Annotated in this window: 54 protein-coding genes (2 of these 54 running past the window's edge); 36 read left to right on the top strand and 18 right to left on the bottom strand. The window is 71.0% G+C overall.

Annotated features, from left to right (window positions below; translation table 11 throughout):
* From ABZ857_RS01240 to ABZ857_RS01205, 8 genes are all read left to right on the top strand, one after another.
* Positions 1-300 carry the final stretch of a biotin--[acetyl-CoA-carboxylase] ligase gene (locus ABZ857_RS01240; RefSeq protein ID WP_357035542.1) on the top strand. Its footprint begins 552 nt before the window's first position, so the window shows 300 of its 852 coding nt (coding positions 553-852); the start codon falls outside the window, past its left edge; the stop codon is at positions 298-300.
* A 60-nt stretch (positions 301-360) separates the two neighbouring features.
* Positions 361-873, top strand: a complete 513-nt coding sequence (locus ABZ857_RS01235) for a PH domain-containing protein (protein WP_357035539.1) — start codon at positions 361-363, stop codon at positions 871-873.
* 2 nt (positions 874-875) lie between these two features.
* Complete coding sequence (locus ABZ857_RS01230; protein WP_357035537.1) at positions 876-1913, top strand: adenylate cyclase regulatory domain-containing protein; 1038 nt, start codon at positions 876-878, stop codon at positions 1911-1913.
* A gap of 10 nt (positions 1914-1923) precedes the next feature.
* On the top strand, positions 1924-3009 hold the full coding sequence (locus ABZ857_RS01225; protein ID WP_357035534.1) for an S-(hydroxymethyl)mycothiol dehydrogenase: 1086 nt from the start codon (positions 1924-1926) through the stop codon (positions 3007-3009).
* Positions 3010-3146: 137 nt separating this feature from the next.
* Positions 3147-3326: a (2Fe-2S)-binding protein gene (locus ABZ857_RS01220; protein WP_079316362.1), complete on the top strand. Its 180-nt coding sequence runs from the start codon at positions 3147-3149 to the stop codon at positions 3324-3326.
* A gap of 13 nt (positions 3327-3339) precedes the next feature.
* The gene (gene bfr / locus ABZ857_RS01215; protein ID WP_357035530.1) at positions 3340-3822 is read left to right on the top strand and encodes a bacterioferritin; all 483 of its coding nucleotides are present in this window, start codon (positions 3340-3342) and stop codon (positions 3820-3822) included.
* A gap of 330 nt (positions 3823-4152) precedes the next feature.
* Positions 4153-4821: a response regulator transcription factor gene (locus ABZ857_RS01210; RefSeq protein WP_030451323.1), complete on the top strand. Its 669-nt coding sequence runs from the start codon at positions 4153-4155 to the stop codon at positions 4819-4821.
* Between the two features lie 35 nt (positions 4822-4856).
* The gene (locus ABZ857_RS01205; protein ID WP_357035527.1) at positions 4857-6125 is read left to right on the top strand and encodes an ATP-binding protein; all 1269 of its coding nucleotides are present in this window, start codon (positions 4857-4859) and stop codon (positions 6123-6125) included.
* Positions 6126-6145: 20 nt separating this feature from the next.
* On the opposite strand, the gene ABZ857_RS01200 is transcribed toward ABZ857_RS01205, so the two are convergent.
* Positions 6146-6697, bottom strand: coding sequence for a GtrA family protein (locus ABZ857_RS01200; protein WP_357035524.1), 552 nt, complete (start codon positions 6695-6697; stop codon positions 6146-6148).
* 234 nt (positions 6698-6931) lie between these two features.
* On the opposite strand from ABZ857_RS01200, the gene ABZ857_RS01195 reads away from it, so the two are divergent.
* From ABZ857_RS01195 to purE, 3 genes are all read left to right on the top strand, one after another.
* Positions 6932-7249 carry a hypothetical protein gene (locus ABZ857_RS01195; protein ID WP_357035521.1) on the top strand — a complete coding sequence of 106 codons (318 nt, stop codon included), beginning with the start codon at positions 6932-6934 and terminating at the stop codon, positions 7247-7249.
* A 212-nt stretch (positions 7250-7461) separates the two neighbouring features.
* Complete coding sequence (locus tag ABZ857_RS01190) at positions 7462-8628, top strand: 5-(carboxyamino)imidazole ribonucleotide synthase (protein ID WP_357035518.1); 1167 nt, start codon at positions 7462-7464, stop codon at positions 8626-8628.
* Positions 8621-9124 (top strand): 5-(carboxyamino)imidazole ribonucleotide mutase, encoded by a 504-nt coding sequence (gene purE, locus ABZ857_RS01185; protein ID WP_357035515.1) that lies wholly within the window; start codon positions 8621-8623, stop codon positions 9122-9124. Before ABZ857_RS01190 ends, purE begins: the two co-directional genes overlap by 8 nt.
* 112 nt (positions 9125-9236) lie before the next feature.
* Here purE and ABZ857_RS01180 read toward each other — a convergent pair whose 3' ends face one another.
* From ABZ857_RS01180 to ABZ857_RS01170, 3 genes are all read right to left on the bottom strand, one after another.
* A complete protein-coding gene (locus tag ABZ857_RS01180) occupies positions 9237-9734 on the bottom strand; it encodes a hypothetical protein (protein ID WP_357035512.1) in 498 nt (165 codons plus the stop codon).
* The gene (locus ABZ857_RS01175) at positions 9731-10111 is read right to left on the bottom strand and encodes a hypothetical protein (RefSeq protein ID WP_357035509.1); all 381 of its coding nucleotides are present in this window, start codon (positions 10109-10111) and stop codon (positions 9731-9733) included. Before ABZ857_RS01175 ends, ABZ857_RS01180 begins: the two co-directional genes overlap by 4 nt.
* A 137-nt stretch (positions 10112-10248) precedes the next feature.
* Complete coding sequence (locus ABZ857_RS01170) at positions 10249-11562, bottom strand: UDP-glucose/GDP-mannose dehydrogenase family protein (RefSeq protein ID WP_357035506.1); 1314 nt, start codon at positions 11560-11562, stop codon at positions 10249-10251.
* 225 nt (positions 11563-11787) lie between these two features.
* Here ABZ857_RS01170 and ABZ857_RS01165 point away from each other — a divergent pair, with 225 nt between their 5' ends.
* The gene (locus ABZ857_RS01165) at positions 11788-12951 is read left to right on the top strand and encodes an acyl-CoA dehydrogenase family protein (RefSeq protein ID WP_357035503.1); all 1164 of its coding nucleotides are present in this window, start codon (positions 11788-11790) and stop codon (positions 12949-12951) included.
* A 216-nt stretch (positions 12952-13167) separates the two neighbouring features.
* Positions 13168-14241 carry an FUSC family protein gene (locus ABZ857_RS01160; RefSeq protein ID WP_357035500.1) on the top strand — a complete coding sequence of 358 codons (1074 nt, stop codon included), beginning with the start codon at positions 13168-13170 and terminating at the stop codon, positions 14239-14241.
* 151 nt (positions 14242-14392) lie between these two features.
* Here the strand turns inward: ABZ857_RS01160 and ABZ857_RS01155 are convergent, their stop codons facing one another.
* The gene (locus tag ABZ857_RS01155; protein WP_357035498.1) at positions 14393-16000 is read right to left on the bottom strand and encodes an ABC-F family ATP-binding cassette domain-containing protein; all 1608 of its coding nucleotides are present in this window, start codon (positions 15998-16000) and stop codon (positions 14393-14395) included.
* 654 nt (positions 16001-16654) lie between these two features.
* Between ABZ857_RS01155 and ABZ857_RS01150 the strand changes: the two genes are divergently transcribed.
* From ABZ857_RS01150 to ABZ857_RS01125, 6 genes are all read left to right on the top strand, one after another.
* Positions 16655-17701: a HAMP domain-containing sensor histidine kinase gene (locus ABZ857_RS01150; RefSeq protein WP_357035495.1), complete on the top strand. Its 1047-nt coding sequence runs from the start codon at positions 16655-16657 to the stop codon at positions 17699-17701.
* 108 nt (positions 17702-17809) lie between these two features.
* Positions 17810-18331: a MauE/DoxX family redox-associated membrane protein gene (locus tag ABZ857_RS01145; protein WP_357035492.1), complete on the top strand. Its 522-nt coding sequence runs from the start codon at positions 17810-17812 to the stop codon at positions 18329-18331.
* 15 nt (positions 18332-18346) lie between these two features.
* On the top strand, positions 18347-18889 hold the full coding sequence (locus ABZ857_RS01140) for a hypothetical protein (RefSeq protein WP_357035489.1): 543 nt from the start codon (positions 18347-18349) through the stop codon (positions 18887-18889).
* Positions 18886-20772, top strand: coding sequence for an ABC transporter ATP-binding protein (locus ABZ857_RS01135; RefSeq protein WP_357035486.1), 1887 nt, complete (start codon positions 18886-18888; stop codon positions 20770-20772). Before ABZ857_RS01140 ends, ABZ857_RS01135 begins: the two co-directional genes overlap by 4 nt.
* On the top strand, positions 20769-21227 hold the full coding sequence (locus tag ABZ857_RS01130; protein WP_357035483.1) for a S26 family signal peptidase: 459 nt from the start codon (positions 20769-20771) through the stop codon (positions 21225-21227). The genes ABZ857_RS01135 and ABZ857_RS01130 overlap by 4 nt, the downstream gene beginning before the upstream one ends.
* A 116-nt stretch (positions 21228-21343) precedes the next feature.
* Entirely contained in the window at positions 21344-21523 is a 180-nt protein-coding gene (locus ABZ857_RS01125; RefSeq protein ID WP_357035480.1) for a hypothetical protein, read from the top strand.
* Positions 21524-21577: 54 nt separating this feature from the next.
* Here ABZ857_RS01125 and ABZ857_RS01120 read toward each other — a convergent pair whose 3' ends face one another.
* Complete coding sequence (locus ABZ857_RS01120; RefSeq protein ID WP_357035477.1) at positions 21578-23461, bottom strand: BTAD domain-containing putative transcriptional regulator; 1884 nt, start codon at positions 23459-23461, stop codon at positions 21578-21580.
* A 351-nt stretch (positions 23462-23812) separates the two neighbouring features.
* On the opposite strand from ABZ857_RS01120, the gene ABZ857_RS01115 reads away from it, so the two are divergent.
* From ABZ857_RS01115 to ABZ857_RS01095, 5 genes are all read left to right on the top strand, one after another.
* The gene (locus ABZ857_RS01115; protein WP_357035474.1) at positions 23813-24466 is read left to right on the top strand and encodes a TetR/AcrR family transcriptional regulator; all 654 of its coding nucleotides are present in this window, start codon (positions 23813-23815) and stop codon (positions 24464-24466) included.
* A gap of 234 nt (positions 24467-24700) precedes the next feature.
* Positions 24701-27910, top strand: coding sequence for a glycoside hydrolase (locus ABZ857_RS01110; protein ID WP_357035471.1), 3210 nt, complete (start codon positions 24701-24703; stop codon positions 27908-27910).
* Between the two features lie 200 nt (positions 27911-28110).
* Positions 28111-28488, top strand: coding sequence for a hypothetical protein (locus tag ABZ857_RS01105; RefSeq protein WP_357035468.1), 378 nt, complete (start codon positions 28111-28113; stop codon positions 28486-28488).
* A 40-nt stretch (positions 28489-28528) separates the two neighbouring features.
* Complete coding sequence (locus ABZ857_RS01100; protein WP_357035465.1) at positions 28529-29713, top strand: serine hydrolase domain-containing protein; 1185 nt, start codon at positions 28529-28531, stop codon at positions 29711-29713.
* 80 nt (positions 29714-29793) lie between these two features.
* On the top strand, positions 29794-31251 hold the full coding sequence (locus ABZ857_RS01095; RefSeq protein WP_357035462.1) for an ATP-binding protein: 1458 nt from the start codon (positions 29794-29796) through the stop codon (positions 31249-31251).
* Positions 31252-31334: 83 nt separating this feature from the next.
* On the opposite strand, the gene ABZ857_RS01090 is transcribed toward ABZ857_RS01095, so the two are convergent.
* A complete protein-coding gene (locus ABZ857_RS01090; RefSeq protein ID WP_357035460.1) occupies positions 31335-32852 on the bottom strand; it encodes an LCP family protein in 1518 nt (505 codons plus the stop codon).
* 54 nt (positions 32853-32906) lie between these two features.
* On the opposite strand from ABZ857_RS01090, the gene ABZ857_RS01085 reads away from it, so the two are divergent.
* Entirely contained in the window at positions 32907-33965 is a 1059-nt protein-coding gene (locus tag ABZ857_RS01085; RefSeq protein ID WP_357035457.1) for a glycosyltransferase family 2 protein, read from the top strand.
* On the opposite strand, the gene ABZ857_RS01080 is transcribed toward ABZ857_RS01085, so the two are convergent.
* Genes ABZ857_RS01080 through ABZ857_RS01065 form a run of 4 tightly spaced genes read right to left on the bottom strand, consistent with a single transcriptional unit; the run spans position 33942 to position 37901 of the window.
* Positions 33942-34271 carry a Uma2 family endonuclease gene (locus tag ABZ857_RS01080; protein ID WP_357035454.1) on the bottom strand — a complete coding sequence of 110 codons (330 nt, stop codon included), beginning with the start codon at positions 34269-34271 and terminating at the stop codon, positions 33942-33944. The two genes, ABZ857_RS01085 and ABZ857_RS01080, sit on opposite strands and share 24 nt — an antisense overlap.
* A 7-nt stretch (positions 34272-34278) precedes the next feature.
* Positions 34279-34554, bottom strand: coding sequence for a hypothetical protein (locus ABZ857_RS01075; protein ID WP_357035451.1), 276 nt, complete (start codon positions 34552-34554; stop codon positions 34279-34281).
* A gap of 19 nt (positions 34555-34573) precedes the next feature.
* On the bottom strand, positions 34574-36448 hold the full coding sequence (locus ABZ857_RS01070) for a CDP-glycerol glycerophosphotransferase family protein (protein WP_357035448.1): 1875 nt from the start codon (positions 36446-36448) through the stop codon (positions 34574-34576).
* A 46-nt stretch (positions 36449-36494) separates the two neighbouring features.
* Complete coding sequence (locus tag ABZ857_RS01065) at positions 36495-37901, bottom strand: bifunctional cytidylyltransferase/SDR family oxidoreductase (protein WP_357035445.1); 1407 nt, start codon at positions 37899-37901, stop codon at positions 36495-36497.
* Positions 37902-38070: 169 nt separating this feature from the next.
* On the opposite strand from ABZ857_RS01065, the gene ABZ857_RS01060 reads away from it, so the two are divergent.
* From ABZ857_RS01060 to ABZ857_RS01030, 7 genes are all read left to right on the top strand, one after another.
* Positions 38071-39579: a CDP-alcohol phosphatidyltransferase family protein gene (locus ABZ857_RS01060; RefSeq protein ID WP_357035442.1), complete on the top strand. Its 1509-nt coding sequence runs from the start codon at positions 38071-38073 to the stop codon at positions 39577-39579.
* A 168-nt stretch (positions 39580-39747) separates the two neighbouring features.
* Entirely contained in the window at positions 39748-40413 is a 666-nt protein-coding gene (locus tag ABZ857_RS01055; protein WP_357035439.1) for a DUF5941 domain-containing protein, read from the top strand.
* 93 nt (positions 40414-40506) lie between these two features.
* Complete coding sequence (locus ABZ857_RS01050; RefSeq protein ID WP_357035437.1) at positions 40507-41238, top strand: phosphocholine cytidylyltransferase family protein; 732 nt, start codon at positions 40507-40509, stop codon at positions 41236-41238.
* Between the two features lie 44 nt (positions 41239-41282).
* Positions 41283-42323, top strand: coding sequence for an iron-containing alcohol dehydrogenase family protein (locus tag ABZ857_RS01045; protein ID WP_357036206.1), 1041 nt, complete (start codon positions 41283-41285; stop codon positions 42321-42323).
* Positions 42301-43059, top strand: coding sequence for a CDP-alcohol phosphatidyltransferase family protein (locus tag ABZ857_RS01040; RefSeq protein ID WP_357035434.1), 759 nt, complete (start codon positions 42301-42303; stop codon positions 43057-43059). Before ABZ857_RS01045 ends, ABZ857_RS01040 begins: the two co-directional genes overlap by 23 nt.
* A 180-nt stretch (positions 43060-43239) precedes the next feature.
* Positions 43240-44121 (top strand): glycosyltransferase, encoded by an 882-nt coding sequence (locus ABZ857_RS01035; protein WP_357035431.1) that lies wholly within the window; start codon positions 43240-43242, stop codon positions 44119-44121.
* A gap of 199 nt (positions 44122-44320) precedes the next feature.
* Positions 44321-45196 (top strand): ion transporter, encoded by an 876-nt coding sequence (locus ABZ857_RS01030; protein ID WP_357035429.1) that lies wholly within the window; start codon positions 44321-44323, stop codon positions 45194-45196.
* Positions 45197-45229: 33 nt separating this feature from the next.
* On the opposite strand, the gene ABZ857_RS01025 is transcribed toward ABZ857_RS01030, so the two are convergent.
* A complete protein-coding gene (locus tag ABZ857_RS01025; RefSeq protein WP_357035426.1) occupies positions 45230-45676 on the bottom strand; it encodes a hypothetical protein in 447 nt (148 codons plus the stop codon).
* Positions 45677-45872: 196 nt separating this feature from the next.
* Complete coding sequence (locus ABZ857_RS01020) at positions 45873-47078, bottom strand: cytochrome P450 (protein ID WP_357035423.1); 1206 nt, start codon at positions 47076-47078, stop codon at positions 45873-45875.
* A gap of 143 nt (positions 47079-47221) precedes the next feature.
* Between ABZ857_RS01020 and ABZ857_RS01015 the strand changes: the two genes are divergently transcribed.
* Together ABZ857_RS01015 and ABZ857_RS01010 are read left to right on the top strand one after the other, a co-directional pair.
* Positions 47222-48166 carry an ATP-binding cassette domain-containing protein gene (locus ABZ857_RS01015; protein WP_357035420.1) on the top strand — a complete coding sequence of 315 codons (945 nt, stop codon included), beginning with the start codon at positions 47222-47224 and terminating at the stop codon, positions 48164-48166.
* 23 nt (positions 48167-48189) lie between these two features.
* Complete coding sequence (locus tag ABZ857_RS01010) at positions 48190-48912, top strand: ABC transporter permease (RefSeq protein ID WP_357035417.1); 723 nt, start codon at positions 48190-48192, stop codon at positions 48910-48912.
* Here the strand turns inward: ABZ857_RS01010 and ABZ857_RS01005 are convergent.
* The gene (locus ABZ857_RS01005) at positions 48896-52039 is read right to left on the bottom strand and encodes a BTAD domain-containing putative transcriptional regulator (protein ID WP_357035414.1); all 3144 of its coding nucleotides are present in this window, start codon (positions 52037-52039) and stop codon (positions 48896-48898) included. The two genes, ABZ857_RS01010 and ABZ857_RS01005, sit on opposite strands and share 17 nt — an antisense overlap.
* A gap of 94 nt (positions 52040-52133) precedes the next feature.
* Here ABZ857_RS01005 and ABZ857_RS01000 point away from each other — a divergent pair, with 94 nt between their 5' ends.
* Together ABZ857_RS01000 and ABZ857_RS00995 are read left to right on the top strand one after the other, a co-directional pair.
* Positions 52134-52712, top strand: coding sequence for a sugar O-acetyltransferase (locus tag ABZ857_RS01000; RefSeq protein WP_357035411.1), 579 nt, complete (start codon positions 52134-52136; stop codon positions 52710-52712).
* On the top strand, positions 52712-53254 hold the full coding sequence (locus ABZ857_RS00995) for a TetR family transcriptional regulator (RefSeq protein ID WP_357035408.1): 543 nt from the start codon (positions 52712-52714) through the stop codon (positions 53252-53254). The genes ABZ857_RS01000 and ABZ857_RS00995 overlap by 1 nt, the downstream gene beginning before the upstream one ends.
* Before the next feature lie 16 nt (positions 53255-53270).
* On the opposite strand, the gene ABZ857_RS00990 is transcribed toward ABZ857_RS00995, so the two are convergent.
* The 4 genes from ABZ857_RS00990 to ABZ857_RS00975 all read right to left on the bottom strand — a co-directional run.
* Complete coding sequence (locus ABZ857_RS00990; RefSeq protein ID WP_357035405.1) at positions 53271-54899, bottom strand: hypothetical protein; 1629 nt, start codon at positions 54897-54899, stop codon at positions 53271-53273.
* The gene (locus tag ABZ857_RS00985; RefSeq protein WP_357035402.1) at positions 54896-55792 is read right to left on the bottom strand and encodes an ATP-binding cassette domain-containing protein; all 897 of its coding nucleotides are present in this window, start codon (positions 55790-55792) and stop codon (positions 54896-54898) included. Before ABZ857_RS00985 ends, ABZ857_RS00990 begins: the two co-directional genes overlap by 4 nt.
* A gap of 9 nt (positions 55793-55801) precedes the next feature.
* Complete coding sequence (locus ABZ857_RS00980; protein ID WP_357035400.1) at positions 55802-56179, bottom strand: hypothetical protein; 378 nt, start codon at positions 56177-56179, stop codon at positions 55802-55804.
* A 113-nt stretch (positions 56180-56292) separates the two neighbouring features.
* Positions 56293-56845, bottom strand: the 3' portion of a protein-coding gene (locus tag ABZ857_RS00975) for a histidine kinase (protein ID WP_357035397.1). 650 nt of this gene lie beyond the right edge of the window; the window shows 553 of its 1203 coding nt (coding positions 651-1203); its start codon lies off the right edge, out of view — the gene reads right to left on this strand; its stop codon occupies positions 56293-56295.

Raw genomic sequence — 56845 nt, 5'->3', positions numbered from 1 at the left:
CTGCTGCGCGCGATCCTGCGGGAGGTCGAGTCGCACTACCGCGACTGGACGGCCGCCGGCGGCGACGCGGACGCCTCGGGCCTGCGGGCCGCCTACCTCGCCTGGTCGTCCACTGTGGGCCAGGAGGTCAGGGTCGAACTGCCCGCCGAGCGGGTGCTGACGGGCCTGGCGACCGGCGTCGACGCGTCCGGCCACCTGCTCGTGCGCGCCGAGGACGGCGAGCACACGCTCAGCGCGGGCGACGTCGTCCACGTCCGCAAGGGTTCGTCGCCGGAGACGGGCCCGCGCCCGCTTCCCTGAGCTGCTGGGTGATCAGGCGAACGCATGCAATCGACCGGCGATCGTGTCACGATTTGCGCCATGGGTCTCCCCGATCAATACCTGGCCGACGGCGAGCGGATCGTTCTATCGTTCCATCCGCACTGGAAGCGGCTGATCCTGCCGATCCTCGCCCTCATCGTCGTGCTGGCCGCCGCCGTCGCGGCCTTCATCCTCATCCCCGGCGACTACGAGTACGCGGGGTACGCCCGCGGCGCGGTGGCCGTGGTCGCGTTCGTGGCGCTGGTCCTGTGGACGGTCATCCCCTATCTACGCTGGGTGACGACGTCCTACACGCTCACCTCGCACCGCTTCGCGATCAGCACGGGAGTGCTGAACAAGTCGGAGGACGACATCCCGCTGGCCAAGGTGAGCAGCGTGAGCTCCGACCAGCGGCTCGTGGAGCGCATCCTGGGATGCGGCACGCTCCGGGTCGAGTCGGCGTCGGAGAAGGGCGACATCGACTACCGCGACATCCCCCAGATCCAGCGCGTACGGCATGAGCTGTTCCGGCTGGTGGAGGACGCCGCGGACGGGAACATCGACGGAGACTGAGCGTGGCGCGGCCCACGCGCCGTGCGGGGGAGGGGGACGTGGACATCAGCGGGCGGCCCGGCGCCGACGACATGCGGCGGCTGTTCCTTGGGCCGGCGCCGGCCTACACCCGGAGGCAGGTCGCCGAGGCGGCCGGCATCCCCCAGGACCTGGCAGCGCGGATCTGGCGGGCCCTCGGCTTCGCCACGTTCGCCGACGACGCCGTGGCGTTCACCGAGGCCGACCTGGAGGCCCTGCACCGCATCCGTGACCTGCTCGACGCGGAGATGCTCGACGAGCGGGCCGTGATCCGCATGGCCAGGGCCCTCGGCCGTACGACCGCGCGGCTCGCCCAGTGGCAGGCCGAGATCATGGTCGACGCGCTGATCGAGCCCGGCGCGCGGGCGGGAGAGGACGCGCTGCGGCAGGTGATGGACACGGTCAGCCGCCTGCTGCCGGACTTCGAGCAGACGCTGGTGCACGTCTGGCGCTCCCAGCTCGCCGCCACCGCGAGCCGGCTGGTCTCCCTCGCCGAGCCCGGCGAGGACGTCTCGCCGACCCGGCCGAGGCTCGCCGTCGGGTTCGCCGACCTCGTCGCCTTCACCCGCGTGTCCAGGGAGCTGGACGAGCTGGCGCTGGCCGACCTGGTCGAGGGGTTCGAGTCGCGGGCCTCCGACGTGATCGCCGCGCACGACGGGCGGCTGGTCAAGACGCTCGGCGACGAGGTGCTCTTCACCGCCGCCGATCCGAGGACCGCGGCCCTCATCGCGCTCGACCTGCTCGACGAGCTCAAGCGGGACGCCGAGGGGCCCGACGTGCGGGTCGGGCTGGCGTACGGCCCGGTGCTGCCGGCGATGGGCGACGTCTTCGGCACGACGGTCAACCTGGCGGCCCGGTTGACGGCCATCGCCAGGCCGGGCACGATCCTCGCCGACAGCGAGCTGGCCGCGGGCCTCGCCGGGGCGCCCGGCGTCGACCTGGTCAAACTCCGCCGCCGTCCCGCGCGCGGGCTCGGCGTGGTGGAGCCGTATGTTCTGAGGAGATCCAGCCGAGAAAGTTGAGGTGCAGGACATGCCGTACGAAGTCCAGGGCGTGGTGGCGCGTGGCAAGGGAGCGGCGGTGACGCTGGAGACGGTCGTCGTGCCGGACCCGGGGCCCGGCGAGGCGGTCGTGAACGTGCAGGCCTGCGGGGTCTGCCACACCGACCTCCACTATCGCGAGGGCGGCATCAACGACGACTTCCCGTTCCTGCTGGGCCACGAGGCCGCGGGCGTCGTCGAGGCGGTGGGCGAGGGTGTGACCGAGGTCGAGCCCGGCGACTACGTGATCCTCAACTGGCGGGCGGTGTGCGGGCAGTGCCGCGCGTGCCTGCGGGGACGGCCGTGGTACTGCTTCAACACCCACAACGCGGCCCAGAAGATGACCCTGGCCGACGGCACCGTGCTCAGCCCGGCGCTCGGCATCGGGGCGTTCGTGGAGAAGACCCTGGTGGCGGCCGGGCAGTGCACGAAGGTCAACCCGGCGGCCAAGCCGGCCGTCGCCGGCCTGCTCGGCTGCGGCGTGATGGCCGGCCTCGGGGCCGCGATCAACACCGGCGGTGTGACCAGGGGCGACACGGTCGCGGTGATCGGCTGCGGCGGCGTGGGCAACGCGGCCATCGCGGGCGCGCACCTCGCCGGAGCGCGGACGATCGTCGCGGTGGACGTGGACGACCGCAAGCTCGACTGGGCCCGCGGCTTCGGCGCCACCCACACCGTCAACTCGCGCGAGACCGACCCGGTGGAGGCCATCCGCGAGCTGACCGGCGGGTTCGGCGCCGACGTCGTGATCGAGGCGGTGGGCCGTCCCGAGACGTACAAGCAGGCCTTCTACGCCCGCGACCTGGCCGGGACCGTCGTGCTCGTCGGCGTGCCGACTCCGGAGATGCAGCTCGAACTGCCGCTGCTCGACGTCTTCGGGCGCGGCGGCGCGCTCAAGTCCTCCTGGTACGGCGACTGCCTGCCCAGCCGCGACTTCCCCATGCTGATCGACCTCTACCTGCAGGGACGGCTCGACCTCGACGGATTCGTGTCCGAGACCATCGGCCTCGACCAGGTCGAGGAGGCGTTCGGCAAGATGCACCGCGGGGAGGTGCTGCGGTCGGTCGTGGTGCTCTGACCGGCCTCGGGCGGGGGCGGCGTCGTGTGGAGCGGCGCCGCCCCCGTTTTTGTGTCATGGGTCACGTAGGCAAGCCTTACCGAAGTGAGTTATGTTAGGTATGCCTAACCTTCCTGAAGATCCCTGAGAGGCGACCCATGTACGTCTGCATCTGCCGCGCCGTCACCGAGAGCGAGGTGCACGACTGCATCGCCGAAGGGGCGAGGACGGCTCGCCAGGTGCGCGACGCCACCGGGGCAGGGGGGGACTGCGCGTCTTGCGTCCGGAAGATCTGTGCGATCCTGAAACGGTCAGAGGACCTGGTCACCAGCGCATAGATCGAGGAAGCTTATGCAGGGCGACAAAGAGATCATCGCGCTGCTCAACGAGCAGCTCACCTCCGAGCTGACCGCCATCAACCAGTACTTCCTGCACGCCAAGCTGCAGGAGAACTGGGGATACACGAAGCTCGCCGCGATCACGCGGGCGGAGTCCATCGACGAGATGCGGCACGCGGAGGAACTCACCGACCGGATCCTGTTCCTGGAGGGTCTGCCGAACTACCAGAAGCTGAACACCCTGCACATCGGCCAGACCGTCAGGGAGCAGCTTCAGGCCGACCTGGAGCTGGAGCTGGGCGTGGTCAAGCGGCTGCGGCCCGGGATCGCCCTCATGCGGGAGCGGGGGGACATCACCTCCGCGACGCTCTTCGAGCGCATCCTGGCCGACGAGGAGCACCACATCGACTACCTGGAGACCGAGCTGGGCCTCCTGGAGAGCCTGGGCGAGCAGCTGTACCTGCAGCGGTACACGGAGCCGTCGTCGTCCTCCTGAGTCCTCTCCTGAGCCGTCGCTCGCCTGAGGCCGTCGCGCTCCGGACTCGCGCTTCGGGCACTCACGATTCCGAGACTCACGCTTGAGGACTCGCGGGAAATCAGATGGACAACGCCCGTCGTCATCGTTTCGGCGGGCGTTTTTCATACCCTTATCCGCTTTCCAGCGACGAAGTTCAGAATGGTCGAGAATAGGGTAGAAGATCGCGTCGCTTGCGTGCTGACTATCCCGGATTTATCAGTGTTTGCCCAGGTCAATTGATGGGTCAACGACAAGTCAAAAGGCGCGCTGTAGCCGGGAAACGATCGCTTAAGGTCCTACGATCGCACCATGACCTGCGTACTTCTCGCCGAGGATGACACCTCGATTTCCGAGCCGCTGGCGCGCGCCCTGCGCCGGGAGGGCTATCAGGTGGAGGTGAGCCCGGATGGCCCGCAGGCCCTGGAGAGGGCCTTGTCGGGGGGCGTCGACCTGATTGTTCTCGACCTCGGCCTTCCAGAGATGGACGGGCTGGAGGTCGCGCGCCGCATTCGCGCGGAGGGACACGGGACTCCGGTCCTGATCCTCACCGCCCGTGTCGACGAAGTCGACACCGTCGTCGGTCTCGACGCCGGGGCCGACGACTACGTCACCAAGCCGTTCCGCCTGGCAGAACTGCTCGCCCGAGTGCGGGCCCTGCTCCGGCGCGGAACATCGGAAACCCCGGTGGTGCAAGGCGTCCGCATCGACGCCGACTCCCGCCGGGCCTGGATGGGAGACAAGGAACTGCACCTGACCACCAAGGAGTTCGACCTGCTGCGCGTGCTCGTACGGGACGCCGGCAAGGTCGTCACCCGCGAGCAGATCATGCGCGAGGTGTGGGACACGAACTGGTGGGGGTCGACGAAGACACTGGACATGCACATCTCGTGGCTGCGCCGGAAGCTGGGCGACGACGCGGCCAAGCCGCGCTACATCACGACCGTCCGAGGGGTCGGCTTCCGTTTCGAGCGCGAGTAGCCGCCGTGGGGCGGTTGCGGGGGAGGGGCTAGCACGTGCGCCGGCGCCTGCTTTCCTCCATGCTGCTCGTCGCGGTCATCGCGGTACTGCTGTTAGGCGTGCCCCTGGGTGTGGTCGTCGTGCGCTTGATCAGCGACGAGGTCGCCCAGGAGCTCAGGACGGACGCGAGCCGGCTGCTGCTGGGAGTGGAGTACTCCCTCAGCCAGGGTCAGGGGATCAGCCCGGACCAGCTCGCGCGGAACTACCCGGACCGGTACCTCCAGGTGTTCGTCCGCGGGAAACCGCCGATCGTCGTGGGCTCGCCTCCGACGGCGGGCCGCGACCTGGCCGAGGAGGCGCGCTCCGAGAACGGTTACGTACGCGTCAGCCGCGACGCGGCCCAGATCCAACAGGACACCCAGGCGCGGCTGGTGCTCATCATCGCGCTCGCGGTCGTGGCACTCGGGGCCGCGATCGGGCTGGCCACGGTCACCTCGCGTCGCCTGAGTCTGCCGCTCCAAGATCTCACCAGGATCGCGGAGCGGCTGGGCTCGGGTGACGCGAGGCCGAGCAGGCACCGCTACGGCATCCCGGAGCTGGATCTCGTGGCCGAGGTGCTGGACCGCAGCGCGCTGCGGATCTCCGACCTGCTCGCGCGGGAGCGCGAGTTCGCGACCGACGCCTCCCACCAGCTGCGCACGCCGCTGACCGGGCTGAGCATGCGCCTGGAGGAGATCGTCGCGGCGGCCGACCAGCCCGAGGTGGTCCGCGAGGAGGGCGAGGCCGCGGTGGTGCAGGTCGAGCGGCTGACCGCCGTGATCGACGAACTGCTGGCCGCCGCCCGCAGGCAGCGCCACGCCCAGGCGGGGCCGATCGACGTGGACGACGTGGTGGGGCAGCAGATCGTCGAGTGGGAGCCGGCGTTCCGCCGGGCCCACCGGTCGCTGGTGCTCGCGGGCGACCGGGGCCTCAGCGCGCTCGGCACGACCGGCGGGCTCAGCCAGGTGCTGTCCACCCTGCTGGAGAACTCCCTCAAGCACGGCGACGGCGTGCTGACGATCAACACATCGAGTACGGGCAGGTCTGTGGTGATCGAGGTGGCCGACGAGGGCCCGGGCATCCCGGAGGCCCTCGGCCACCGGGTGTTCGAGCGGAGTGTGAGCGGGGGAGGCGGCACGGGCCTGGGGCTCACCCTCGCCCGTGCCCTGGTGGCGGCCGACGGCGGACGGCTGGAGCTCGTCAAACGCCGCCCGGCGACCTTCGCCATCTTCTTACGCCACACCCGTGACAGCGAACGTCACCGCGTGGTGAGCGGTCCCGCCTGACGGCTGGTTCAGCTGAGGGTTCAGCGGGTGGTGAGAGGGTCGGCCTGTGCCTGCACGTCGGGGTGGGGCCGCGCGCCGACCCTCTCGACGGCCCCCTCGGCAGACTCCTTGGCGGACTCCTCGGCCAGCTCAGGGGCCGCCAGGAACACCCACTTCTTGTACGACCAGAGGCGGAACAGCGTGCCGATCGCCACGCCGACGCCCTGGGCGATGTTGTAGCTCAGCAGGTCCTGCAGGCCCAGGGTGTAGTGCGTGAAGCCGATAGTGATCATCGGAGGTATCAGACCGATGCCGTTCAGCACGAAGAACAGGACGTACTCCCGCGCCAAGCCGCTCTGTTTCCGATGCCGGTAGGTCCAGAAGCGGTTGCCCGCGTACGCGAACGTGGCGGCGACGACCGTGGAGATGACCTTCGACTTGATGGGACCCATGCCGACGCCGAACGTCAGCAGGTTGGAACCGCCGAAGTCGATGACGAACGCGATCGCGCCGACCGTGCCGAACTTGAGCAACTCGTGGATGAGCGCGGCGAACCGCTCGTAGGCGCGTCGTAGAAACTGCACGTCCCGCACGGTCCTTCCTGATCGGCGGCCATGGTTGGCGGCGAAGTCTTCTCAGGCTACCGGTAGCAAGCACAAATCGGGGTCTTGCCGCAACCTTGGCCCGCTTCGTCCCAGGTCACCAAAGAACATTTCAAGAAAAATCCTGCTATGCGGGATGAGCGGGCGGTCTTCGCACTACGCTCTCGCCCGACCGGGACCACTTCGTTCGGGGACGCGCGCGTTCTGGAGGGGTGGCCTTTCATCGTGTTGCGCAGACTCACGGCCCTCGGCCTCGGCCTCGTCCTGCTCGCGGGGTGTGGAACCGAGGGCGTACGCGAGACCCCGGCCGAGCCCGGCGCCACGTCTCCCACGACGGTCGGGATCACCACGGCCGACGCGCAGGCGGCCTTCGACGGCCAGGGCGACCTGTCCGACGCCTGGAAGGGCGAGGACTGCGCCGAGATCGAGCGCCTCACCACCGGCCTGGAGAGCACTGTCGGGAGCCGTGTCTGCGCGGCGGCCCGCCAGGGCCTCGCCGCGCCCGCGTTCCGGTCGCGCCCACCCGGCACGTCGCGTTCCTGACCGATCCCGCCGGAGCGAACGGACACGGGGGCAGCGGCGGCACGCCCACGACCGTCACCGGCAGCGAGATCCTGGTGCTGGCCACCAAGGTGGCCGAGGACAACACGATGACGACGGTCGGCCTGCGCCGGGTCCTCGCCGACGTCACCGAGGATTCCGGCTAGGGGCTCCGGCTGACGGTTTTTCGCGCGCACTAGGTAGGCTGACGTGTCGTGAACAGCCCGAACGTTCCCCCTTCGAAACCTGTGGCCGCGCCCGTGGTGGGCATGGTCGGCGCGGGCCAGCTGGCGAGGATGACGCAGCAGGCCGCGATCGCGCTCGGCGTCGACCTGCGCGTGCTCGCGAACACCCGTGACGAGAGCGCCGCCAAGGTGATCGTGGACACTCACCTCGGCGACTACCGCGACCTCGCCGACCTCCGGGAGTTCGCGAAGGGGTGCGATGCCGTCACCTTCGACCACGAGCACGTGCCGACCGAGCACATCCGGGCCCTGGCCGCCGACGGCCACGCCGTACACCCCGGGGCGGACGCCCTGGTCCACGCGCAGGACAAGGCGGTCATGCGGGAGCGGCTCACCGCGATCGGCGCGCCCTGCCCGGCGTGGGCCCGGATCGAGGACCTGGCCGGTGTGGAGGCGTTCGCCGAGGAGCACGGCTGGCCGGTCGTGCTGAAGGCCGTTCGCGGCGGCTACGACGGCCGGGGCGTGTGGGTCTGCTCGTCCCCGGAGGAGGCGCGCGAGGCGCTCGCCACGGGCGTGGACATGCTGGCCGAGGCGTTCGTCCCGTTCGAGCGGGAGATCGCCGTGCTGGTCGCCCGGTCCCCGCACGGCCAGGGCGTCAGCTATCCCGTGGTCGAGACCGTGCAGAAGGACGGCATCTGCGTCGAGGTCATCGCGCCCGCGCCGGACCTGGGCGAGGAGGAGGCGGCCGGCGCCCAGCGTGTCGCGCTCACGATCGCCCGCGACCTCGGCGTGACCGGGCTCCTCGCGGTCGAGATGTTCGCCACGAAGACCGGGCTCGTGGTCAACGAGCTGGCCATGCGCCCGCACAACAGCGGCCACTGGACGATCGAGGGGGCCCGCACCTCGCAGTTCGAACAGCACCTGCGGGCCGTGCTCAACCTGCCGCTCGGGTCGCCGTCGATGACCGCGCCGGTCGTCGTCATGGCCAACCTGCTCGGCGGCCCCGACCCCGACGTGTACTCCCGGTACGAGCACGTGATGGCCAACGACCCGGGCATCAAGATCCACTTCTACGGCAAGGACGTCCGGCCCGGCCGCAAGATCGGGCACGTCACCGCCCTCGGGACCGACCTCGACGAGGTGCGGGCCCGCGCCCACCACGCCGTCACCTGCCTGAGAGGACCTGTGGATGCCTGACGTCGGGATCGTCATGGGGAGCGACTCGGACTGGCCGGTGATGCGGCAGGCCGCCGAGGCGGTCGCGGAGTTCGGCGTGTCCTTCGAGGCCGACGTCGTGTCGGCGCACCGCATGCCCGCGGAGATGATCGAGTACGGCTCCCGCGCCGCCGGGCGCGGGCTGAAGGTGATCATCGCGGGTGCGGGCGGCGCGGCCCACCTGCCGGGCATGCTGGCCTCGGTCACCCCGCTGCCCGTGATCGGGGTCCCGGTGCCGCTGAAGTATCTGGACGGCATGGACTCGCTGCTGTCGATCGTCCAGATGCCCGCCGGTGTGCCCGTGGCGACCGTCGCCGTCGGCGGGGCCCGCAACGCGGGGCTGCTCGCCGTACGGATCCTGGCGGCGTCGGACGAGGGGCTGCGGCGGCGGATGGAGGAGTTCCAGGCCGCCCTGCGGGACCAGGCGCACGCCAAGGGCGAGCGGCTGCGCGCCGAGGCCGCGCGACTGAGCGAGTAGCGCTCGTCTCCGCGACAGGGGTGCTGCCGGAGGACGCTGGCGGGCGACACGGAAGGCGACGGAGAACCGTCCCACCGATCTCATGGTCGGTGGGACGGTTTCGAGACTGGGCTCAGCAGTTCGCGATGTCCTGGCCGGTGTTGTCCTTGGCTTCGTCGTTGCCCCATTTGGCGAGGTAGTACGCGGAGACGTAGGCGCCCCGGCCGTTCTTGCCGGGGTTCGTCCGGTCCAGGTCGGTGCGCAGCCACCAGTGGTTGAACTGGTTTCCCTGCCGGACTTCGGCACCCCAGACCCGGCAGTACACATAGTTGGTGCCCTTGTTGAGGGTGCCCTGCGGGTCGTTGGTGTTCGGTTCTCGGTAGCCGGTCGCGTCGGCGAACGTGTCGACCCAGTATTTCCCACCGGTTCCGGGAGCGCCGCCGCCCCCGAGCACCCGCGGCCGGTAGGCGTGGAACTCGCTGCCCGGCTTCAGCCCGTAGGTGAGGACGCGGTGGTCGGTCCCGTAACCGCCGCGCTGCTCGTACGCCCAATAGGACGTGCGCGCGGGGTTCGCCCACCGTTCGAAGATCACCACATGCCGGGTGTTGTTGTCGCCGGTGGCGTCGATCACGAGATCGCCGGGAGCAGGTCGGCCATCGCTATCGGGCTGCTCACCGCCGGCGAGGCGAGCGCCACGGTGTTCGGTCCCGGAGGGTTGAGCCCGAGCGCCATCGAGGCGTAGCCGGAGCAGTCCGTGCGGTAGCCGTTGTGGTACTTGCCCTGGTCGTACGGCACTCGCTGCGGTGTCCCCGGGTTCCAGGTCTTCGCCCGGTCGATGACCCTCTGCCTGGCGTCGTCCGCCGTGGGGGTCCGGGGCAGGCCGGGAAGGCTGGAGTGAGCCAGGGCCGTGGCAGCCGTTGCGGGGCAGAACCCCACGCAGACGGCCGCGGCGGCGAGGGTGATCACGGTCTTCCCGCGGAAGCGCCGCGTTCTGCTCGATGTGTTCACGCTGTTACTCCTGCGTCTGTGTGCGGCCCGCATCCTTCAGATGCAGAGAGTAACCACGTGAACGCGCAATGTCAGGTAAGGGTTCCGGCCGCCACCTCTGCCGACGCCTGAGGGGGTCGATTTCGCCGGAACCGGGATCAGGGGCGGCCGAGGGCGCGGTAGTCCCAGCCGGCGTCGCGCCAGGTGTCCGCGTCGAGCGCGTTGCGGCCGTCGACGATCGCGCGAGCGGCGACGGTCCCGCCCAGCTCCTCGGGGTCGAGGGCGACGAACTCCTGCCACTCGGTGAGCAGCAGCACCACCTCGGCCCCCCGGGCGGCCTCCAGCGCCGACCCGGCGTACCCGAGGTGCGGGTGGGCCGCCCGCGCGTTGGACAGGGCGACCGGGTCGTAGATCGTGACCTGCCCGCCCTGCTCTGCGATCTTCACGGCCACGTCGAGCGCGGGCGAGTCGCGGATGTCGTCGGAGTTGGGTTTGAACGCCGCCCCCAGCACCGCGACCTTCCGGCCGTCGAACGCCCCGCCCAGGATGTCGCGGGTGAGGTCGACCACCCGGGTGCGGCGGCGCATGTTGATCTCGTCGACCTCGCGGAGGAAGGCGAGCGCCTGGTGGGCGCCGAGCTCGTCGGCCCTGGCCGTGAACGCCCTGATGTCCTTCGGCAGGCAGCCGCCGCCGAAACCGAGGCCGGGGTTGAGGTATCTGCCGCCGATCCGCTCGTCGTACGACAGGGCCTGCGACAGCTGCGTGACGTCGCCGCCGGCGGCCTCGCAGACCTCGGCCATGGCGTTGATGAACGAGATCTTCGTGGCCAGGAACGCGTTCGCGGCCGACTTCACCAGCTCGGCCGTGGGGAAGTCGGTCACCACGATCGGGACTTCGCCCAGGGGCGCGTAGACGTCCCGCAGCACCTTCTCCGCCCGCTCGGAGGCGACCCCGAGCACGATCCGGTCCGGGCGGAGTGTGTCCTGCACGGCGAAGCCCTCACGCAGGAACTCGGGGTTCCAGGCCAGCTCGACCTGCATCCCGGCGGGCGAGAGCCGTACGAGCTTGTCCGCGAGGCGCTCGGCGGTGCCCACCGGCACGGTGGACTTGCCCACGACCAGGCACTCGCGGTCGAGGTGGGGGGCCAGCGACTCGACGACCGCGTCGAGGTAGGAGACGTCGGCGGCGAACTCGCCCTTCTTCTGGGGCGTTCCCACGCAGATGAAGTGGACGTCGCCGAACCTGGCCACCTCCTCGTAGGAGGTGGTGAAGCGCAGCCTGCCCGAGTCGAGGTTGCGGCGGAGGAGCTCCTGCAGGCCGGGCTCGTGGATCGGCAGCTCGCCGCGCTGCAGCCGTTCGATCTTGCTCTGGTCCACGTCCAGACCGAGCACTTCGAAGCCCAGTTCGGCCATGCACGCCGCGTGCGTAGCACCCAGATATCCGGTCCCCAGCACGGTGAGGCGGTACGGCACGGCATGCTCCCCTCTTACCGACTCTTTGTGATCTGGCATGGTACCGGCCCAGTCAACTGCCCTGGGAACCACCTGGGCAAACCGGAGCCTTGGCCCCCACGGTACGGCTCCGGACGTGCCCGGTCGATGTCAGGCCACCACTTCCTCGCCCCTGTCAGGGCGTTCTGTCAAGAAGGGGATCGTACTGACTGGTAACTTTCTAGTCGGACGTCCTAGTATCGCGCTATGAGCTTCCCTCTCTACGCCCCCGCTGAGGAACATCTCATGCTCCGGGAGACGGTCCGGGCCCTCGCCGACGAGAAGATCGCCCCGCGTGCCGCGGCGGCCGACGAGAACGAGGAGTTCCCCTGGGAGGTCTACAAGGACCTCGTCGCGGCCGACCTGCACGCCGTCCACATCCCCGAGGCGTACGACGGGGCGGGCGCCGACGCGCTCGCGACCGTGATCGTGATCGAGGAGGTCGCGCGCGCGTGCGCCTCGTCCTCGCTGATCCCGGCCGTCAACAAGCTGGGCACCGTGCCACTGCTGCTGTCGGCGTCGGAGGAGCTCAAGCAGCGCTACCTGACACCGGTCGCCCGCGGGGAGGCCATGTTCTCCTACGCCCTGAGCGAGCCGGAGGCGGGCTCGGACGCCGCCGCGATGACGACCAGGGCCGAGCGCGACGGCGACCACTACGTGCTCAACGGCACCAAGATGTGGATCACCAACGCGGGCGTGTCGCAGTACTACACGGTCATGGCCGTGACCGACCCCTCGGCCGGCGCCCGGGGCATCTCGGCGTTCGTGGTGGAAAAGGACGACGAGGGCGTCTCGTTCGGGCCCAAGGAGAAGAAGCTCGGCATCAAGGCATCGCCCACCCGCCAGGTCATCCTGGACAACGTCCGCATCCCCGCCTCGCGGATGATCGGCGAGCCGGGCACGGGGTTCAAGACCGCCCTGGCCACGCTCGACCACACCCGCATCACGATCGCCGCCCAGGCGCTCGGCATCGCCCAGGGCGCGCTGGACTACGCCCTCGGGTACGTCAAGGAGCGCCGGCAGTTCGGCCGGCCGATCGCCGACTTCCAGGGCCTGCAGTTCATGCTCGCCGACATGGCGATGAAACTGGAGGCCGCCCGCCAGCTCACCTACGCCGCCGCCGCCAAGTCGGAGCTGGCCATGAACGGCACCCCGGTCAAGGACCTCACGTTCTTCTCCAGCGCCGCCAAGTGCGCCGCCTCGGATGCCGCCATGGAGATCACCGTCGACGCCGTCCAGCTGCTGGGCGGGTACGGCTACACGCGCGACTTCCCGGTCGAGCGGATGATGCGCGACGCCAAGATCACCCAGATCTACGAGGGCACCAACCAGATCCAGCGCATGGTCATGGCCCGCCAGCTCCTCAAGTAGTCCTCGAAGAGCGGATCCTCGCCTTGCGGGCCCATCGGGGGCCGTCAGGCCAGGCGAACGGCCGCGGGGGCGGCCACCGGGTGCCCGACAGGCGGGAGGCGTGGTCACTCCTACCTCTGCTGAAAGGGTCGAACCAGAAGAATCCGGGGCAAATGTGATCCCAATGTCATAAAGATCCGCGATCGTGGAGGGGTGCGAACGTGGCTCGGTGATCAGGTGAGGAAACGGCTGGGCACGTTCGGCCTGATCGTGCCCTCGATCGCGCAGTGTGCCGTGGGCGCGGCGCTGGCCTGGATCGTCGCCGTTCATCTGCTCGGCCACGCCCATCCCCTCTTCGCGCCCATCTCTGTGATGATCTGCGTGGGTCTGGGGTTCGGGCAGCGGCTGCGCAGGGTGGCCGAGCTGGTGGTCGGCGTCAGTCTGGGCGTGGGCATCGGCGACGTGTTGGTGTCCTGGATCGGCTCGGGCCCCTGGCAGTTGGCGCTCGTGATCGCGCTGGCGATGACCATCGCGGCGCTGCTGAACACCGGTGAGCTGTTCGTGTCGCAGGTCGGGTCGTCCGCGGTGCTGGTCACCATGCTGGTGCCGGGCGAGGACGCCGGTGGACTGGACCGGATGGCCGACGCGCTCACCGGCGGCGTCATCGGCCTCGCCGCGGTCGCGCTGCTGCCCGCCAGCCCGCTCACCATCGCGGGCAGACATCTGTCCGGCGTGCTGGACGCCTTCTCCACTGTGCTGGAACAGGCGGCGGAGGCGATCGAGAAGGGCGATATGGAGCTGGCCGCCGAGGCACTGGAGTGCGGGCGCAGGACCCAGACCGCGGTCGAGGATTTCGCGGCGGCGCTGGAGAACAGCAAGGAGATCATCAGGATCTCGCCGCTGCGCTGGCATCACCGGGCCAGACTGGCCAGGTACACGACCGCCGCCGTGCCGGTGGACCTGGCGCTGCGCAACGCACGGGTGCTGGTCCGCCGGACGCTCGCGGCGATGGGGGAGGCGAGCCCGCCGCCGGTCGCCCTGGCCGAGTTGCTGCGCGAAGTCTCGGAGGCGGCGCTGCTGCTCCAGCTCGAACTGGGCGCCGGGCGCGAACCGATGTTGGCCAGGCAGGCGTTGCTCGCCGTCGCCGCACGGGAGCGGCCCAAGAACCTGGGCTTCTCGGCGAACGTCATCATCGCGCAGCTGCGCTCCATCGCCGTCGACCTGCTCGAGGCGACCGGCATGGATCACGACGCGGCCTCGGCCACGCTGACCCCGCTGGACGAGCTGAGCGACGAGAGCATGCGCGGCTGAGATCGAACGCCCTGCTCACCGTCGCCCTCAAGGCCCTGCAAACCAGTGGCACTGGATCGCCTCAGCGGCCCGCTCGGGAAGCGGCACGACCCTCCGGGAGCCGGCGCGTCCCACGCTCCGCCGCCTGGTTGGTCGTGCGCGCTCCGAGGCGTCAGAGGTTCAGGCCGGGACGTTGGCGCATGCGCCCGTCCGTGCCGAGTTCAAGGACCGTGTCGATCCCGATCCGTTCGAGGAACGTGAAGTCGTGGCTGACGACGAGGAGGGCTCCGCGGTAGGCGTCGAGTGCTTCCGCGAGTTGCTCGACGCTGGCGATGTCGAGGTTGTTGGTGGGTTCGTCGAGGATCAGCAGCTGGGCGGGCGGCTCAGCCAGAAGGAGCTTCGCGAGCGAGACCCGGAAGCGTTCGCCGCCCGAGAGCGTGCTGACCGGACGGTCGGCGCTGTCCCCGCGAAGTAGCAGACGGGCGAGCTGGTTGCGGATCGTTCCGGCCGGCGTGCCGGGAGCGACCGACTGCACGTTCGCGATCGCGCTCGCGTCCTCGTCGAGCCCGTCGAGGCGCTGGGGCAGGTAGCCGACGAGATCGGTCAGGAGTCTTCCGTGTGCTCGGCCGGGAGCCGGCGTTCCGCCGTGGACGAGCTGTTCGACCAATGTCGACTTCCCGGCACCGTTCGGCCCGACGAGAGCGACCCGCTCCGGTCCCTGGACAACCACGGTGCGGTCTTCGTCGTGGAACTCGGCGAGGCGGCGGCCACGCGGTACGTCGGGGTCGGGAAGCGTGAGATTGATGTGCTCGTCCTCGCGGACGCGTGCGTCGGCGGCGTCCACGGCGGCCTGGGCGGACTGGATTTTGTCGTCGAGGGTGGAGCGCAGCGCTCCGGCGGATGCCTGCGCCCTGCTGGCCCGGTTGCCGGCCAGGATCTTCGGGATGCCTCCGTCCTTCTGCGTCTTCTTGGCGGTGCGCTCCCTGCGGGCGAGCTTGGTCTCGGCCTCGACCCGCTGGCGTTTCTCGACCTTGAGCGCCTGCTGGGCCGAACGAGCGGCCTGGACGGCGGCGGCCTGCTCCTGTTCCAGGTGCTCCTTCCACGCGCTGTAGGGGCCACCGAAGGTGTCGAGGTTCCCGGCGTAGAGCTCGGTGGTGTTCTCCATGTGCTCCAGTAGTTCGAGGTCGTGGCTGACGACGACGAGGGTCCCGGGCCATTCGTCCACGAACTCGGCGAGCTTGGCTCGGGTGGGCCGGTCAAGGTTGTTGGTGGGCTCGTCGAGCAGCGTGATCGGAGTGCGGCGGACGCGCAGGCCGGTGATGGCGATGAGCATCGCTTCTCCGCCCGAGACTTCGGCGATCCGGCGGTCCAGATCTGTGGCGGCGAAGCCGATCTGGTGCAGCGCCTCGTCGGCTCGCGCCTCGATGTCCCAGTCGTCGCCGATGGTGTCGAAGTGCCGCTCGTCGACGTCGCCGGCCTCGATCGCTCGGATCGCCGCGAGGACGCCGTCGATGCCGAGGAGCCCGGCGATGGTCGTCTCCTGGTGGAGGGTGAGCGTCTGCGGCAGGTAGCCGACCTCGCCGATCGTGTCGATCTGGCCGGCTGTCGGGGTCAGGATTCCGGCGATCAGCCGCAGCAGGGTCGACTTCCCGGCGCCGTTGCGGCCGATCAGGCCGGTGCGACCGGTCGTGAACGTGCCGTTGACGCCGGAGAGCGCGACGCTGCCGTCGGGCCATTCGAATGTCAGGTCGCGGAGGGTGATGGCGGACTTGGTGGACATTGTCGGTGGTTCTCTTCTCTCTACCCGTCACGGCGGGACGGGCGCACGACGGTTGCGAAAGCCGGCGAAGCTGACAGGGGCAACCGACCTCTGGCCAGGCGTCAGTGTGGTGACGGAGTCGATCCCGGCGGCGGGGAAGCCCGCCGACGTGCGACACCGGACGGGTCCGCTGCCGGAGCGGAGAGAAGCCGGAGGGACGACGAGATCGACATCACGTGCGTTCGCGGGCACAGACTCATGACCGAGGCCGGTGCGGTGCGAACGTGCCGGCGGGGTTCACGCAGGAAGGTCAACGCCATGAATCGGCGAGCCGACGGCCCTGCGGGGAGAGAACAGTCATCACCGATGAGGGAGCGATGCTCACCACAGGTGAAAGCCACCGGCAGTTCGGTGGCTAGATTCTGTCGACCTCGATCTCCATGACCCGGATGCTAGCAGTCGCGAAGGGCCGCTCGTCCGGCGGGCGGGTACAGGATCAGCCCTTTCGGCGCTCAGGCCGCCGACGCCGGAGCCGCCCCCGGCCCGCCCACCCGCACGGCCGGCCCGCAGAGACGGGGGAGGAGATGGGGTGGAGGGTCCCGGCTGGTGAGCCCGCGTGCTGGGCTACTGTTTGGTTAGCTAGACCTTCACGGCTACATCCAGGGTGTTTCCGGGATGATCAGCTTGAGAGCGTGGCATCACTGCTCCGTCAAAACCCGTGTCACCACCGTGGCGAGCGCCGTCATGGCGGTGGTCTGCGTCTGCGCCACCCTGCTGCTGTCGATGGCCGCTCCCGGGGTCGCGCGCTACGACAGCCCGGCCGCACTGGCTGGACTCGTCGGTGGGTCACTTCTGCTGATCACGGCCACCGCCGTCGGGACGTACTGGCTGATGAGCAGGACCCTGCGGCCGGTGCGCGCCATCAGCGGGAAACTCGCCACGATCCGGGCGTGCGACCTGAGCGAGAGGGTTCCGCTGCCGAGCCATCACGACGAGTTCATGGAACTCGCGCAGACCACCAACCAGACGCTGGAGCGGGCCCAGGTGGCGATCCAGGACCAGTTGCGGTTCGCCTCGAACACCTCCCACGACCTGCGCAACCCGCTCGCGGCGATGCGTACCGAGATCGAGGAGGCGCTCATGGGGCGGGAGGAGACCGACTGGGTGGAAACCGCGGGCAGGCTGCTGGAGTCCGTCGAGCGGCTGCAGGACCTGGTGGCCAACCTGCTGGAGATCTCCCGGCTTGACGCGGGCGTCGTCGGCCGGCACGACCTCCTCAACCTCGCCGTCCTGGTGGACGGCGAGCTCGACCATCGCAACAGCAAGATCAGGGTGGTCAGGAGGCTCAGTAGCGGCGTGATGGTCTACGGAGAGCGGATCGGTCTCACCCGGCTGCTGCACAACCTCTTGGACAACGCCGAACGCCACGCCCGCTCCACGGTCATGGTCACCGTCGAGCACCGGGGCGACGCGGCGGTGCTGGAGGTCTACGACGACGGGAGCGGGGTGCCGCGCGAGCAGCGGGAGTTCATCTTCGAGCGCTTCGCCCGCCTGCAGGAGGCGCGTGCCAAAGACACCGGCGGCAGCGGTCTGGGCCTGCCGATCGCCCGGCAGATCGCCGAAGACCACGGCGGCACCCTCACCCTCGAAGACAGCCCGTCCGGGGCACGGTTCGTCGCGTGCTTCCCCCGGCCGGCCGCCTTGGCGGGGGGTGGCAGGTGACGCGCGGCCCGATACATCGCGGCGTGTAGCCGTCGTATATCCCGTGTCCCGCGGCGGTTCCTAGCGTGGAGGGCGACCCGACCGCCCGAACCGGGGATGAGGACGCCCGTGGCCTATCTCTACGCCTTCTGCCGACTGCTCACGGGGATCGTCTTCCTCATGTCCGCGGTGAGCAAGCTGCGCGGGCGGGCGGCGTACGAGGAGTTCACGGTGGCCACCCGCGCCCTCGCGCGGCTGCCCGCCCGGCCCGTCGCGGCGCTCGTCGTCGCCGCCGAGGTCGCCGTCGCGCCGCTGCTGGCCTGGGGGCCCACCGTGCTCGCCGGCTTCTGCATCGCGCTCGGGCTGCTCGTGGCCTTCACCGTGGCCATCGTCGTCGCCCTGCGGCGCGGCAGGCGGGTGCCCTGCCGCTGCTTCGGCGCCTCCGCCGTTCCGGTGGGCCCCGGTCATCTCGCGCGCAACGCCGTGCTCGTCGTCGCGGCGGGGGCCGGAGCGGTCCAGGCCGGGACCGGCGCCGTCCCCGCCGGCCTCGGGCCGGCCGGGCTCGCCGCGGTCGCCCTGGCGGCCGGAGCCGCGGCGGTCCTGCTGTCCGCGACCGGCGAGATCGCCGGTCTCTTCACCAGTACACCCTGACGGAGGTAGTCCCTCATGCCGTTCCTGACAGCGCTCGTGCTGGGCGTCGGCGTGCTGTGCCTGATCGACCTGGTGCTGACGGTCGGGGTGATCCGGCGGTTGCGGGCGCACGAAGAGATGCTGTCGGCGAGACCGGTGGGGTCCCCGCCGATCGTGCTCCCGCCCGGGGCGATGATCGGCGGCTTCTCCGCGGTGAGCACCGACGGCGTCCACGTCTCCCACGAGACGCTGACCGAGCCGGTCCTCGTCGGCGTCTTCTCGCCCGGCTGCTCCGCCTGCGAGGAACGCCTGCCGCAGTTCGCCGAGCGCGCGCGCTCCTTCCAGGGAGGGCGCGGCAACGTGCTCGCCGTGCTCGTCGGTACGGAGGAGGAGGTGGCGGACGAGCGGCGGGTGCTGGAGCCGGTCGCCCTGGTGCTGATCGAGGAGTACGGCACCGGCCTGACGAAGGCGCTGCAGGTGAACGGCTTCCCGTCCGTCGCCCTCGTCGACGAGCGCGGGAGGGTCGTCGCCAGCGGGACCACTCTCGAGGACCTCGACAAGATCCCCGCGCACGCGTGACGGCGCAGATGCGGGGCCTGGCCGGAGTGCGGGCGGTGGTCACCGCTCTCGGCATGGCCTGGCGGGCGAGCAGGGGGCTGACCACCGCCTTCGCCGCCCTCAGCACGCTCATGGCCGCCCTGCCGGTGACGACCGCCTGGTGCACCAAGCTGGTCCTCGACGAGATCGCCGGCGGCCGGCCCAGGATCGGCGTGACGGCGGCCCTGGGCGTCGCGCTCGCCGGGTGCGGGGTGCTGACGGCGCTCGGGCCGCAGATCGTCCAGTACGTCAGGGACGAGAGCGGGCGCAGGGTCGGTCTCGTCGCCCAGGACCGCCTCTTCCGGGCCACCGAGCGGTTCGTCGGCCTCGCCAGGTTCGAGGACCCCGCGTTCCTCGACCGGATCCGGATGGCCCAGCAGTACGGCGGGGCGACCCCGGGCATGGTGGTCTCCGCCGCCCTGGGCACCGCCAGGACGGTGATGACCGGTGCCGGGTTCCTCGTCTCCCTCGTGACGATAAGCCCGTGGACGGCCGTCCTCGTGGTCGGCGCCGCGGCGCCGTCTCTGGCCGCGGAGCTCTGGCTGTCCCGGCGGCGTGCCGCGATGCTGTGGGGCATCGGTCCGGTCGAGCGCCGCGAGTTCTTCTTCGGCGAGCTTCTCGTCAACGTCCGGGCGGCCAAGGAGCTGAGACTCTTCGGCATCGGGGCGCACCTGCGCGGGCTGATGAACGCCCAGCGGCGGGCCGCGAACGCCGAGCGGAGCCGCACCGACCGGCGCGAGCTCGGCGTCCAGGCGATCACCGGGACGGCGGCGGCGCTGGCAGCCGGGGGCGGCCTGCTGTGGGTTCTCGTCTCCGCCGCGAACGGCACGGGCGGGATCGGCGACGTGGCGCTGTTCGTGGCCGCCGTCGCCGGAGTCCAGGCGGCGGCCGGCGGTCTCGTCATCGAACTCGCCACCGTGCATCAGCAACTGCTGCTGTTCGGCCACTACCTCGCCGTCCTGGACGCCGAGCCGGACCTGCCGGTCCCGGCCCGGCCCCGGCGAGCCGGCCCGCTGCGCCGGGGGATCGAGCTAAAGGACGTGTGGTTCCGCTACTCGCCCGGCCACCCCTGGGCCCTGCGCGGCGTCAGCCTGACCATCCCGTACGGCGCCGCGGTGGCGCTCGTCGGGAGGAACGGTGCGGGCAAGAGCACCGTGGTCAAGCTCCTGTGCCGGATGTACGACCCGGAGCGCGGCTCGATCCTCTGGGACGGGATCGATCTCAGGGAGATGGACCCGGCGGAGCTGCGCGCCCGGATCGGGGCGGTGTTCCAGGACTACATGGAGTACGACATGACCGCGGCCGAGAACATCGGCCTGGGCGATCTCACCGCGATGGACGACCGGGGCAGGATCGAGGCGGCGGCGCGGCGGGCGGGCGCGCACGACGCCGTGAGCGGTCTGCCCCGGGGATACGACACCATGCTGTCGCGTGTCTTCGCCGACCTCGCGGACGACTCCGCGGAGGACGGCGGCGCCGGGGCGGGCGTCCACCTGTCGGGCGGGCAGTGGCAGCGGCTCGCCCTCGCCCGCGCCTACCTGCGGGGCGAGCGGGATCTGCTGATCCTGGACGAGCCCAGCTCGGGCCTCGACGCCGAGGCGGAGCACGAGATCCACCAGAGCCTGAGGGAGCACCGCCGCGGGCGCACGAGCGTGCTGATCAGCCATCGGCTCGGCGCCGTGCGCGACGCGGACCACATCGTGGTCCTCGACGGCGGGCAGGTCGCCGAGCAGGGCACGCACGCCGGGCTGCTGGCGCGCGGCGGGATCTACGCCCACCTGTTCACCCTGCAGGCGGAGGGATACCGGCAGCGGGAGGAGCGGGACGCGGACGCCCCGCACGACCGGCTCTCGGGGGCGCGATGACACCGGTCCTGCTCGTCCTCCTCGCGACGGCGCTCTCGGCCGCCGCCGTCACGGCGGTCAGGCGGACCCTGCGCGTCGTCGAGGTTCAGGGGGAGAGCATGGAGCCCGGTCTGTGGCCCGGCGACCGGGTCCTCGTGCGGAGGCTGCGGCCCGGCCGGTCCGGCCGGCGCGTCCGGCGCGGGGACATCGTCGTCATCTCCCGCGTGGGCCCGGGGGAGGGCATCGTGCTCGACGGCGGCACGAATCTGGTGATCAAGCGGGCCGCGGCCGTGGCCGGGGATCCGATCCCTCCGGGATTCGAGGCGTTGGGAGAGGCCCTGGGAGAGGTCCACGTGCCGCCGGGGCGGCTGCTCGTCCTCGGGGACAACCCGTCGCGGAGCACCGACTCCCGGCAGTGGGGGCTCCTCCCCGAGAGCCGGATCGCGGGTGTCGTGCTCCGGCGGCTGAACGCGTGAATCGCGAAATTCCGCCGCGAACAATCCATACAAGCGTCGGTGTATGGAGGTGGTATGTCCGTGACCGAAGTCGCTCCTAACGTCGGTGAAAAGGAGTCCTTCAAAGGAGGAAGCGAATGACACGGACGATTCAGCGGCTGGCGGACCGGATGGTCGCCCGGCTGGTCCCGGCCACCCGCGCGGAGGCGATCAACTGCTGGTACGAGTACTCGGGGACCTGTGTCCAGCGCTACTGCTGCAGCGGGTCGGAGATCCCCGGCGGCCGCTACTGCACTCCGTGGCGATACACCTGCTGAACGAGCACAGCGGAGCGCCCCGTGAAAGCGGGGCGCTCCGCTTTCGCGCCGCCCCTAAACGAAGGCCGCCGAATTGCCGCTCTCGCGTTTTCCGGCGGTTCGGGCGATCTCCATGGCGTACAGGCGGGTGAGGCCGTTCATCCGGTAATGGTCGGGGGCCGTCGACTTCATCAGGCGGAGATCGGCCAGCCTGCCGAGCGCCGTCCACGCCGTCCGCCGGTCGCACCCGAGGAGCCCCGCCGCGGTCGCCGACCCGCAGTCGGCCATGCCTCGCTCGCCGAGGCGGTGGAACAGGGCGAGCGCGCTGCCGTCCGCCGTTCCCCCGCACTGCAGCAGGGCCTGGTAGTCGAGGTCGATGGCGCTCCGAACGGAAAGATCACCGCAGGTCAGCAGGTTGAGCCGGTGCTCGTCGTCGGCCAGCATGTCGGCGAACGCCGCCAGCGTCCACTCCCGCCTGACGGCCAGTCGCTTGCCCGCGATCCGCAGCGCGAGCGGCAGGTTGTCGCAGAGCCGGGTCACTCTCCTCACCTGCTCGGGGTCGACCCGGTCCCGGCCGCAGAGCCGGACCAGCAGCTCGTACGCCGCGTCGTCCGTCAGGGGAGCGAGCGGCAGATGGTCGACATCGTCGAGCGCCGCGAGCACCGTCCGGCTGGTGATGACGAACCAGCAGTCCGGGCAGGCGTCGATCAGAGGACGCAGTTGCCCCTCGCCGGTGGCGTTGTCAAGGAGGACGAGCACCCGCCTCGTGGTCGTGGCGGTTCTGAACTGGAGCACCGCGTCGCCGAGGTCCGGAGCGATCTGGTCGACCGCCAGCCCCAGCAGGCTGAGCAGCCGCGCGAGCGTCTCGTACGCGCCGGGCCGGGGAAGGGACCGCAGATCGACGTGGAGCACGCCGCCGGGGAAGTCCGGCGCCGCCACCTGGACGGCATGCAGGGCCAGGGCCGACTTGCCCACCCCCGCCGGGCCGTGTACGGCGACGGGCCGCGGGGGAGAGACGGCGATCGCGGCCACGAGCTCATCCAGCTCGAACTCCCGGCCCACGAGACATCCGGGACCCGCGACCGGCGCCGGCCCCGTTTTCGGCCTCGCTTCCGGCCCTGCTTTCGGCCCTGCTTTCGGCCCCGCTTTCGGCCCCGCTTTCGGCACGGACGCCGCTCGGGACGGGTCGAGGGCGGGAAGCGGGGAAACCGGACAGAGCGCGGGGTCCCGGTTGAGTATGCTCCGGTGCAGCTCGGCCAGCTCCGGTCCGGGCTCGACGCCCAGCTCCTCCGCCAGAGACGTTCGCGCCTGCCCATAGGCGGCCAGCGCGGCCGCGGAGTCGCCGGTGCGGTACAACGCGAGCATGAGGCTGCCCCACAGTCGCTCCCTGGTGGGATAGGCGGCCACCGTCTCACGGAGCTCCGGCACCGCGTCGGCGTGCTCGCCCCGCATGAGGCGGGCCTCGGCCCGCGCCTCCAGGGCCAGGCAGCGCTGCTCGGCGAGCGCGTCCAGGCGCGGGCCGAGCGCCGCCGACCTGGGCACGTCCTCGGCCGGTGCGCCCCGCCACCGGGTGAGGGCCGCCGACAGGTGCCGCAGCGCCGCCTCCGGCCACCCGGCGGACAGCGCCTGCTTGCCCTGCCGCAGGGCATCGGCGAACTCGGTCACGTCGAGCTCGCCGGCGTGCACGGCGAGGACGTAGCCGGGCGGCCGGGCCGTCAGCCGGTCGCCTTCGCCGAGCGCGCGGCGCAGCCGGTTGACGTAGGTGCGGACGTTGGCGACGGCGGAGCGGGGCGGCTCCTCGTCCCACAGGGCCATGACCAGCCGGTCGATCGACACGACCCGGTTGGGTTCGAGCAGCAGCGCGGTCAGCAGGGCGCGCTGTTTGGGTGAGCCGAGCGGGACCAGCCTGCCGTTCCTCCTGACCTCGACCGGGCCCAGCAACCCGAACCGGAAGTTCAATCCTCCCTCCGGAAGCCGGGGGCGGACGTTCGCTTCACCCGATGATCGGTGCACGAGGGGACCTCCATGGGCGTCTCGCGAGGAGCGTCTGGGGAAAGCACAACGAAGATCGCTGGCCCTGCGAGCTCTCACAAGGTCCGCGAGTGTCCGGAACAGTCCGGGACGCGGCGGGCTCCGAGGCGATCCACGGCCGGAAGACTGCTCGGGATGTGGCCGGGGATGTCCGGTGGAGCTTTGTTCTGTGTCTGTCCCGTGCGGCGCCGCGACCCCGGCTCGGGTCGCCGCCGCCCGCGGACCGCGGTCCTGCCGGGCGCGTGATTAGGGGAGCACCAGGCGGGAACCGACTACCGCATGACGGGTACGGGCGACGGGGGCCTGTCCGACCGCATTCTCCAGGTGGCGACCCGCCTGTTCGCCGGGCTGGGCTACGACGGCACGGACATGCGGCAGATCGCCGACGCCGCGGGCACGGACGTGGCCTTCGTCCGGCAGCGGTTCGGCGACAAGCGGGGAATCTACCTCGAGGTCATGGATCGCATGAACAGCGCTCACAACGCCGTCCTGGAAAAGGGGATCAAGGACATCGTCGGCGCCCCGCCCGAACAGAAGATCGTCGCCCTGCACCGGCTCCTCGACCGGTACGTCGACTTCTGCTGTCGCCAGCCGGAGTATCCGGCGCTCTACACCCACAGGTGGCTCTCCGACGCCAGCGACATCCCCGAGTTGGAGCCGATGTACGCCGCGCCGGCGGCGCAGTTCGTGATCGACACCATCGCACCCCTGGCGACCGCCCCGGACGTGGACGTGGACTACACCATCAACTCGGTGATCTGGTGCGTACACAGCTTCGTGCAGAGCGGCGTGTACGACCGGTCGGGCCGGCGCTACGACCACGACCACCCCGGGGCGTTGTGGCGCTTCCGCAGCTACCTGCATCAGATGGTCCACCGCACCCTCCGCCTGCCGGGGGAGCCCCCGCCGGTCGGCCGTCCCTCTCGTAGGTGAGAAGGCCGGGTCGCGGAGACCTTGACGGCCCCTGGGCGCGGTGAGAGCATCACCACCGATGTTTGCGTAAACATGCCCTGTTTCCAGCTCTAGATCCCCCGTGTCCCTCATGTTTACGTAACCATCGCGGGTGATGTTTACGTAACCACGTCAACTCCCCAGGCCTCGCCGTACTGCGAAAGAGCCTCCCCTGACCCCCGTCCACCCCCGAGCCCCCCGAAGGAAACCCCCCTGATGAGAATCGAAACGCGGCGCTGGGTCGCCGCGATCAGCACGGCCGCCGTGGCCGTGGGCGGCGCGGTCACCGCCGGAGCCGCGAACGCCGCATCGGCCGAGACCGCGACGGCCGCGACGGCCGCGCTCCAGGCCGTCACCGTACGCCCCGACCCGTCCTACCAGGGGCAGCCGTTCGAAGGATGGGGCACCAGCCTCGTCTGGTTCGCCAACGTGACCGGCGGTTACCCGGACGAGATCCGGCAGAAGCTCGCCGACATGCTCTTCGGCGAGGACGGGTTGAACCTCAACATCGCCCGCTACGACATCGGCGGCGGCAACGCCCCCGACGTGCGGGACTACCTGCGCCCCGGCGGCGCGGTGCAGGGATGGTGGAAGGCCCCCGCCGGCACCACCCGGAACGACACAAGCTGGTGGAATCCAGACAACCCAGACCACTGGAACTGGGACGCGGACCAGACCCAGCGGTGGTGGATCGACCGCATCAAGAACGACGTCGACCACTGGGAGGCGTTCAGCAACTCGCCGCCGTATTTCCAGACGGTCAGCGGCTACGTCTCGGGCGGGTTCAACGCCTCGCAGGACCAGCTCAGGACCGAGAAGATCGACGACTACACGACCTACCTCGTACGGGTCGTCGAACACCTGGAGCAGGCGCACGGCATCGAGATCGGCACCATCGACCCCTTCAACGAGCCCAACACCAACTACTGGGGCACCTCGCTGAACTCCGCCGGTCAGCCGGTCGGCGGGCGGCAGGAGGGCGCGCACATGGGCCCGGCGCTGCAGCAGCAGGTGATCCGCTCGCTGTCCCAGCGGCTCCAGGGGTCCGGCGCCGGTGCGGCGATCTCGGCGATGGACGAGACCAACCCCGGCACCTTCGCGACCAACTGGAACAGCTATCCCGGCGACGTGCGGTCGCAGGTGGGCCAGCTCAACGTGCACACCTACGGGACGTCGCAGCGCACCACCGTTCGCGACATCGCCAAGGGCGAGAACAAGCCGCTGTGGATGAGCGAGGTCGAGGGCTCCTGGGGCGACGGCCAGAACTTCGAGAGCATGGCGCCCGGGCTCGGAATGGCCCAGCACATGATCGACGACCTGCGGGAGCTGGAGCCCTCGGCGTGGATCTTCTGGCAGCCGGTCGAGGACTACGACAACATGAAGCCGGGCGGTGAGTCGGCGAAGGGCATGAACTGGGGCAGCATCCAGATCCCCTTCAACTGCACGGCGCAGGACACCCTCGCCACCTGCCCGATCTACACGAACACGAAGTACAACACCGTACGCAACTTCACGCACTTCATCCGCCCCGGCGACCGGCTCGTGAAGGTCGACGACACCAACAGCGTCGCGGCCGTGTCCAAGAAGGGCGCGACGGTCGTGTACGTCAACAGCGGCACCGCGCCGCGCTCGGTGACGATCGACCTGTCCGCGTTCAGGACCGTCTCGCCGCACGCGACGGCGACCCCCGTCGTCACCAGCGCGGGCGGCGCGCTCCAGACCGGCGCGCCGGTGGCGGTGAACCGCGACAGCCGTTCGGTGACCGTGCAGGTCCCCGCCGAATCCGTGTCGACGTTCCTCGTGGACGGCGTCAGCGGCGTGGCGAAGGACGCCCCGCTCATCCAGGACGGGCACGTCTACCGGTTCCAGGGGGTCCAGAGCGGCAAGTCGCTCACCCCGGCCGACGGCGCGGCGGGCACGGTGATCCGCACCACGGACCCGGCGAGCGCCGCCCAGCTCTGGCGGGTGCGGAAGCTGACCGACGGCGCGAGCAGCCGTGCGCGTTACTCGATCACGACTGCGGCGGGGGATCGCCAGTTGACCGTCCAGAGCGACGCGCTCACGCTGGTCGAGCCGCAGCCTGAGCCGGACCCGTCCGGGCAGTGGATTCTCTCCACCACCGGCGACGGCACCTACACGTTCGTCAACGTCGCGACCGGACGTGTGGTGGACGTCGGTGGTCAGGCCACCGGCGACGGAGCCGCCGCGGGCGTGTGGCAGGCCACCTCCGGGGCCAACCAGCGCTGGCAGATCACCGACGAGACCGTCCAGGAGGTGCGGGCCGCGCAGGTCTTCACCACGCCGGGCACCGCGCCGGCGATGCCGGCGACGGTCGTCCCGGTCTACCGGGACGGCGCCCGCGGCACCCTCCCCGTCACCTGGACGATTCCGGCGGACCAGGACTGGACCAGGCCGAAGACGACGAAGATCTCCGGCGTGGCCACCGACCCGCTCGGCCGCCGGTACGAGGCCAAGGCCGTGGTCACCGTCGACACCCTCGTGTCGACGCAGCCGGCCCGCGCCAAGACGTACGTCGGAGGCCGGCCCGAGCTGCCGGCCCAGGTGACCGCCGTCGGCGGTCTCGGCGGCACGGTCGAGCGTTCCGTCACCTGGGACGTGCCGGCGGAGAACGCCTTCGACCACGTGGGCGTCGTCACCCTCTCCGGAAAGGCGGACGCGGGAGACGGGAAGACGTTGCCGGCGACGGTGCGCGTCCAGGTGACGCGGCCGGTGGAGGACAACGCCGCCCTCGCCGACGGCACGTCCGTCACGGCGACGTACACCGAGCCCGGATACTCCACCGCGGGCCTGCGCAACGGCAACCTGACCGACAAGGCCTGGTCGAACTGGAAGTCCGGCACGAAGAACACCGCCGACACGATCACCGTCACCCTGCCGAAGCCGCGGACGATCGCCCACGTCGCGACGGCCTTCTACAAGGACGGTTCGTGGGAGAGCTACGCCAAGAGCCTGAAGATCCAGGCCCGGAACGCGCAGGGCGCCTGGGTCGACGTCAGCGGTGACGTGGCGGTGCCCACGGGCGGGGCCAGTGGGCCGGTGGTGGACGCTCCCGTCACCGCCACGACCACCGACGCCGTCCGGGTCGTCCTGACGGCCCGGCCCGACACGCACATGACGATCAGCGAGATCCAGGTGTTCGCGGCGTCGCCCGGTGTCTCGTCGGACGCCCGCGCCGAGACGATCACGGCCGACGGCACCCCGCTGGCCGGGTTCGATCCGGAGACCACGTCCTACCGGCCGGCCTGGCGGGGGCGCCTTCCCGAGGTCACCGCGGTGGCCGCGGACCCGTACGCCACCGTCGTGGTGAACCAGGCGGCCAACCCCGGCCGTACGGCGACCGTCTCGATCACCAGTGAGGACGGGGCGCAGTCGCGGACCTACCGCATCGAACTGCCCCAGCACTAGCCATATCGAGCGGCCCCGTCCGGACGCCCTTCTGGGACGTCCGGGCGGGGCCGTCGGCTTCTGTTGACGATGTTCCGCCTCCCGGTCTAACTTCGTCTCTGTAAGGGACGAAGTTATCCCGTTGTGTTTCGGGGGCTTCGTCGTGGGCGTGGTAGTAATGAGATCCGCGGAGGAGGCCGTACAGACAGAGTTGGTGCACCATGACCGAGCGGTACCTCGGCGTCGTCGGCGTCGGTGAGGCGCTGGGCGTGAGCAGGCACGCGGTGCACAAGTGGCGCTCCCGCTATCCCGGCGGTTCGGAGCGCCCGTTCCCCGAGCCCGATGTCGAGATCGACGGAACTCCCGGCTGGCGGCCCGACCGGCTGGCGGAGATCATCGAGTGGCGCAACGGCCTGCCGGGCCGTGGCGCGGGCGGCGGCCGTCCCACCGCCGCACGACAGGAATACCTGAAGGAAGCGGCGGCGCGAGGCATGGACCGTGACGAGGCGCTGCGCGCGCTCGTCACGCTGGGCGAAGAGTTTCCCGAGATGACCGAGCCGGAAATCTGCGCCTGGCTCATCGGGCACTGGCGGAGATAGCACTTCCCCCGATCAACCCTCGTCACGAAGGCGATGACGCATGCCCGGAATCGGCGGCGAGACCGCACCCGGATTCGAATCAGTACGTGAGGCGTTCGCGGCCAACCTGTCCGGCGGCCAGGAAGTGGGCGCCGCGGTCGCCGTCTACCTGCACGGCCGGAAGGTCGTCGACCTGTGGGGCGGGATCGCCGACCCCGCGCCCGGCCGCCGCTGGGAGCGCGACACCCTGCAGGTCGTGTTCTCCACCACCAAGGGCGTCACCGCCGCCTGCGCGCACCTGCTGGCCGAGCGCGGCGAACTGGACCTGGACGCACCCGTGGCCGACTACTGGCCGGAGTTCGCGGCATGCGGAAAGGACCGGATCCCGGTCCGCTGGCTGCTCACCCACCAGGCCGGACTGCCCGCGCTCGACCACCCGATCACTCCGGCGGAGGCGATCGCCTGGGACCCCATGGTGACCGCACTGGCCGCCCAGCGGCCGCTGTGGGAGCCGGGCACCGCGCACGGCTACCACGCCCACACGTACGGCTGGCTGGTCGGCGAAGTGGTCCGCCGGGTGGCCGGCCGCAGCCTCGGCACGTTCCTCGCCGAGGAGATCGCCGCACCGCTCGGCCTGGACCTGTGGATCGGGCTGCCGGAATCCGAGCGGCACCGGGTCAGCCGGATCGTCGCCGCCCCGATCGACCTCGACGCGCTGGCCGGGATCGACCTGGACGCCCTGCCCGAGCCCGCACGCGAGGTGATGAGCGCCTACGCCGATCCCACGTCGCTGACGATGCGGGCGATGACCGTCGTCACGCCGATGCTGAACCACGACGACCCCGCCGAGCAACTCGCGGAGATGCCGTCGACCAACGGCATCTGCACCGCCCGCGCGCTGGCCCGCTTCTACGCCGCGCTCATCGGAGAGGTCGACGGGCATCGCATCCTCTCGCGGGACACCCTGGCGGCGGCGACCGCGGAGCAGGTCAGCGGCGTGGACCGCGTCCTGCGCGTGCCCGTCCGGATCGCCACCGGTTTCGGGCTGCCGACGCCCGACGCCTTCTGGTACAGCCCGACCGCTTTCGGGTTCCCCGGCTACGGCGGATCGCTCGGCTTCGCCGACCCGGCGACCGGCCTGGCCTTCGGCTACGTCATGAACCACATCCAGGAGGGCGTACCGGACCGGAGAGCCGCCACGCTCCTCGACGCGGTCCAGAGTGCGATCAGGGCCGGGGCCCACTAGCACCTGTGTTTCTACAGAAGTGTGGTTCTGTGAACTACACTTCTGTGACGGGGGTGCCTGTGGTTTCCAAGCCTGAACGAATGTTCGATCGAGTGCGTGAGTGGCAGGGGCTCGCCTCCTTCGTGTCGGCGAGTGCGATGAGCGGGGCCACACTCGGGATCGTCAGCGGGCGCCGCAGGCAAGGAAAGAGCTTTCTCCTGCAGGCATTGGCGGAAGAGACCGGTGGCATGTACTTCGCCGCCACCGAGGCTACGGAGGCGGAGTCGCTCCGGCTCTTCGCGGACGCGCTCGTACGGCATACGCGGGAGGTGCTGGAGCGTCCCTTTCGCGACTGGAACGACGCGATCGCGGAGTTGTTCCGCAGGTTCCGAGGCCGGCCGACTCTGGTGGTCGTGGACGAGTTCCCCTTCCTGTCCAGAGTCACCCCGAGCCTCCCCTCGATCATCCAGCGCGAACTCGGCCCGGGCGGCAGCGGACGGGACAGTTCCGCGAGACTGATCCTCTGCGGCTCCGCCATGGCGGTCATGGGCGGGCTGCTCGCGGGGCAGGCGCCGCTGCGGGGGCGGGCCGGGCTCGAACTGGTCGTCCAGCCGTTCGGCTACCGTGACGCCGCGCGGTTCTGGGGGCTCACAGACCCGCGCCTGGCCGTGCTCGTGCACTCGATCGTCGGGGGCACCCCCGCGTACCGGTTCGAGTTCACGCAGGGCGACGCGCCCACCGGGCCGGCCGACTTCGACTCCTGGGTGGTCAGGGCCGTACTGAACCCGCAGAAGCCTCTCTTCCGTGAGGCCCGGTATCTCCTCGCGGAGGAGCCGGACATTCGCGATCCGGCTCTCTATCACTCCGTACTGGCGGCGATCGCCAGTGGAAACACCACGAACGGCGGCATCGCGAGCTACATCGGCCGCAGGTCGGACCAGATCACCCATCCGCTCAACGTCCTCGAGGACTGCGCGCTGGTCGCACGTGAGCCGGACGTCTTCCGCCAGGGCCGTTCCCGCTACCGCATCGTCGAGCCCCTGATCACCTTCTACGAGGGCGTGATGCGGCGGCGCTGGCCGGAGTTGGAGGCGTACCGCGGTGAGATCGTGTGGGGCTCGGTACGGGAGACCTTTTTGGCCCAGATCGTGGGCCCACACTTCGAGGCCCTGTGCCGCGACTACGCCCTGAACGCCGGAGAAGACGTGTTCAGGGGTTTTCCCGCCACAGTGGGCGCGGGCACCGTGAACGACCCGGAGAACCGCAGTCAGATAGAGATCGACGTGGCGGTCTTCTCTCCTCCTGACGGAGGCCGGGCGGGCAGGCTGCTGTCCCTGGGGGAGGCGAAGTGGGGGGAGACGATGAGCCACCACCACGTGGGGCGGCTGGCCCGGGCCCGCGACCTCCTCGCCGCCAAGGGCTACGACACCCGCGACACGATTCTGGCCTGCTACAGCGGTTCGGGCTTCACCGCCGAGCTGCGGGCCTCGGCCGCCGAGGACCCCGGTATCCGCCTGATCGGCCTGGACGACATCTACGCCCCGGGGGAGCTCGGCTGAGGCCCCGCCGGTCACGCGGGCCGTCGGCGGACGGCTCGCATGACCCTTGGCCGTCGGCTCGATAACGAGTGCCGGCCGAGCCGTTACTTCTTGCAGATGTTCTGGGTGGCGGTGCGGGCGGAGGGGGTCGTCTGCGGCGTGGGCGTCGCCGGCGTGGCGGAGCCCTCCGGCGCGGCCACCACCGTCACCTTCTTCACGTCGTGGTTCTTCTGGCCCACGACGACCTCGATGCCGGTGACGTCCGGTTGCTCGCGCAACTCGGCGCCCGGGATGGCGGCGGCCACCGTACGCGCCGAGTCCTCGCGGCCGGGCGGGTAGCGGATCACGGTGGTGGCGAAGTCGCGGCGGGCCGTGTCGCCGGGCGGCGACGGCACCATGAACCCGGCCTCGACGAGACGGGCCTTCGTGGCCGCGCCCAGACCCGTGATGAGCGTCCCGTTGAGCACCTTGACCGAGATCCGCCCGGGCGGGATCGTGAGCGCCGTCGGGGAGGTCGTCGGGGAAACCGCCGGGCTCGCCGACGCCGCGGGGCCGCCCGAGGGTGACGCCGAGGCCTTCGCCGACGGCTTGACGAGGGGCTGGTCGGCGTCGATCCGCTGGAACAGGTCGCGGGCGGCCGTCTTGTCCCACAGCACCGCCGACTCGCCCGTGGGCGCGTGGTAGTTCACGTCGGCCAGGGGCACGGTCGCGAACGCCACGTCGTCGGTCGAGACGTCCTTGAACTGGTTCACCATGCCGAGCAGGTCCTTCTGCAGGGCCGGGTCCACGGTGAGCGTCTTGAACGTGGAGTCGAGGAACCCCTTCAGCCTGACCGGGTTGGCCAGCGTGCCGCCGCTGAGCGCCTTGCCGAGCAGCGCGGAGATGACCTGCTGCTGCCGGTCGATCCGGTCGAGGTCGGAGCGCGCGGTGGCCCTCGTGCGGGCGTACGCGAGCGCGTTGACGCCGTCCAGCGTGTACGTCCCGGGCTGCAGGTTCAGCTTGGTCTTCGGGTCGTCGATGGCCACCGGCGTGCAGACGGTGACGCCGCCCAGCGACTCCACCACGCCGATGAACCCGAGCACGTTCACCTCGATGTAGTGGTTGATGCGCAGCCCCGTCGCCTGCTCCACGGTTTTCACGGCCAGTTTGGCGCCGCCGAACTGGTACGCCGAGTTGATCTTGTGCTCGCCCTTGCCGGGGATCGTCGTCCAGGTGTCGCGCGGCAGGCTGACCACGGTCACCTCGCGGTGGTCCTCCGACAGGTGGATCACCATCATCGTGTCGGTGCGCTCGCCGACGTCGCGGCCGAGGTGGAGCTGGTTCTGCTGGCGCCTGCTCAGGTTGTCGCGCTTGTCCACGCCCACCAGCAGGATGTTCATCGCGCCCGTGGATTCGGCCTCGCTCGTGCCGGCGTCCACCGCCTGGATCTGCCTGGCGGCGTAGTTCGACGTCACCCACGTGACGCCCGAGCCGATCAGCACGACTCCGGACAGCGAGCCCGAAATGACCAGGGATCGGAGGCTTGACCTCCGCCGGCGGGCACGCTGCGCCGTCACCCTCACGCCGCCGTACCCGTCGCCCCCTACGCGGACGCCGGAGTCCTCCTGATCGTCGCCGGGCATTCCCGTCCTCCGGTTGCCGTCTCCACCCCTCCGTACAGTAGCGTGAGCGCCGCCATGAAGCCCTTTCCCGACTCGCGACAGTCGAGCCAGAATCCCGCGCGGCCCTGGCCGCCGGTATCGGTGATCATGCCGGTGCTCAACGAGGAGCGGCACCTTCGCGACGCCGTACGGCAGGTCCTCGAACAGGACTACGAGGGCCCTCTCGAGGTCGTCATCAGCGTGGGCCCCTCGCATGACCGCACACAGGAGGTCGCCGACGCCATCGCGGCCGAGGACCGCCGCGTCGTCGTCGTGCCGAACCCCACCGGCCGCACCCCCAACGCGCTGAACGCCGCCATCGCCGCCTCCCGCCACCCCATCATCGCGCGGGTGGACGGGCACGCCATCCTGCCCCGCGACTACCTCCGTACGGCCGTGGAGACGCTGGAGCAGACCGGCGCCGACAACGTCGGCGGCATCATGGCCGCCGAGGGAATCACGCCGTTCGAGCAGGCGGTGGCCTGCGCCATGACCTCGAAGATCGGCGTGGGCAACGCGCGCTTCCACACGGGCGGGGAGGCCGGCCCGGCCGACACCGTCTACCTGGGCGTCTTCCGCCGCAGCGCCCTCGACCGGGTCGGCGGCTACGACGAGCACTTCCTGCGCGCCCAGGACTGGGAGATGAACCACCGCATCCGGGAGACCGGCGGGCTGGTGTGGTTCCAGCCGAAGATGCGCGTCACCTACCGTCCCCGGCCCAACGTGCGCGCCCTGGCCAAGCAGTACTTCCACTACGGCCGGTGGCGGCGGGTCGTCTCCCGCACCCACCAGGGCACGATCAACCTCCGGTACCTCGCCCCGCCCGCCGCCGTGGCGGCGATGGCGCTGGGCCTGGTGGTCTCGCCCTTCTTCTGGCCAGGCCTGGTCATCCCCGGGGGCTACCTCGCGGCGATCCTCGCGGGCTCGGTCCTCACCGGACGGCAGTTGCCGCCCGCCGCGCTCGCACGCCTGCCGGTGGTGTACGCCACCATGCACATCTCGTGGGGGACGGGCTTCCTGACCAGCCCCCCGAAGCTCAGCAAGCCCCGCCCCAAGCCCCAGCGGGCGAGGCTAGAGGACCTCTTCGAAGACTGAGGTGTCCAGCGTGAAGCCGATCGGGTGGGGGACGTGGATCTCCCGCCCGAACGGCACCGTCGAGGTCACCTGGTAGAGGCCCTCCTTGGGGTCGCTGTAGACCGTGACCGACGCGGGCCTCGTCAGCGGGTCCACGAGCAGCATCACCGGGACCCCGCCCCCGGCGTAGATCGCCGGTTTCTTGAGGCGGTCGTCCTCCGCGCTGCCCTTCGAGACCACCTCGGCCACCAGCATCAGCCCCGAGGAGAGCAGTTCACGCTCCCCCCAGCGCGGGCAGCCTCGCGGAGCGAGCACGAGATCCGGCACCACCGGCTCATTGGTCCCGTCGAGGCACACGCCGACGTTTCCCGTCCACGCCTGCCAACCCGCGGTCGTCCATGAGCGGCAGGAGCGCCTCGAACAACTGCATCGCCGCCGACGCGTATTCGGGAGCGTCCCGTAGGCGGGTGACGAGCCGGCCGTCGATCACCTCTGTCTGCAGGCCGGGCAGCGGAGGCAGCGCGTCGTACAGCTCGCGCGGGGTTCTGGGCAGCGGCCGGCCGGGCACCGGTGCCAGTGCGGGCCCGGGCGGGGCTTCAACGGCATCCATATGGCTCTCCTCGGCTCTTTCAGTCACGGGCGGAAGGGGCGAGGGCTTCGAGGCCCAGAGAGCGGGCGCGGGCCTCGGCGCGGGCGACGGCGCGCCGTACGGCCTCCTCGAAGCGGGCCAGCGGGTCCGGGTGGTCGGCGCCGAGCAGGTAGGCGCGCAGGGCCCGCCGGGCGGCGGCCATGTCGTCCTCTCCCGGGGCGCCGAGACGGCGCAGGATGTCGGGAAGCTCCGCCAGGTCGGGCCCGAGCAGGTACGCCGCCCCGGCGGCCGGGTAGCGCTCGCGGAACCGGTCCGGCGGCAGGTCCGCCACGTTGGCCACGACGTACGGCTTGCCGCTGGCCACGAAGTCCGACACCACGCTGGAGATGTCGGAGACCATTACGTCGGCCTCGTTGAAGCACTCGTACAGGGACGGCTCCCGGCCGGTCACCGCCAGGTGCGGGATGCCGGTGCTCTCGCTCAGCAGAGCCATGATCTTCCGGTGCGCCGCCCTGGCCGCCGGTGAGCGGTGACCGGTGAGCGGGTGGGGCTTGTAGATCACCCGCACCGGCCGGCCGAGCAGGGCGCGCACGATCGCGGGTCCCATGGCGACGAGCGAGCTGTGGAACAGGTCGTCGCTCCACCCCTCCCATGTGGGGGCGTACAGGACGGTCCGGTACGGCGCGGCTCCCTCAGCGTAGGGGCTGGTGCGCAGCACCCCGGCGAGCTGGGGGCGGCCGACCTCCTCGACGGCCTCGTCCCGCACGCCCACCTGGGCGCGCAGGTAGCGGTCCCGCCCGGCCGGCCCGGCGACCCAGACCTCGTCGTACACCTTCGTGTAGGGGTTGAAGGACGCCTCCTTGTCGCTGTCGCCGTGGCCGATGAACACGCTCCGCACGCCCGGCACCCGGAGCATGTGGATGTTGTTGCCGACGTTGGCGGGGAACAGCGCGACCCGCACGCCGTCGAGCGCGCGGAAGTTCATCAGGTCGACCGACGAGGGGATGCACACGACGGGCAACGTCGTCGCGCCGAGGGCCGTGACCAGCGGCCGGTCGCGCAGCACCACCAGCGTCCTCGGGGTGATCCGCTCCAGCGTGCCGAGCCACATGGTGGCCTGGTAGGCCGACGTGGCCGACCCGGAGAAGTACATGACGACCTCGGGCCGGTAGGCCGTGATCCAGTCGTCCACGGCGGCGAGGAGCCGCCGCCGGTCGCCCAGGTGCCTGGCGCGCCTCGCGTGGGCCAGCAGCGCGGCGACGGCCGCGGCCTCCAGCGCCAGGGCCACGGCGGCGCCCGCCGCGCCCATCCAGCCGAGGCCCGTCCAACGCAGGCCCGTCCCCAGACCCGCCGCCCCGGCCGCGGCGGGCACGACCGCGAGCGCGTCGAGGAGGAGCAGCCGGGCGCCCCGCCAGGTGAGCAGCGCTTGGGGCGGCGCGGGCGGGATCCGCAGCGCGGGCAGGTCGATGTTGCGGGTCACCACCGGCATCTGGTTGTGCCGGCGGTCGACGTGCTCGGCGAGCCACGTCTGCACGGCGCGCAGGCCGTGGAACAGGAACAGCCCGGCCGCGAGCGCCGCGAACCACCACGGCCGCCCCGGCGCCAGCCGCGCCAGCAGCACGACGGCGGCCGTCTCACGCGACAGGAAGCGGACCGTGGCCCCGAGATGGGCCCGGCTCAGCGCCCCCGCCGCCCGCCCGGGCAGCGCGGCCTCCGCGGCGTACGACAGCGGCACGAGCACCGCGAAGGTCGCGGGCAGCGGCCACACGGCGGCCGCGAGCAGGGCCGGATAGGACGCGAGCGTGAGCGCGGTGAACACGCCCCTGCGCCCAGCGGCCAGGCTTCTCAGCGCCGGCCGCCGGACCAGCGCGACCAGTGCGTTCGGGGCCCTGCGCCCCTTGATGTTTCCCCCCATGGGCGAGCGCCCATCCCTCCGTGTTTTCGCGGGTACATGGTTGCGGTCATCGGCTGAGCCGTACGTCCACGACCTGTCCCGTGAGGCGGGACAGCAGCACGTCGATGCTGGTGCGGGCGACGGCGGCGGGGGAGAGAAGCGTTCCGGCGGGTTCATCGCCGAACGCGCGCAGCCGCATGGGGGTGGCGGTGCGCTCGGGGTTGACGCAGTTGACGCGGACACCCTGGCAGGCCCACTCGTCGGCGAGCGCCTGGGTGAGGTTGACGACGGCGGCCTTGGTGGAGGAGTAGAGGCTGTAGTCGGCCCGGCCGCGGGTGTAGGACGAGGAGGTGTAGAGCAGCAGGTGGCCGCGGGTCTCCATCAGATACTTCACGGACGCGCGGGCGATGTTGACCGGTCCGAGGTAGTTCACCCCGATGGTCTCCTCGATCGTGTGCTGCCCGGCCTCGCCGAGCTTGCCCATGTGCAGCACGCCCGCCGTGTTGACGACGTAGTCGATCCGGCCGGTCTCGGCGTACACCCGGGCGAGCGCGTCCTCCACGGCGGCGACGTCCTCGACGCGCACGCCGTTCTGACTGCGGGAGAACGAGTGGACGCTCGCGCCGTATCCCTTGGCCAGCTCGACGATGTCCGCGCCGATGCCGTAGCTGCCGCCGAAGACCACGAGCGTGCGGCCCTCGAGCCCGTCCCGGTACGCCTCCTCGCCGAGCGCGGGCGCGGTGTTCTCGGCGAGCTGGAAGAGCTTGTCGGCGATGAAGACGTCGACGGGGTGGGTGACCTTCATGTTGTGCTCGCTGCCGGGCACGATGTAGATCGGCACGTCGGGCAGGTAGCGCAGCACGACGCCGCAGTCGTCCGTTGTCGGCAGCGAGGGGAACTCGGGGTCGGCCAGGGCGCGCTCGTACGCCGCCCGGATCACCGACAGCCGGAAGCACTGCGGGGTCTGCCCCCGGCGCAGCCGGGAGCGGTCGGGGATGTCGCGGATTATGTCGCCGCGCGGGCCGGGCGCGGCCACCACGATCGTGTCGGAGGACGGGATCGCCACCTCGACCGCCTCGTAGCGTTCGAGCGCGGCCACGCACTCGCTGATGATGCGGGGCTCGATCAGCGGCCGTACGGCGTCGTGCAGCAGCACGTCGCACTCCTGCTCGCCCAGCGCGCACAGCGCCCGCCAGGTCGTCTCGGTGCGGCTCGCGCCTCCTTCGAGCACCCTGCCGACCTTGGTGTAGCCGTTCCTCCTGACGAGCTCCTCGGCCTCGGCGACGAAGCCGGGGGCCATCAGGACGACGACCTCGTCGATCTCCGGGTGGCCGTCGAACACGTCGAGGGTGTGCTCCAGGATCGTCTTCCCGGCGATCTTCAGAAGCTGTTTCGGGGTGTTGAGGCCCACGCGCTGGCCGACGCCGCCGGCCAGCACCACCCCCACCCTGCGCAGACGCAATTCGGCGATCATGATGTCCTCCCCGGAGGAGACCATACCCGTGCCGGAAGCCGGAGAAGGTGATTGCCACCTAGTGATCACTCGGTTACTTTGCGAGGTGAGCACGTGCGGCTAACGTGAAGCGGGTTTCCATATGGGGGCGGATCCGAGCAAGCCCGGTACGTCACGGGACACAGAGACGGTGGCGGTCGTCCTCGCGACCTCGCCGGCCGCCGGGCTGCCCTGGTCCGACGGCGCCCGGTCCGACGGCAGCCTCCTGGAGCGGCTCACCGCCCAGCTCCTCACGCTGCCGGTCCGCGAGGTGCTCGTCGTGGTGCGGAGCCAGGACGCCCAGGCGGGGGGATGGGAAAAGGCGGCGGCGAGCGGCACGCGGCACCAGATCTGCGTCAGCGACGGTCTCGCCGAGGACCTGCGCATCGTGGCCAAGACGGCCCGCGCCTCGACGTCCCCGGTCGCCGTGCTGGCGGCCGACGTGGTCGCGCACACCGAGGCGCTTTCGCTGCTGCTCGAACACCCGGCGCGCCCGACCGGCGCGATCGTCGCCACCGGCGACCCGGCCCCGCTGCGTCCGCCCGTACGGACCGAGTGGGGCCGCGTCGTGTCGGCGGGCACGTCCTTCCACGAGGTCGAGTGGGCCAACGGCACCTTCCGCGGCGTCCTCCAGGTGGGGGAGGCCCACCTGGCCGGGCTGGCCGACATCGCCGAGGACCTCGCCGACCTGGCCCAGCGCCGCCACCTCGGGCGGGTCGGCGACGGCGAGGTGCCCGAGCTGCTGCTCACCGGCCTGGTGCGGGCGGGCGTCCAGGTGCACGCCGTTACGCCGGGCACCCTGCACTGCGGGCGGGTCGGCACGCGGCCGGCCGCCGAGCGGGCAGTGCGTGAGCTGGCCGACGTCGACGAGGCCCAGGCCAGGCTCGACGCCGCGGTGAAGAGCGACGACGGCTTCTTCACCACCCACTGCGTCAGCTCGTGGTCGCGTCACCTCATCCGGCCGGCCGCCCGCCTCGGCCTGACCCCGAACACGGTCACCGGCATCTCCGTCGGGTTCGCCGCCATCGCCGCCATCTGGTTCTCCGACGGCCGCCGGGCGGGCCTCGTGGTCGGCGCCGTCGCGCTCTACCTGTCGTTCGTGCTCGACTGCCTGGACGGCCAGCTCGCCCGGTACACGCGCCGGTTCTCCCCGCTCGGCGGCTGGCTCGACGCGATCTGCGACCGGCTCAAGGAATACCTGGTGTACGTCGGGCTGGCGGCCGGATACGCGGCCGGTCCCCGGGAGCCGTGGGAGATCTGGGCCCTGGCGGCGGGCGCGATGATCCTCCAGACGATCCGCCACATGGTCGACTTCTCCTTCGCGGGGGCGATGGCCGACCGGGCCAGGGCGGCGGGCCTGCGGGCGGCGGCCCCGCGTTCGATGGCCGTGCCCTGGGACGAGGCGCCCGCCGCGGCGGCGGCGAAGGGCACCGGATCGGTGCTGGCGCTGTCGCGCCGGCTCGACGCGCTGAGCGGAGCGAGGGGCGTGGCGTACTGGGCGAAGAAGATGATCGTGTTGCCGATTGGGGAGCGGATGGCGCTGATCTCGGTGACGGCCGCGCTGTTCGACGCGCGGGTGACGTTCCTCGCGCTGCTGGGCTGGGGCGTGGTGGCCCTGGCCTACACGGCCGCCGGGCGGATGGCGAGGTCCTTCGCATGAGCGAGCGAATCAGTGAACACAGCGCCTGGCGAGGTGCTGATTTGCGCGCCTCCGGCACGACCCTGCTTCGAGCCGAAGGCGAGGAGGTGGCATGAGCGAGCGTAGCGAGCGAATCAGTGAGCACAGCGCCTGGCGCATGCCGCTCCGAGCCGAAGGCGAGGAGGTGGCATGAGCCGCCGCCCCCACGATGCCGGTGGGAAGGGCCGGGCCGTGATCTCCGTGCAGATGATCCCGGTGCCGCGCAGCGTCGTGGTGGCCTACCGCGACGACGGCCCGCTGTCGAAGGCGATGGGGCTGCTCGTCGCCGGGCAGCTCCCGCCGCTGCCGCCCGCGGTCGCGGGCGCCTTCGTGACCGCCGTGCTGCTGGTGCTCGGCATCGCCGGGGCCGACGACTTCGCGGTCTTCGCCCCGGCGGTGGCCCTGCTGCTGGCCGGGGCGGGCAGCGCCCACCGGCACGACGGCCGGCTCGACTGGCTGGCGCCCCCGATCCTGCGGCTGACCGAGTACGGCTTCATCGCCTCGGCCGGGTTCGCCCGCTCAGTCCCGCCGGTGCTCGTCGTCGCGCTGCTCGGCGCGATGGCCTTCCACCACTACGACACGGTCTACCGGGTGCGCCAGCACGTGTATCCGCCGCCGTGGCTGGCGACGGCCGGGCTGGGCTGGGACGGCCGGATGCTCGTCGTCGCCCTGGGCGGCCTGCTCGACCTGATGACCGTCGTGTTCGTGCTGCTCGCGCTCTACCTGTGGGGCCTGTTCGGCTGGGAGAGCCTGACCTGCTGGCTCGCCGCCCCCCGCACACCCGACGAGGCCGTGGAACCGGCTCGCCAGGATTAACGTCAGACCAACGGCGGATTACCCAACCGGGGCCCTGAGCCAACTAACCTTTGGGGTTACTGTCTGACGCTCGACCTCAAGGAGTGCGGGAAATTGCTCGGAATGGTGCTGGCCGCCGGAGCCGGACGTCGCCTGCGGCCGTACACCGACACGCTGCCGAAGGCGCTGGTGCCGGTCGACGGTGAGACCACGATCCTCGACATCGCCCTGCGTAACCTGGCGGCCGTGGACCTCCGCGAGGTCGTGGTGATCGTCGGTTACCAGGCCCAGGCCGTACGGGAACGGCAGGCCGACCTGGAGCGGCGCCACGGGGTGAAGCTCACGCTTGTCCACAACGGCAAGGCCGAGGAGTGGAACAACGCCTACTCCCTGTGGTGTGCCCGCGACTACTTCTCCCAGGGCGCGCTGCTGGTCAACGGCGACACCGTCCACCCCGTGTCGGTGGAGCGGACCCTGCTGGCCGCCGAGGACACCTCCGACATCCTGCTCGCGGTGGACGACGTGAAGTCGCTGGCGGACGAGGAGATGAAGGTCACGCTGGAGGACGGGCGGCTGAAGCGGATCACCAAGCTGATGGACCCGGCCGAGGCGTACGGCGAGTACATCGGCGCCACGCTGATCCGGCCGGCCGCGGCCGAGCGGCTCGCCGACGCGCTGAAGGCCACCTTCGAGCGCGACCCGCAGCTCTACTACGAGGACGGCTACCAGGAGATGGTCGAGCGCGGCGAGAAGATCGCCGTCGCGCCGATCGGCAAGGTCGAGTGGGTCGAGGTGGACAACCACGACGACCTCGCGAAGGCCCGCGAGATCGCATGCCGTTACTGATTTCCGCGGCCTTCTGAGGAGTTCGCATGCCGATTCTGGCAAGGATGCTCCCCGCGCCCCTCAAGATGGAGGTGCGGCGGGGTGCGATCGCGCAGCTCGGCACCCTGCTCGCCGACAGCAGGGTGGCCACCTCCGGCCGGGTCGCGGTCGCGGTCGGCGTCGGTCAGGGCGACCGCATCGCGGAGGTCATCGCGCCGTCGCTCGGTGAGGCCAAGGTGCTCCGGGTGCCGGACGGCACCGTGGACGCGGCCGTGTCACTCGGCGCCGACCTGCGCAAGGGCAACTACGAGGCGGTGATCGGCGTCGGCGGCGGCAAGACGATCGACGCCACCAAGTACGCCGCGTCGCTCGCCGGCATCCCCATGGTCGCCGTCGCCACCAACCTCTCGCACGACGGCATCTGCTCGCCGGTGGCCTCCCTGGTGTACGAGGGCGGCAAGGGCTCGTTCGGCGTCCCCATGCCGCTGGCGATCATGGTGGACCTCGAGTTCGTCCACGACGCCCCGCCCTCGCTCGTCCGGTCCGGGATCGGCGACGTGCTCAGCAACCTGTCGGCGATCGAGGACTGGCAGCTCGGCAACACCGAGCGGGGCGAGCCCATCGACGGGCTGGCGATCTCCATGTCGCGTACCGCCGCCGAGGCCGTGCTCGGCCGGCAGGACTCGATCGAGTCGGACGCGTTCCTGACCGTGCTCGCCGAGGCGCTGATCCTGTCGGGGATGTCGATGGTCATCGCGGGGTCAAGCCGTCCGGCGAGTGGCGGCGATCATGAGATCCTTCATGCTGTGGACCAGCTTTTCCCCGGCACCTCCAACCACGGTGAGCTGGCCGGCATCGGCGCGGCGTTCTGCTACTTCCTCCGCGAGGACGCGCACCGGCTCGGCCAGGTGACCGGCTGCCTCAGACGGCACGGCCTGCCCGTCACACCAGGCGACGTCGGCCTGACGACCGACCAGTTCACGGCCGCGGTGATGCTGGCCCCCAGCACCCGGCCCGGCCGCTACACCATCCTTGAGCACCTCCGGCTGTCGGAGCACGAGGTCCGTGGGAGAGTTGAGGACTATGTCCGCGCCGTCGGTAGCTGAGCTTCGCGCGGTCGCCCAGCCGCAGACCACCATGGACCGCCGCAGCGGCGAGCACTGGGCCGGCCTGCTGTACATGCGGCGCCTGTCCATCTACGCCACCTGGCTGCTGGCCAAGACCCCCATCTCGCCGAACCAGGTCACCGGCCTGATGATCGTGTGCGGGGTGGCGGCGGGCGCCGTGCTCGCCGTCCCGGGCTTCTGGGCGGCGCTCGGCGCGGCCCTGCTCATCCAGGTCTACCTGCTGCTCGACTGCTCCGACGGGGAGCTGGCCCGGTGGACCGGCCGCACCTCGATCACCGGGGTCTACCTCGACCGGGTCGGGCACTACTTCGCCGAGGCGGCTCTGCTGATCGGGCTGGGCTTCCGGGCCTCGCAGACCCTGCCCGACTGGTACACGGTGATGGGCGTGGCGGCGGCGCTCGGCGCGATCCTGATCAAGTCGGAGACCGACCTGGTCGACGTCGCCCGCGCCCGGTCCGGCCTGGTGGCGACCACAGAGGCGGCGGCCCAGCAGTTCGCCTCGCCGCGGCTCGCGCTGGCCCGCAGGGCCGCGGCGGCGCTGCGGTTCCACCGGGTGATCCAGGCCGTCGAGCTGTCGCTCATCGTCGTGGTCGCGGCGGTGCTCGACAACTGGTTCTCCGCCACCCGGATCCTCGTGGTCGCCTGCGTCGTCATCGCGGGAGTCCAGCTCGTGCTGCACCTGGCCAGCATCCTCGCCTCCCGGCGGCTCTCATGAGCGCGTCGTTCCCCGCGCGGCATGCCGATCAGCCGTACATTCGCGGTTGGGTAGGGGTTTGGTGGCAGTTCCGATACCCTTATTCCACGGTAAACCAGGCAGATTCCGGATTGCCCGGCCATACAGACTCGGTGATCATGAAGTCGTGTGTAGTGCGCCCCACGTCGAGGCGATGACGCGGTGAAAATCTCCTGTGTCATCCTCACCATGGGCAACAGGATCGCCGAGCTCGACCGGGCGGTGGAGTCCGCGCTCACCCAGACCGACGGCGACATCGAGGTGGTCATCGTCGGCAACGGCGCGGACGTACCGGAGCTGACCGCCCAGCCGCTTCCCGGCTCCGCCGCGACGATCAAGACGGTCCGGCTGGAGCACAACGCGGGCATCCCCGAAGGGCGCAACCGCGGCGTGCAGGAGTGCTCGGGCGACATCGTCCTGTTCCTGGACGACGACGGCTGGTACGCCAACTCCAAGGTCGCCGCGCACGTCCGCGAGCGGTTCACGCACGAGCCCGACCTCGCCGTGATCAGCTTTCGGGTGATGGACCCCGAAGGCGGCTCGGTGCAGCGGCGGCACGTGCCCCGCCTGAGGGCCGGCGACCCCGAGCGGTCCTCCCCGGTGACGACCTTCCTCGGCGGCGCCTGCGCCGTCCGCAAGTCGGCGTTCCTTCAGGTCGGCGGGTTGCCCGAGCGGTTCTTCTACGCCCACGAGGAGACCGACCTCGCCTGGCGCCTGCTGGGCGAGGGCTACCGCATCGAGTACGACGCCGAGACGGTGATGTACCACCCGCTGGTGCTGCCGTCCCGGCATTCGGACTTCTACCGGCTGAACGCCCGCAACCGGGTGTGGCTGGCCCGGCGCAACCTGCCGTGGCCGCTCGCGATGCTCTACCTGCTCAACTGGGTCGTGCTCACACTCGTGCGCGAGCGCTCGCTGCCCGCCGTCAAGGCGTGGTTCCGCGGCTTCCTCGAAGGGCTGCGCGAGCCGGCGGGAGAGCGCCGCCCCATGGCCTGGCGCACCGCCTGGCGCATGCTCCGCCTCGGCCGCCCGCCCATCGTCTAGGTCGTATCTGACAGATCACGCCCTGCCGCGCGGCCCGGCGGCGCCTCGCTGCGTTCTCGCCCCGGTGGCGGCGTGACCGGGCCGGGGCGAGGTCGCGTGGCGGGTGTGTTTCGGCCGCCGACGCCCTCCGGAAACCGCAGTCAGGAGCAAACTGTAAGATTTCGGGCGTTTGCTCTGCCTGATCTTCTGGGGTGTGGGATTGCCCGTCTTTCATCGCGAACGGCTCCGCGTCTTCGTGGACGCTCCGGTCTTCCAACGTGCGGTCATCGCCGTCATCGCGCTGAACGGGATCGCGCTCGGGCTGGAGACGTCGCCCGAGCTGGCCGAACGCCACGCCACGGCCTTCCTCGTGATCGACCGGGTCATCCTCGCCGTTTTCGTCGTCGAGATCCTCCTGCGGATCGTCGCGCACGGCAAGGCGTTCTTCCGCGACCCCTGGAGCTGGTTCGACCTGATCATCGTCGGCGTCGCCCTCGTGCCGGCCTCCGAGTCGTTGTCGATCCTGCGGCTCTTCCGGTTCCTGCGCGTCCTGCGGCTGATCTCCGTGGTGCCGGGCATGCGACGGGTGGTCTCGGCGCTGTTCGCCGCCATTCCGGGACTGGCCTCGGCCGTGGTCCTCCTGCTGCTGTCGCTCTACATGGCATCCGTGATCGGCGAACAGCTCTTCCGGGAAGCGGCCCCGCAGTACTTCGGAGATCTCGGGCAGTCGCTGTTCACCATGTTCACGGTGCTCACGGTCGAGAACTGGCCGCAGGTGGCCGAGGACGTGATGGCCAAGGAGCCGCTGGCGTGGATCTTCTTCGCCACGTTCATCGTGATCACGGCGTTCTTCGTCCTCAACCTGCTCATCGGTGTGATCGTTTCCGCGATGGAGGCCGAGGTCAACGCCCAGCGGTGGAAGGACGACCAGGCGTTGGAACTGGAGCAGCACACCGCCGTCATGAACGAGATCCGGGCGCTGAGCGAGAAGGTCGACCGGCTGGCGGCCGGCCTGCCGGTGCCCGTGGACGCCCGTCGCGCGGGATCCGACACCCCTTCGGAAGGGGACCGCTGCTCCTGCCGCCGAGATCCGTGACAGGGCGGGGCCACGCGCCCGGTTGCCCTGAACTCAGCCGCCCTGTCGCCAGATGAGACGCCAGCCGGAGCACTTGCCGGTGATCCTGGTGGAGGTGCCGCGACAGAGCTTGGCCTCCGATTTGAGGGCGTACCCCGCGTTCACCCGGAAGGTGCGCGGGGCCGAAGACGAGCAGTTCTTGAAGGTGACGGTCCGGTACGTCAACCGGTCCGACAGCGACCTCACCTTCACCCAGGAACAGGCGCGCGTGCGAGGTGAGTCGTACAGATAGCCGGTGACACGCAGACCGGAGGAACTGAGCGAGGACCTGCCCCAAGCCCAGGCCTTCCAGTCGGAGGAGCCGTACGATCCCCAGGTCTGCGCGACGGCTGTGGACACCGCCGTCGTCGGCACGGCGGACGCCGAGGCGGCGGACGGGAGAGCGGCCCCCAGGCCGACCAGCACCGCGAGTCCGAGAACAAGACGTGTTCCGCTCCGCATGAGATCCCCTCGTAGACGTGACGTTGACAGATCCCGACTAACAGGGAGCCCTTGCTGATCACTTACAGGCCGCTTTCATCCGAGGTCGTCGCCGGGTCCGGCCCGCTGCGCCTCCGCCTCCGGAGACGAAGGGCGGCGGGTGACCGTCGCCGCCATCGGCAGGGGCGCTGCGGCGTGGGACGGACGTGGCTCTCGGTCACGCGTCCCAGGTGACCGGGAGGCTCTTCACCCCGTAGATGTCCGCGGTCTCCGGGCGCAGGCCGACCTCCTCAGCCGGTACGGCCAGGCGCAGCGTGGGGAAGCGGTTGAGCAGCGCGGGGAAGGCGACCCGCATCTCGACGCGGGCGAGCTGCTGGCCCAGGCACTGGTGGATACCGTGGCTGAAGGCCAGGTGGCCGCCGTCCTGTCTGCGGAGGTCGAGCCTGTGGGGGTCGGGGAAGCGTTCGGGGTCGCGGTTGGCGGTGTTGAGGGACAGGATGACCGTCGTGCCGGCCTCGATGGTCTGGCCGCCCAGCTCGACGTCCTCCAGCGCCGTCCTCATGAACGTCTTGGCGACGCTCAGATACCGCAGCAGCTCCTCCACCGCCCGGTCGGCGAGCGTGGCGTCGGCGCGCAGCGCGGCCAGCTGCTCCGGGTTCTGCAGGAGGGCGAAGGTGCCCAGCGCCAGCATGTTGGCGGTGGTGTCGAACCCGGCCGAAAGCAAGATCAGGGCCATGCCCTTCAGCTCCTCATCGGTCAGGTCGCCGTCGGTGAGGTCGCTGAGCACGTCGTCGGTGGGGTTCGCGCGCTTGGCGGCCACCAGCTCCGCGAGGTAGTGCTGGGTCGCGGTGTAGGCCGCGAGCAGGTCCTCGTCGCTGCTCTCCCCGCCGAGGAACGTGTCGATCTGGTCCTGGAAGCGGCCCCGGTCCTCGTACGGCACCCCCAGCAGCTCACAGATCACCATTGAGGGAATGGGCTTGGCGAACGCGGTCACCAGGTCCGCCGGCGGCCCGGCCTTCTCCATGGCGTCCAGGTGGTCGGTGGTGATCTGCTCGACGCGCTCGGTGAGCTGTCGCATCCGCCGTACGGTGAACTTGCCCACCAGCGGTTTGCGGTAGCGCCCGTGCTGCGGCTCGTCCATGAGGAGGAACTCGCCGGGCGGCGCCGGAGGGACCTCCACGCCGCTGTAGTCGATGGTCGGGTGGTGGATCATGAGCTCCTTGCGCGAGCTGAACCGCGAGTCGGCCAGCACCGACCGGACCAGGTCGTATCCGGTGATCAGCCAGCCCTGGTGCCCGTCAGGGAAGGGGTAGCGGCTGATGGGGCCGTGCCGGCGGGCGTCGATCAGCTCCGCCGGCGGGTCGAAGGGGCAGCCGGGCTGACGCGACGTCGGCAGGGTGGTGACGGTGTGGACCATGGTCATTCCTCTTGTCGGCCTGGGTTTCTCTTGCGAGAGTGCGTGTTCCCACCATCGCCGACCGCCCTGACATCGGGCCGTCGCCGTGCTGACACACGCGTCAGCACGGCGACGGCCCGGTATCAGAGCGCTCCGAGATCGTGGACGCCATGAACGGATCAGCCATAGCGGCCTCGGGGCTGCGGAAGGCATACAACGACAAGATCGTGCTCGACGGCATCGACCTGGACGTCCGGACCGGGACGATCTTCGCCCTGCTCGGGCCCAACGGCGCCGGGAAGACCACGACGGTGAACGTGCTGACCACGCTGCTGCCCCCCGACGCCGGCAAGGTGGTCGTCGCCGGGCACGACGTGGTCACGGAAACCAAGGCGGTGCGCGCGGCGATCGGGGTCACGGGGCAGTTCGCTTCGGTGGACGACCTGCTCACCGGCGAGGAGAACCTCCTGCTGATGGCGGATCTCCTGCACCTGCCCAAGGCAGAGGGCAAGCGAATCGCCGGCCGGCTCCTCGACCGGTTCGATCTGAGCGAAGCGGCGGGCAAACCGGCGGCGTCCTACTCCGGCGGCATGCGCCGCAAGCTGGACCTCGCCATGACGCTGGTCGGCGAGCCGCGGATCATTTTCCTGGACGAGCCCACGACGGGACTCGATCCGCGCAGCCGCCGCACCATGTGGGAGATCATCCGGGAACTGGTCTCCGGCGGTACGACCATCTTCCTCACCACCCAGTATCTGGAGGAGGCCGACGAGCTCGCCGACCGCATCGCCGTGCTCGATCAGGGCAGGCTGGTCGCCGAGGGCACCGCCGACGAGCTCAAGCGCAGGGTTCCCGGCAGCCATGTCCGGCTGCGGTTCACCGGCCGGCACGAACTCGACGCCGCGGCACGGGTCCTGCCCGGGTCCGCGAGGGACGACGAGGAGCTGGCCCTGCGTGTGCCCGGCGACGGTGGAGTGAGGTCGTTGCGCGCGCTGCTCGATCTGCTCGACCGGCATTCCATCGACGTCGAGGAACTGTCGGTGCACACCCCGGACCTGGATGACGTCTTCCTCGCCCTCACCGGCAACGCGAACAAGGAGGTCAACGCCCGATGAACGTCATCGCAGACTCCGCGACCATGCTGCGGCGCAACTTCCGGCACACGATGCGAAATCCGGTGGCGCTGTTCAACGGCATCATCATGCCGGTCTTTCTGATGTTCCTGATGGTCTACGTGTTCGGCGGCGCGTTCAGCGTCGGCGTCGACTACGCCGACTACGCGACGCCGGGGTTGATGCTGACGACGATCTGCTACGGCGTCGGCGCCACCGCGATCGCGGTGAACTCCGATATGACGACCGGGTTCATCAACCGGCTTCGCGTCATGAGCGTGTCCCGGGCCGCGGTGCTGAACGCGCACGTGATCGCGACCATGCTGCGGAGCCTGGTGGCCATCGCGTTCGTCATCGGGGTCGCGTTCCTCATGGGATTCCGGCCGTCGGCGGGCTTCGTGGAATGGCTCGGCGTGATCGGCATCGTCGTGCTGACGGTGCTGGCGATCGGCTGGCTGACCGTCGCGTTCGGTCTCGCGGCGAAGACGCCGGAAAGCGCGGGCTTCGCCGCCGTCCCGCTGATGCTCCTTCCCTTCTTGAGCAGCGCGTTCGTGCCGGCGGGCAAGATGGGGCCGGGCGTGCGGCAATTCGCCGAATACCAGCCGTTCACCCCGATCATCGAAACCCTGCGCGGGTTGCTGACCGGCGCGCCGTCGGCGGGCTCGGCCGTCACGGCGATCGCCTGGTGCGTGGGGCTGGCGTTGATCGGCTACCTGTGGGCGCGCGCGTCGTTCAACAAGCGAGCGTGATCTCGGCCAGCTCGCGCCAATCCCGCCGCCGCCCGTCACGGATCGCCTCGGCGAACACGCTTTCGCCGAGGCGATCCCGCGCGTCCGCGGCGATCCTGGCAACGTCCGGGTGCGAACGGTCCGGCGTGCCGCGCACACCGTCGCTCGCCGCGAGCAGTCGTACGGCCTGCTCGTACCGTCCCTGGCGCAGCGCGAGATCCGCGATCCCGATCAACACCTCGGCGATCGTCGGCGGATGCTCGTACTTCATGACCGCGCGGAGCGCTTCGGTCCGATACGCACGGGCCTCGCCGAGATCCTCGGTGAGGTAGCCGTACAGGTCCATGATCGCGGCACGGACGGAGTCGCCCCTTTCCGCGTCGTCCAGCACCGCACGCACCGTGGCCAGGTGCTCGTGTGCCTTGTCCGGCTCGCCGCGCCAGCGCGCCAGCTGTGCCTGCACCAGCGCCAGCTCGGCGACGGAGTCCGGCCAGGCGATCCCGCCCGCGCACCGCTGCGCTTCCGCCATGGCGGACGCGCTGGACCGCTCGTCGCCGAGCAGCCAGTACAGCTGAGCCTGCCGCGCCCGCAGGCCGACCACGTCCTCGGTGCCGCCTACCTCGGTCAGCGCCACGATCGCCTCTTCGAAGTGCTCACACGCGCGTGCCAACTCGCCGCGCATGGCGAGCCGATCGGCCAGGAAGGTCAGCGCCAGCGAGATCCCCATCCGCTCACCCAGCGTGCGGAACTCGGCAAGGGCGATTTCGGCGTCGGTGTCCACGTCGGTCTCGTCGCCGCCGAGCGTGAGCCGCAACCGGCCACGAGCGAGCCTGGCCTGCGCGCGCACCCACGGATCGTCGTCGGCGATGAGCGGCTCGAACGCGGGGAGGAACTCCGCGGGGCCCCGCAGCATCCGCTCCAGCACCCCGACGAACCCGAGCAGCGGGTGGCGATACCCGCTGCGCTGGGCGAGCCGGTGCGCCTCGTTTATCCACTCCGCCGCCTGATACTGATCGCCGCCGACACCGGAGGTCAGGAACATCGTCACGATGAGGTAGGCCATCGCCCGCACCTCATCGGGCACCTCACCGTGCATCGAGGCCGCCGCGATGCTCAACTCGGTGCCCTCGGCCCTGTGCCCGCTGAGGTACCAGTACCAGCCCGCGGCCGCGGCCAGCCGCATCGCCTCCGCGGCCCATCCCTCGGCGATCGCCCCGCGCAGGGCCGTACTGATGTTGTCGTGCTCGGCATCGAGCGTGGACAGCCATTCCAGCTGCTCGGCCCGGCGCAGGTGCGGATCGGCCGTCTCGGCCAGCTCGGTGAAGTAGGCGAGGTGCGCCCGGCGCGCCGGCTCGGTCTCCCCGGCTTCCGCGAGCCGGTGCGCCGCGTATTCCCTGATCGTGTTGAGCATCCGGTAGCGCGGCGTGCCCTCGCCGTCGGCGAGCAGCAGCGACTTCTCGATCAACGCGGTCAGCGCGTCGAACACCTGCTCCCCGGCGAACGCCTCGTCCCCGCACACCCGTTCGGCCGCTTCCAGGCTCGCCCCACCGGAGAACACCGACAGCCGCCGCAGCACGCGACGTTCGGCCTCGGTCAGCAGATCCCAGCTCCAGTCCACGACCGCGCGCAGCGTCTTGTGCCGGGGCAGCGCCGTACGGCTGCCGCTGGTCAACAGGTGGAATCGGTCATCGAGCCGGCGTGCCAGCTGATCGACGGACATGGTGCGCAGCCGCGCGGCGGCCAGTTCGATCGCCAGCGGAATCCCGTCGAGCGCCCGGCAGATCCGCGCCATGGCCGACAAGGTGTGCGCGTCGGAGCCGATGTCCTTGCGCACCAACTCCGCGCGGTCCCGCAGCAGCCGCACGGCGGGGGACGACCCGGCCTCGGAGGGATCCGCTCCCTTCGCGGGCAGCGCGAGCGGCTCGACCTGCCACAGCACCTCCCCGGTGATACCGAGCGGTTCCCTGCTCGTGGCCAGAATCCGCAGCCTCCGGCACTCTCCCAGAAGCCGGTCGGCGAAAGCCGCGGCCGCCTCGATCACGTGCTCGCAGTTGTCCAGGATCAGCAGGATCGCGCGCTCGCGAACCGCGGCGACGAGCTGATCCATCGGTTCCCCGCCCCGGGCGCCACCGAGCAGCGCCTGGTCACGCAGGCCCATCGCGGTGAGGGCGGCCTGCGCCAGCTCGCCGCCCGCCCGCACCGAGGCCAGTTCGACCAGCCACGCCCCGTCCGGCAGCTCGGCGAGCATCGTCCGCGCGGTCTCCGTGGCCAGCCTCGTCTTGCCGGAGCCGCCCGCCCCCGTCAAGGTGACCAGCCGGTGCTTGACGGCCAGACCGGCGACCGCGGAGATGTCGTCGTCCTTGCCGACGAAACTCGTCAGCTCGGCGCGCAGGTTCGTCCTGCCGTTCTCCGCCCGCTCGCCCAGCTCGCCCCGCAGCAACGCGGTGTGCAGCGCGGAGAGCTCGGCCGACGGATCGGCGCCCAGCTCCTCGGCCAGCCGCTCGCGCGTGCGCTGGTACACGGTCAACGCCTCAGTGCCACGCCCCGCCTCGGCGAGCGCGCGCATCAAGGCCGCCACGAACCCCTCCCGCAGCGGGTATGTGGCGACCAGCTCGGTCAGCTCGGAGACCAGCTCCGAGCCACGGCCGAGGCGGATGTCCGCATCCACCCGATCCCCGAGCGCGGCGACGTGGAGTTCGTCCAGACGCGTGACCGCGGCGTCGAAGGCGTCGCTGTCTCGCAGTGCGATGTCCGCCATGGCCGTGCCGCGCCACAACGCCAAGGCCGAGCGCAGCAGATCCGCCCGCGTCGCGGGGTCGGCGGCACGGGCCTGACCGACCAGGTGCTCGAACCGGCACACGTCCACGGCGTCGGGAGCCACGGCCAGCCGATAGCCGCCGGAATCCGCCTCGATCACACCGTCCGGCAACACCCTGCGCAGCCTGGACACCAACGCCTGCAAGGCGTTCACTTCGTCCGCGGGCGGCCGTCGCCCCCAAATCCAGTCCACGAGCCTCGCACGCGTCACGATCCGGCCGGGTTCGAGGGCGAGCACCGCCAGCAACGCGCGCAGCCGGATCCCGGGAACCTCCACCACGGCCCCATCGTCGTTCCGGACCTCGAACGGCCCGAGCAATCCGACTCGCACATCAGTGATTGTGCCGCACACCCCTGATTGGCCGAACCGTGGCAAAGACCGACCAAGGGCACAGCCCGATGCGTACGAACGTACACTTTCGTGCATGGTGGACTACTTCGCGGGCGACTCCCGTACGAATCGCGAGCGGATGCTCGCCGGCGACCTCTACATCGCCGACGACCCCGAGAGCGCCAGGCGCGCACGGCGCGCGGCCCGGCTGGCGGACGCGTACCACCGTGCCGCGCTCGCCGACGAGAGCGCCGCCCGGTCGATCCTGACCGAGCTGGTGGGGAGCCTGGGCGAGGGGGCGGTCGTCAGGCCGCCGCTGTATGTCGACTACGGCGAGAACATCACCATCGGCGCCCGCACCTTCGTCAACTACAACCTGACCGCGCTCGACGTCGCACCGATCACGATCGGCGAGGACTGCCAGATCGGCCCGAACGTACAACTGCTGACGCCGACACACCCGGTCGACCCCGAGCCGCGCCGGGCGAAGCTGGAGGCCGCGGAACCGATCACGATCGGTGACAACGTCTGGATCGGCGGCGGCGCGATCATCCTGCCGGGTGTGACCATCGGCGACAACAGCGTGATCGGGGCCGGAGCGGTCGTCACCAGGGACGTCGGCGCGAACGTCGTCGTGGTCGGCAATCCGGCGCGCGTGATACGGCGGCTGTGATGGCCCGCCGCCACGACCCGGAGCGCAGGGACCGCATCATCGACGCCGCGATCGACTGCATCGCCGAGGACGGGGTCGCCGGGACCTCCCATCGGAAGGTGGCCACCCGGGCCGGCGTTCCGCTCGGGTCCATGACCTATCACTTCGAGAGCATGGACGAGCTGCTCGTCGAGGCGTTCACCCGGTTCGCGGCGAGCATCGGCGACACGTTCGAACGTCGCCTGGCCGCCGCCCAGGACCGGGACGCCGCGGCCGAGGCGATCGTCGCGTTGATCCACGGGGACCTGCAGCGGTCCCGGCGCGAGCACGTGCTGACGTACGAGCTGTACACCCTCGCCGCGCGGAGGAGCGTCTTCCGGTCGATCACCCAGAGGTGGATGCGCGAGAGCCGCCGCGCACTCGAACGGCACTTCGCCCCTGACACCGCCCGAGCGCTCGACGCCTACATCGAAGGCGCGGCACTGCACATCGCACTCGACCCGGACCCGCAGCCGCGGGCCCTGACTCGAGCCGCCGTCGCCCGCCTCGCGTCCGGCGGCTGAGCGTGATCACGCCGCGTCAGCGGACCGCGTGGCGGGCGGTGCGGACGGCCAGGGCGGCGCAGACCAGGGCCGCGGCGAGGACGGCCACGACGAGCGGGGACGGCCCGGCGGGCAGCCCTTCCGAACGGACCGCGCCCATGTAGTCGACGGCCGCCGTGCCGTTGACGGCGAGATACCACAGGCCGAGGTAGACGACCTGGAAGACCCGGTGCGTACGGCAGGCCACGCCGAGCACCAGGGCGAGCGCGGGAACCAGGAGCGTGCCGCCGGCCCATGACCGCACGCCGGGCCAGTCGGTCGCGACCGCCATGCGGACAAGGGGGCCCACGCCGGTCACGGCCGTGAGGACGACCCCGGCCGCCCACTCCGCGAGCAGCCCGCGCCGGGGTGCCGGATAGGCGCCGAGCAGCCCCTCGACCCCGTATTCCACCCGCTGGGTTCCCAGCCTCGACCAGATCAGCACCGGCCATATCCAGGCGAACGGGAGCATGGTCGCGGGTTCCGGCGTGGCGAAGGCGGCCGCCGTCACCCCGGCGGCCACGAGCCACCACCAGCGCGAGACGCCCTGGAGGAGGATGCGCAGCTCACCGGAGAGGAGCCGGCGCAACGCCCGGCCCGGACGCGGCGCGACCCGGGGCGTGCTCGGGAGGGTCGTCCGGAAGGCTGGTCGCCTGTCCTCGGTCGCGACGTCCGGCTCGTACGGCGCGACGGCCGGGCCGCTGAGGCGCCGCGCCGGGTCGAACCGGGCGAACCAGAGGCACGGCAGCAACGCCAGGACGACCGCGAGCAGGAAGACCACGAGACGGCCGCCGAGGAACGCGCCGGTGACGGAGAAGCCGTCCCACTGGAAGGTGCGCAGCGACCTGGTGACGGAGGTCAGGCCGAGGCTGAACTCCCGGCCGTGCACGTCGACGCCCCGCGCGGCGAGGGCGGCGCGCATCGAGTCGGCGGCCTGATGGACGCCGAGACCGCCGAGGGGCGCGCTCCGCGACTGGCCGCCGATCAGGAGGACCAGGGAGACGACGAACCAGACGACGTTTCCCACGCCGCCGCGCAGCAGCGGCACGGTCTCGAACAGCACCGCGGCCGCCGCCGTCAGCGCCAGCGGGGGCAGCGTGATCGCTGCGAAGGGCAGGAGGAGCGCCACCGGGTCCACGACTCCGGACTCGCCCCTGGCGAGCTGCATGACCGGCGCGGTCACCGCGAGCACGCCCGCCATCGAGGCGAGCACCAGGAAGTCGCTGAGGAACTTCCCCAGCAGGTACGCGGACGTGCGCAGCGGCGTCGCGGCGACGAGCTGGCCCACGCGGGTGCGCTCGTCCCGGCCGATCGCGTCGCGTATCAGGTAGAACCCGCCCGTGGTGAGCCACAGGGCGCCGGCGAGCGCGGTCGCCGTCCCGACCCAGGCGCTGGTGTAGACGCCGCGGTAGCCTCCGACGTCCAGGATCACCCACCTGGAGTCCGCGGGCGGGACGGCCAGCCGGGCCAGGCCGACCGCCGCCAGCAGGATCATCGCGTACGCGGGCCGCCGCACCCGCTCCCGGAAGTCGGCGACGGCGAGCGCGACAGTCGCCCGCACCGTGACCCGCACCGTGACCCGCACCGTGACCCGCACCATGACCGGAGCCGTGACCCGTGCCGTCATCGGGCCGCCTCCCGGACGCCGCCGCCCACGACGGCGAGGTACAGGTCCTCCAGGTCCGGGGGCACCCGTACGGCGCCTGTGGCCGGCGGCGTGTCCGACAGGAGCCGCAGGCGGATGCCGTCCGCCGTACGGATCACGCGGCTGGCCGGGTGGCGCTCCCGCAGGGCGGCGGCCTCCGAGGGCCCGGCGACCGTCTCCCAGACCTGGCCGTCGACCTCGGAGAGGAGCGCCTCGGGGGTGCCGCGCCGCAGCAGCCGTCCCCCGGCCACGACGGCGACGTCCGACGCGACGGACTCGATGTCGGACACGATGTGCGTGGACAGCAGGACCACCCGGTCCTCCGCCAGGTCGCCCAGCAAGGCGCGGAACCGCACCCGCTCCTCGGGGTCGAGCCCCGCCGTCGGCTCGTCCACGATCAGCACCCTCGGGTCGGCCAGCAGTGCCTGGGCGATGCCGACCCGGCGCAGCATGCCGCCGGAGTACTTGCCGAGGGGCGTGCGGACCGCCTCCGTGAGGTTGACCAGTTCGAGCAGCTCGTCGACGCGGGCACGCGCCGGACGCGCGGCCAGCCCCTTCAGGGCGGCCAGGTAGGAGAGGAACTCCCGCGCGGTCAGGTGCGGGTAGACGCCGAAGTCCTGCGGGAGGTAGCCGAGAACCCCGCGCAGCGCGCCGGGCCGGGACACCACGTCGGTCCCGTCGAACAGGACCCTGCCGCCCGTCGGCCGGGTGACCGTCGCGCAGATCCGCATCAGCGTCGACTTCCCCGCACCGTTCGGGCCGAGCAGGCCGAGCAGGCCCGCGCCGCATCGCAGGGTGACGCCGTCGACCGCGCGCTTCCCGCCCTTGTAGATCTTGGTGACGTCCACCAGTTCGAGGGTCGGAGTATCGATCATCTCGTCACCTCACTCGGGCAGGCCGCGCAGATCGGTCTTGCGGCCGTCGCGCAGCACTGTGACCTCGCGGGGCACCTCGACCCGGAACCGGGCCGAGCAGTCGGCCCATCCGGAGCATCCGGCGTTGAGGTCGAGTGTGTTCCCGTCGAGGGTCTGGCTCGAGTGGGGGTTGGTGCCGTGCACGTCGAACCACAGGGTGACCTTGATGTCCTTCCTGTCCGTCGCGACGAGGTCGGTCGGGGTTTCGTGCGCCCGCACGTCGAGCGTCCTGCCGCTGAACGAAAAGGTCTGGGACACCGGTGTGGCCTTCGAGGCGTCTGCGCAGCCGCTCAGGACCGCCGCCGCGAGCACCGTCAGGGCACACCACACCGTCTTGCGCGTAGTCATCGGATCCTCCGGGTGAAGCCGTCCCGAGCAGGATCCGCCGTGGGCGGCCGGGCGGGCATCTGCCGTTCGGCAGATTTCCGGGGCCCGACGGCACCGCTCAGTCGCTCAGTCGCTCAGCGGCGGGCGCGGCTCCTGGCGTCCTCCGGCACGGGGAGGACGGCGATGACCTGCCACCCCTCCGCCTGGCGGCCGGCCCGGAGCAGGCCCCCGAGCGCCTTCACCCGCTCGGCCAGGCCGATCAGGCCGGTGCCTCCGCCGTGCCGGTCGTCTCCCATGAGGCCGGTCGGAGAGGTTCCGCCGCCGTCGTCGGTGACGGACACCCGCAGGGCCGCGCCGTCCACCGTGCCCTCCATCGGGGTGACCGCGACCACCACGCGCGTCGCGGAGGAGGCGTGCCGGCGCACGTTGGTCAGCGCCTCGAGCACGACGGCGTACGCGGTGCTCCCGATCTCCGGGGCCACCGGGATGGCGAGGTCGCCGGGCATGTCGAGCCGGGCCGGGATCCCTCCGGTGGCGGAGAAGCGGCCGACCAGGTCGGGCAGGTCGGGCAGGCCGTAGACCCGGGTCGGCGGCGGCTCCTCCGCCGCCCGCGCGTCCGGATCACGCAGCGCACCCACCATGTGGTCCATCGACGCCAGCGCGCGCAGCCCCGCCTCCTCGACGCGT

The sequence above is a fragment of the Microbispora sp. NPDC046933 genome (assembly GCF_040644635.1).
Lineage (GTDB): Bacteria > Actinomycetota > Actinomycetes > Streptosporangiales > Streptosporangiaceae > Microbispora.
Note: the sequence above shows the minus strand (reverse complement) of the source record. Positions and strands in the feature narration are given on the sequence as shown.

Bases quoted from the DNA above. Each gene is read 5' to 3' on its own strand.
- ABZ857_RS01020 (WP_357035423.1), bottom strand. From the start codon at position 47,078: ATGACCATGGTCCACACCGTCACCACCCTGCCGACGTCGCGTCAGCCC.
- ABZ857_RS01210 (WP_030451323.1), top strand. From the start codon at position 4,153: ATGACCTGCGTACTTCTCGCCGAGGATGACACCTCGATTTCCGAGCCG.
- ABZ857_RS01055 (WP_357035439.1), top strand. From the start codon at position 39,748: ATGAGCCGCCGCCCCCACGATGCCGGTGGGAAGGGCCGGGCCGTGATC.
- ABZ857_RS01010 (WP_357035417.1), top strand. From the start codon at position 48,190: ATGCTGCGGCGCAACTTCCGGCACACGATGCGAAATCCGGTGGCGCTG.
- ABZ857_RS01100 (WP_357035465.1), top strand. From the start codon at position 28,529: ATGCCCGGAATCGGCGGCGAGACCGCACCCGGATTCGAATCAGTACGT.
- ABZ857_RS01235 (WP_357035539.1), top strand. From the start codon at position 361: ATGGGTCTCCCCGATCAATACCTGGCCGACGGCGAGCGGATCGTTCTA.
- ABZ857_RS01220 (WP_079316362.1), top strand. From the start codon at position 3,147: ATGTACGTCTGCATCTGCCGCGCCGTCACCGAGAGCGAGGTGCACGAC.
- bfr (WP_357035530.1), top strand. From the start codon at position 3,340: ATGCAGGGCGACAAAGAGATCATCGCGCTGCTCAACGAGCAGCTCACC.
- ABZ857_RS01105 (WP_357035468.1), top strand. From the start codon at position 28,111: ATGACCGAGCGGTACCTCGGCGTCGTCGGCGTCGGTGAGGCGCTGGGC.
- ABZ857_RS01130 (WP_357035483.1), top strand. From the start codon at position 20,769: ATGACACCGGTCCTGCTCGTCCTCCTCGCGACGGCGCTCTCGGCCGCC.
- ABZ857_RS01065 (WP_357035445.1), bottom strand. From the start codon at position 37,901: ATGATCGCCGAATTGCGTCTGCGCAGGGTGGGGGTGGTGCTGGCCGGC.
- ABZ857_RS00980 (WP_357035400.1), bottom strand. From the start codon at position 56,179: ATGACTACGCGCAAGACGGTGTGGTGTGCCCTGACGGTGCTCGCGGCG.
- ABZ857_RS01025 (WP_357035426.1), bottom strand. From the start codon at position 45,676: ATGCGGAGCGGAACACGTCTTGTTCTCGGACTCGCGGTGCTGGTCGGC.
- ABZ857_RS01085 (WP_357035457.1), top strand. From the start codon at position 32,907: ATGAAGCCCTTTCCCGACTCGCGACAGTCGAGCCAGAATCCCGCGCGG.
- ABZ857_RS01000 (WP_357035411.1), top strand. From the start codon at position 52,134: ATGGTGGACTACTTCGCGGGCGACTCCCGTACGAATCGCGAGCGGATG.
- ABZ857_RS01150 (WP_357035495.1), top strand. From the start codon at position 16,655: ATGATCAGCTTGAGAGCGTGGCATCACTGCTCCGTCAAAACCCGTGTC.
- ABZ857_RS01165 (WP_357035503.1), top strand. From the start codon at position 11,788: ATGAGCTTCCCTCTCTACGCCCCCGCTGAGGAACATCTCATGCTCCGG.
- ABZ857_RS01075 (WP_357035451.1), bottom strand. From the start codon at position 34,554: ATGGATGCCGTTGAAGCCCCGCCCGGGCCCGCACTGGCACCGGTGCCC.
- ABZ857_RS01140 (WP_357035489.1), top strand. From the start codon at position 18,347: ATGCCGTTCCTGACAGCGCTCGTGCTGGGCGTCGGCGTGCTGTGCCTG.
- ABZ857_RS01115 (WP_357035474.1), top strand. From the start codon at position 23,813: ATGACGGGTACGGGCGACGGGGGCCTGTCCGACCGCATTCTCCAGGTG.
- ABZ857_RS01040 (WP_357035434.1), top strand. From the start codon at position 42,301: ATGTCCGCGCCGTCGGTAGCTGAGCTTCGCGCGGTCGCCCAGCCGCAG.
- ABZ857_RS00985 (WP_357035402.1), bottom strand. From the start codon at position 55,792: ATGATCGATACTCCGACCCTCGAACTGGTGGACGTCACCAAGATCTAC.
- ABZ857_RS01225 (WP_357035534.1), top strand. From the start codon at position 1,924: ATGCCGTACGAAGTCCAGGGCGTGGTGGCGCGTGGCAAGGGAGCGGCG.
- ABZ857_RS01090 (WP_357035460.1), bottom strand. From the start codon at position 32,852: ATGCCCGGCGACGATCAGGAGGACTCCGGCGTCCGCGTAGGGGGCGAC.
- purE (WP_357035515.1), top strand. From the start codon at position 8,621: ATGCCTGACGTCGGGATCGTCATGGGGAGCGACTCGGACTGGCCGGTG.
- ABZ857_RS01095 (WP_357035462.1), top strand. From the start codon at position 29,794: ATGTTCGATCGAGTGCGTGAGTGGCAGGGGCTCGCCTCCTTCGTGTCG.
- ABZ857_RS01045 (WP_357036206.1), top strand. From the start codon at position 41,283: ATGCTCCCCGCGCCCCTCAAGATGGAGGTGCGGCGGGGTGCGATCGCG.
- ABZ857_RS00995 (WP_357035408.1), top strand. From the start codon at position 52,712: ATGGCCCGCCGCCACGACCCGGAGCGCAGGGACCGCATCATCGACGCC.
- ABZ857_RS01155 (WP_357035498.1), bottom strand. From the start codon at position 16,000: ATGTCCACCAAGTCCGCCATCACCCTCCGCGACCTGACATTCGAATGG.
- ABZ857_RS01070 (WP_357035448.1), bottom strand. From the start codon at position 36,448: ATGGGGGGAAACATCAAGGGGCGCAGGGCCCCGAACGCACTGGTCGCG.
- ABZ857_RS01125 (WP_357035480.1), top strand. From the start codon at position 21,344: ATGACACGGACGATTCAGCGGCTGGCGGACCGGATGGTCGCCCGGCTG.
- ABZ857_RS00990 (WP_357035405.1), bottom strand. From the start codon at position 54,899: ATGACGGCACGGGTCACGGCTCCGGTCATGGTGCGGGTCACGGTGCGG.
- ABZ857_RS01110 (WP_357035471.1), top strand. From the start codon at position 24,701: ATGAGAATCGAAACGCGGCGCTGGGTCGCCGCGATCAGCACGGCCGCC.
- ABZ857_RS01015 (WP_357035420.1), top strand. From the start codon at position 47,222: ATGAACGGATCAGCCATAGCGGCCTCGGGGCTGCGGAAGGCATACAAC.